We start from the raw sequence: 56,494 nt of genomic DNA, 5'->3' as shown, positions 1-56,494 counted from the left end.
TGGAACGCCGTCGGTGAGTCAATTGACGCAGGTGGGCAGCACGCAGCAGTCGCTATCTCAAAAGCTGACCGAAGCGTTCGCGAGCCATGCGAGCGGCAGCGCGTCGGCGACGCCCGTGAACAAGCAGGCATTTACGGACGGCCTGGCGTCGCTCGGCAAAGGCGTGAGCCAGTACTCGAGCTTGCAGTCGGGGCTGGGCAGCATCAGTCAGATGAGCCCGTCTTCGCTGTTGCAGTCGGGAATGAATCCGCAAACGGCGCAGAGCGCGGCATACATCGCGCAATCGGCGCCGGGCCAGTTGCAGTCGCTGATGTCGACGCTGAGTTCGGCGGTGCAGTTCGCGTCGAGCCACGGCATTACCGTGCCGTCGATCGCGACCTCGGCGTTGAAGGGCGTCCAGTAGCAGACGGCCCACGCTTCAGGCGCCGCTCCCGCAGCGGGGCGGCGCCTGAAGCGGCTACGAAAATCGGTCAAGGCCGGCGCCTCGGGCAGACTGGAAAAGCAGCTATGATCTTGTCCCGAAACCACCGGGCCGCGCGCCACATACAGACAGGCGCTCAGGCCCATAAGCGTCCAGCCCCAAACCCTACCGGGACCACGCCGATGTCATACACCGTCAATCTGGAAAACTACTTTGCCCGCATCGGCTACGAAGGCCCACGCGCGGCAACGCTGCAAGTCCTGCAGGCGATTCACCGGCTGCACCCCGGAGCAATCCCGTTCGAGAATCTGAACCCGCTCATGCGGCGTCCGGTCAAGCTTGACCCCGAATCGGTCGAAAGAAAACTCGTCACCGAGCGGCGCGGCGGTTATTGCTTCGAGCAGAATGCGCTGTTCGCCAACGTGCTGATGCAGTTGGGTTTCAGGATTACGCCACTGCTGGGGCGCGTGCTTTGGGGCCGCGAGTCCGACATCGTTCCGCCTCGCACGCACATGGTGCTGCGTGTCGACATCGGAGCCGACGCATGGATCGCCGACGTCGGCTTCGGCAGCGTGACGCTGACCGCGCCGCTGCGTTTGGCCGCAGGCCTCGCGCAGCCGACCCCGCTGGGCACATTCCGCCTCGCCGACGCATCGCGCGAGGCGCTCTACCTCGAAGCGCAGGCTAGCGACGAGAGCTGGGCGCGCGTCTATCGCTTCGACCTGCAACCGGTCGAATGGATCGATTACGAAACGTCGAACTGGTACACGTCGACCTCGCCGGATTCGATTTTCGCGAGCAACCTGATCGTGTGCCGCGTGTTGCCCGAAACACGTCTCACGCTGCTCAACGATCAACTGAACGAACGCGCGGCGAACGGACAGATCGTCAACGAACGGCGGCTCGCCAGCGCCGACGAACTCGCCGCGTGTCTGCGCGATCGCTTCGGTCTGAATACCGGCGACATCGACATCGCCGGGTTGTTCGAGCGCGTGCGCACACCGGCGCATAGCGCGTAACGTGTAACGGACCGGACTATCGCCATGGTCACGCGCCTCATCCTGCAAACGGTGATCTGGCTGGCGGCCATGGGCGTGCTGCTGTTCGGCGCGGCGGGCACCTTGGCGTGGCCGGCTGCGTGGTGGTATCTGATCGAGCTGGGCGTGTTGAGCTTGTGGCTCGGTTTATGGCTCGCGCGCCATGATCCCGGCTTGCTCGCCGAACGTCTCGCGCCGGTCATGCAGGCGCAGCAAAGCCGCTGGGACCGTTTCTTCATGATGGGCGTCACGCTGGTGTGGTGCGGCTGGCTGATCGTGATGGGGCTCGACGCGGTGCGCTTGCGCTGGTCCGCGCCGCTGCCGGTCTGGCTGGTCAGCCTCGGTTCGCTGGGCGTGTTCCTCTGCATCTTCATGTGCCGCTTCGTGTTCAAGGCCAACAGCTATGCGGCCCCGGTCGTGAAGATCCAGACGAGCCGCGGCCATAAGGTGATCGACACCGGCCCTTACGCGCATATCCGCCATCCGATGTATTCCTCCGCGCTGCTGCTGCTCGTCGGCACGCCGTTGCTGCTCGGTTCATGGTGGGGGCTTGCGTTCGTGCCCGTGATGGTGATCGGCATCGGCTGGCGAGCGGTGCGCGAGGAGCGCGTGCTGGCCGAGCAACTCGACGGTTATGCGGAGTACATGGAGCGGGTGCGTTTTCGCTTCGTGCCTTTCATCTGGTAGAGCTCTTTTACCTTCACGCTCTAACCTGTCTAGACAAAGTCCGGCGCAGGTATTTCATGCCGCAGCATCCTCCAGCGACCCCCAGTCATTAAGAACTCTCCGCAGAGCCTTATCGCACGGCATCGAGTAGGGGCTTACCCGATGATTCGGGCAATTTTCGCTGAATCCTCTTGCGGTCGCTTTTTGACTCGTGCAATCTTGTCTATACAAATTAAGCGGCAGTGAAAACACCCAGCTCGACGGTTTCCTCAATCAAGGAGTTTCGACGTGAAAGTGAAGCGCAGAACGGCAGCAAACGCATTGATGGGCGCCGTTCTCGGCGCCGCAACGATTTTCGCGGCACCGGTGCAGGCCAAAGACTGGAAGACAGTGACGATCGCGCTGGAAGGCGGCTACGCACCGTGGAATCTGACCTTGCCGGGCGGCAAGCTGGGTGGCTTCGAACCCGAACTGGTCGCCAATCTGTGCGAGCGCGCGAAGCTGCAATGCAACCTCGTCGCGCAGGACTTCGACGGCATGATCCCCGGCCTGCAAGCCGGTAAGTTCGATGTCCTGATGGATGCGATTTCGATCACGCCGGAGCGTGAAAAGATCATCGCGTTCTCGCGGCCCTACGCGGCGACACCCGCCACGTTCGCCGTCGCCGATGCGAAAGTGCTGCCGAAGGCCGCGCCCAACGCCGGCGTCGTCAAGCTGACGGGCGACCCGAAGACCGATCAGCCGACCGTCGACGCGCTGCGCAAGCAGTTGAAGGGCAAGACCATCGGCATCCAGTCGGGCACGGTCTACACCAAATTCATCAACGACGGCTTCAAGGACATCGCCAGTATCCGCGTCTACAAGACGTCGCCGGAACGCGATCTCGATCTGGCCAACGGCCGCATCGACGCGTCGTTCGACGATGTGACCTACTACGCCGCCAACATCGACAAGAAAGAAACCGCGTCGGTCACGATGGCCGGTCCGAAGATCGGCGGTCCGATCTGGGGGCCGGGCGAAGGGCTCGCATTCCGCAAGCAGGACGCCGATCTGCGGGCGAAGTTCGACACCGCGATCAGCGCCGCACTCGCCGACGGCACCGTCAAGAAGCTCTCCGAAAAATGGTTCAAGAGCGACGTCACGCCCTGATGCGCTGAGCGCTGAGAAGATGCGGCACGCGCTGCGACGTCGCGCGTGCCGGCTGGTTCGATCCGGCGTCATGGACGAGGTTTAGGCAATGGCTTTGATGCAAATGTTCGGCTTCGGGCCGGAAGGCTGGGGCGGCGTGTTGCTGCTCGCGGCATTGATGACGGTCGCGCTTACGCTGGCGGCGCTCGCAGTCGGCGCCGTAGTCGGCGGGCTGGTGGCGGCGGCCAAGCTGTCGCGCCTGCGCACGCTGCGTGTGATCGGCGACATCTACACCACCGTGTTTCGCGGCGTGCCTGAGTTGCTCGTGATCTATCTGTTCTATTTCGGCGGCTCGACACTCGTGACCACCATCGGCCAGTGGTTCGGCGCGGACGGTTTCATCGGCGTGCCGCCGTTCGTGATCGGCGCGCTCGCAGTCGGCCTGATTTCAGGTGCTTACCAGGCCGAGGTGTATCGCGCGGCGGTACTGGCGGTGTCGCGCGGCGAACTCGAAGCCGCGCGCTCGATCGGCATGCCGACGCTGACGATGGCGCGCCGCATCCTGATTCCGCAAGTACTGCGCTTCGCGTTGCCCGGCATCGGCAACGTCTGGCAACTGAGCCTGAAGGACTCGGCGCTGATCTCCGTGACCGGGCTCGCGGAATTGCTGCGCGCGAGCCAGATTGCGGCGGGCTCCACGCATCAATACTTCACGTTCTTCGTGGTGGGCGGCGCGCTGTATCTGCTGATGACCAGCATCTCGAACCGGGTCTTCAACCGCGCCGAGGCGCGCGTGGGCCGGTCCTTCAAGCGCAACTTCGCGCGTAACTGACGAGAACGGCCACCATGCATTTCGATTTCGACTTTCTGCTCGACACGCTGAAGCAACTGATCGCAGCCGTGCCGACTACGCTCGGGCTGTTCTTCTGCTCGCTGATTCTCGGCGGTCTGCTCTCGCTCGTGATCGTCACGATGCGCGTGTCGCCGCGCTGGCTGCCGAACCGCTTCGCGCGCGCCTATATCCTCGTGTTTCGCGGCTCGCCGCTGCTGATCCAGATGTTCCTCGTCTACTACGGGATGGGCCAGTTCGGCGTGATTCGCGAGAGTTTCCTGTGGCCGGTGCTGCGCGAGCCCTACATGTGCGCGGTTTTATCGCTCGCGCTATGCACGGCGGGATACACCGCCGAGATTATTCGCGGCGGCCTGATGGCGGTGCCGGTCGGTCAGATCGAGGCGGGTTATTCGATCGGCCTGTCGGGCTTCGCGCTGCTGCGCCGCGTGATCGGTCCGATCGCATTGCGTCAGTGTCTGCCCGCGTATTCGACGGAAGCCGTGCTGCTCGTCAAGTCGACCGCGCTCGCCAGTCTCGTCACGGTGTGGGAAGTGACCGGGGTCGCGCAGCAGATCATCCAGCAGACCTATCGCACGACTGAAGTCTTCATCTGCGCGGCACTGATCTATCTGTTTCTGAACTTCGTGATCGTGCGCGTGCTCGGCCTGCTCGAAACCCGTCTGTCGCGCCATTTGCGCGCGGTGCCCACGCAGACCGCGCCGAGCCGCCCGATCTCCGCCACCACCTAAGCACGTCGCGCCGCGTCCTGAATGGCCGGCCCACCCGGATGAACCTGGAGAATTCCATGAACGCTACGGCACCCGTCGCACTGTCGCTCAAGAACATTCATAAATCGTTCGGCGATCATCACGTGCTCAAAGGCATTTCGCTCGACGCCCATCAAGGCGACGTGATCTCGATTCTCGGCGCGAGCGGCTCGGGCAAGAGCACGTTCCTGCGCTGTCTGAACCTGCTCGAAACACCCGACGACGGTTCGATCGCGCTCGCCGGCGAAGAACTGAAAATGAAGCGCCGCAGCGACGGCAAGCTGCAACCGGGCGACCGCCGCCAGGTGGACCGGGTGCGCTCGCAACTCGGCATGGTGTTCCAGAACTTCAATCTCTGGTCGCATATGACGGTGCTGGAAAATCTGATCGAAGGGCCGATGCGCGTGCAAAAGCGCAGCCGTGCCGAGTCGGTCGAAGAGGCCGAGGCGCTGCTCGCGAAAGTCGGTCTCGCGGAAAAGCGCGGTCACTATCCGGCGCATCTGTCGGGCGGTCAGCAGCAGCGCGTGGCGATTGCGCGCGCGTTGGCGATGCATCCGAAGGTCATGCTGTTCGACGAGCCCACCTCGGCGCTCGACCCGGAACTGGTTGGCGAAGTGCTGCGCGTGATGCGCTCGCTCGCCGAAGAGGGCCGCACCATGCTGGTCGTCACGCACGAGATGGGGTTCGCGCGCCACGTGTCGAACCGCGTGATGTTCCTGCATCAGGGGCAGGTGGAAGCGGACGGGACACCCGACGAAGTATTCGTCGAATGCAGGTCGGAGCGCTTCCGGCAATTCGTGTCGAGCCATCAGGATCGCAGCACCCACTGATCAGTATCACCAGGTAATTGACCGAGCAGAGCACTATCATGGCCGTGATCCGTTCCGAACGTCCTCTCGACTGGGCTCAGGTGGCCGCAGTCGCCGCCGGCGAGCCGCTCGAGCTTTGCGCCGGCACCCGCGCGCGCATCGCAGCGGCGCGGGTACTCGTCGAGCAGATCGTCGAGCGCGGGATTCGCGCGTATGGCGTGAATACCGGCGTGGGCGCGTTGTGCGACGTGATCGTGTCGCCGGCTGAACAGCGCACGCTGTCGCGCAATATTCTGATGAGCCACGCGGTCGGCGTCGGCGCGTCGCTCGGGGTCGCCGAGACACGCGCGATCATGGCCGCGGCCGTCAACAATTTCGCGCACGGACATTCGGGGATTCGCCTCGCAGTCGTCGAGCAGCTGGTGGCCTTGCTCAACGCCGATTGTTTGCCGGAGGTGCCGGCGTTCGGTTCGGTCGGCTATCTGAGCCATATGGCACATATCGCGCTCGTCTGCATTGGCGAGGGGCACGTGCGCTATCGCGGCGAGCGGCTCAACGGGCACGAAGCGTTGCAGCAGCTCGGGCTCGAACCGCTGGTGCTCGAAGCCAAGGAAGGGCTGAGCCTGATCAACGGCACGCCATGCGTGACTGGCCTCGCGGCGTTGGCGATGGCGCGCGCCGCACGCCTGCTCGACTGGACCGACATGGTCGCCGCGATGAGCTTCGAGAATTTGCGCGGCCAGCTCGCAGCCTTCGATGAAGATTCGCTCGCCTTGCGGATTTCGGCCGGGCTGAATCTGGTCGGCGAACGGATGCGCACGACACTCGCCGACAGCGGCATTCTCGCGGCGGTGGTCGGCCAGCGCACCCAGGACCCGCTGAGCATGCGGACCATTCCACACGTCCACGGCGCCGCGCGCGACGTGCTGGCCGCGACCGCCGACGTGGTCAATCGCGAACTCGCGTCGATCACCGACAACCCGATCGTCGCCGGCACGCCGCAAGAGCCGCGCGTTTATTCGCAGGCGCACGCGGTGGGCGCGTCGATCGCGCTGGCGATGGACAGCCTCGCCACCGCCATCGCGCAAGTCGCCGCGATGGCCGAGCGGCGCCTCGACCGTCTGGTCAATCCGCTGGTCAGCGGCCTGCCCGCGTTTCTCGCGGAGCCGGGCGGCACCTGTTCGGGCTTCATGATCGCGCAGTACACGGCGGCCTCGCTGGTTGCGCAGAACCGGCGCCTCGCGATGCCGGCGAGTCTCGACGGCGGCATCACGTCGGGCTTGCAGGAGGACCATTTGTGCCACGCGACGCCCGCCGCGCTCAAGGCGCTGGAAATCGTCGACAACGCCGGGCGCATCGTCGCGATCGAATTGCTGGCGGCAGCGCAAGCCTACGACCTGCAAAGCATCGACGCACCGCGCGCGCCGCATACCGAAGCGCTCAGGCAACGCGTGCGGCGCGTCGTGCCGACCTACCGCGACGACCGCCCGCTCGCGGACGACATGAGCGTCGCGTTCCGGATGATCGCCGACGAGGCGCCGCCGCCGTTGCCGAACCCTGGTAACATTGGACCCCGGCCGGCCGTATCCGCCGACGGCGCACAGCAGCTTGCGCGCGCCACGGTGACGAATCTGGCGGCCGCGGGCAACAGCCACGCAGCTGCGGGCGTTGCAGTCAACGACGGCCAGGCTGCCGCCCACCTGGCATGACGGAGATACTGCCGGTGAGCGGGCTTGCCCGCCGGCGAACCGGTCACGGTGTACAACCCTGTACCACCCGCGTACCACCCACGAGGTCGGAGTGAACACAACTACAAACAACGCGCAAACCGCACCGAATGCACCAGGCCTACCCGGCGCTCAAATGCAGAACCATGCCGAGCGCCACCGCGACACACCGGTGAAGGCGATGCCCGCTTATGAGCAGATCAAGCGCTACGTGATCAGGCGCATCAGCGAGGGTGACTGGAAGCCGGGCGGGCTGATCCCCTCCGAAACGGAGCTGGTCAAGGAGTTCGGCGTCGCGCGCATGACGGTATCGCGCGCGCTGCGTGAGCTGACCACCGAACGCGTGCTGACGCGCGTGCAAGGCTCCGGCACGTTCGTCGCGCCGCAGCGCTATGAATCGACGGTGCTGGAAATCCGCAATATTGCCGACGAAATCGCCGCGCGCGGTCATCGTCATTCGGCGCGCGTGCTGACGCTCGAACCGAGCGACGACCCGCAGGCGCTCGAAGCGCTCGGACTCGCGAGCGGTCCGGCGTTTCACTCGTGCATCGTGCACAGCGAGGAGGGCGAGCCGATCCAGTACGAGGACCGCTACGTCAATCCGAAAGTGTTTCCCGACTATCTGCAACAGGACTTCACGGTCGAGACGCCGAATCACTACATGGTGCGGCTCGCGCCGATCCAGCGCGCGGAGTTTCGCATCTACGCGCAGAAGCCGGACGCACATGTGCGGCGGCATCTGATGATGGAGATCGGCGAGCCGTGTTTGCGGCTATGGCGTCGCACGTGGGTCGGCGACAATGTCGCGACGTCGGTGCAGTTGTGGCATCCGGCGTCGCGGTTTCATCTGGCGGGGAATGTCTAGCGCGCCTCGTGTGCAAGCGGCGTGCTGATCGTCAACCCTGGCGCTGCGACAGATCCGGCGAGAAGCGGCAACCCAGCCGGTAGCGCGATCCCGGATGGACGAACCGTGCGAACGTCACCGCCACGCCGCTCGTCCACGTGCGGCGCATGAGCGTGAGGCAGGGTTCTTCGGCGCGGATTTCCAGCAGTTCGGCTTCGGCGCGCGTCGGCAGCGCCGCGTCGACGACGTGCTCGACGTCGTGCGCCGGCACGATCTCGAGCAGATACTCCGATGGCCTCAGCGCCGAGAAATCCTGCTGCAGGAAGCCCGGCGCGATCGCCGGATTCACATAACGATCCTCGAGTTGCACCGGCAAGCCGTTCTCCCGATGCACGCAGATCACATGAAACACCGACGCGCCGGGCGCGAGGCCCAACGCGTTCGACACCATCACCGACGCCGTTTCGCGTTGCGACAGCACCGTGTCGCAACGGTATTCGTGACCGCGCGAGCGGATCTCGTCGCCGATATGCGCGATCATCAGCAGCGTCGATTGCGGCTTGCTTTGCGCAACGAAGGTGCCGACACCGGAGACTCGCGTGACGAGCCCCGCGTCGGCGAGTTCGCGCAGCGCGCGATTGACCGTCATGCGCGATACGCCGAGCGTCGCGACCAGGTCCAGTTCCGAAGGCAGACGGTCGCCCGCCCGGCGCGCGCCCGATTCGATGATCTGGCGGATGTGGTGCTTGACCTGTTCGTAGCGTGCGGCCGGCGCGTCGTCGGCGGCGCGCGCGGGTTTTGTCGCCGGGGCGGGAGGCGGCTTGTCGTGAGCCTTGCTGCGAGCCGTGGAGGTCATCGGCGGCGCTCGCTGCGGTTCGCGTGAGGCGGGCGGAAACCGGCGCGCGCTCATAGCGGTTGCGCATCGTCGGGACCGCGCGTCCAGAACGCGTTGCGGTCGAAGTAGTTTTGCAGGAACTGCCGCAAACGCGGCTGCCCGGCATCGTGAAACACGTCGTGCGGTTTGCCCTGCGCGGCGATGCGGCCCTGGTCGATGAACATGACCTTGTCCGCCACCTGCGCGGCAAAGCCCATTTCGTGCGTGACCACCACCATCGTCATGCCGTCGCGCGCAAGCTGCTTCATCACTTGCAGCACCTCGCCGACCAGTTCCGGATCGAGCGCCGAGGTCGGCTCGTCGAACAACATGATGTGCGGTTCCATCGCCAGCGCCCGCGCAATCGCCACACGTTGCTGCTGGCCGCCGGAGAGTTTCGCCGGATGCGCATCGCCCTTGTGTGCGAGGCCTACCGTGTCGAGCATCGCGTTGGCGCGGCGGCGCGCTTCGTCGCGCGACAGATGCCGCACGCGCAGCAAGGCTTCCATCACGTTGCCGAGCGCGCTCATGTGCGGCCAGAGATTGAACTGCTGAAACACCATGCCGACATTGCGCCGCACGCGATTGATCTCGCCTTGCGACGCGCGCACCCGTTTGCCGTTGCGTTCGCTATAGCCGAGCAGTTCGCCTTCGATGCGCACGTCGCCGTGATCGTATGTCTCGAGCGCGGCGAGGCAGCGCAGCAGCGTGCTCTTGCCCGAGCCCGACGGGCCGATGATGCACACCACTTCGGAGCGCGCGATCTCGAGATCGACGCCGCGCAGCACTTCGACTTCGCCGAAGCGTTTGCGCAGATCGCGCACTTCGATCAGCGGCGCGCCGGGCGGCGTAGCGACGGCGGACGCGGAGGAGGGCATGTCGGCGATGGCGTTCATAGGGACTCCGGGTTCACGCGATGAAACGTGCGATGCGGGTTTCGGCCCACATGCCCGCGCGCGAGGTCAGCTCGACCAGCGCGAGATAGCACACGCACAGCACCAGCAGCGTTTCGACGAAAGCGAAGGTGGCCGAGCCGATGCCGGTCAGCACGAACGTCAGTTCGGGCACGGTGACGATGGACAGCACCGCGGTTTCCTTGCTCAGCACGATGATCAGATTGGTCAGCGCCGGCACGATCAGCACGAGCATTTGCGGCACCTGGATACGCAGCACGGCCTGCCAGCGCGTGAGACCTAGGCACGACGCCGCTTCGAGATGTCCCGGCGGCACGGATTGAAACCCTGAGCGGAATGCTTCGGCGAAATATGCACTGCCATAGAGGCCCAGACCGAGCACGCCAGCCGTCATCGGTTCGAGCGTGAGGCCGATGGACGGGCCGCCGTAGTACAGCAGAAACAGTTGCACGAGAAACGGCGTGCCGCGCAACAGTTCGATATAGATGCGCAGGAGGCCGCGCACCCAGCGTCCGCAGAACAGTTGCAGCACGGCGATCAGAAAGCCGATCACGAGGCCGATCGCGACGCCCGCGGCCCAGCTGCCGAGCGTCGTCGCGAGACCGGCGGCGATCGGCTGCAGGTTGTGCGTGATGATGGTCGGATCGAGCGTTTGCATGGCGTGGGGTGGCGTGGGCTCCGGGTCGGTCAAGCGTGCTGCAGACGGTATTCGGCGGCATGCGCGACAAGCGCGAGCGCGCCGCAGATCACGAAGTAAATCAGCCCGGCCGCGAGATAGGCTTCCAGCGGCCGATACGTGCTGGCGGCGATGTTCTGCGCGGTGCGCGTCAACTCGGCCACGCCGACCACTGAGATCAGTGACGAAGCCTTGATCAGCAGCACCATTTCGTTGACGAGCGACGGCAGCGTCAGACGGAACGCTTGCGGCACCAGAATGCGCCGCAGCATGTCGAACGGTGAGAGCCCAAGCATGCGCGCGGCTTCGAGATGACCCGGCGGAATGATGAGAAAACCGCCGCGCAGGATCTCGGCGATATACGACGCGGAACACAGCGACACCGCGCTGATCGCCGCCACCACCGGCGACACATTGATGCCCGCGAACGGCAGCAGGTAGTACACGAGCAGCAGTTGCACCAGCATCGGCACGCCGCGAAAGAAGAACACGTAGGCGCCGCCCGCCATGCGCGCCGCGCGCTTCGGCGAGAGCCGCGCGGCGCACACGCCGATCGCGACGAAGAAGCCGATCACGAGACCCGTCAGCGAAATGCCGATGGTGGCGAGCGCCGCGTGCAGCAACAGCGGCAAGCCCTGGACGAAGACGGTCGTGCTGAACATAAGCGGCGCACTCGCTGGAACGGGGAGGGCGATGCGGCTCATTGCCGGGCGCGCATCGCGTGCGTCAAAACACCTGCATCGAAACGTCACGCATGTCGATGTGTGAAGCGATCAATAAAAGCGCTCAATAGTTCGGCGTGGGCATCGTGGTCGGTGCGTCCATCGCGACGCCGAACCATTTCTTCTGCAACGCCGCGAGACGCCCGTCGTTGTGCATCTTCACGAGCGCGGCATTGAAGGCGTCGGCGAGCGGCTTGCTGTCCGCGTCCTTGCGTAACGCGTAAGCGAAGTACACCTTCGCGCCGAACGGCGGCTGCACCACAGCGAACGTCTCCGGACGTTGCTTGGCGACATACGCGATGTTGGTCATCGAGTTCGCGACGGCCGCGATGCGGCCAGCGGCGAGATCGGCGTAAGCCTGATTGTTGTCGACGTATTCGCGGATTTCAGGCGGCTTCGGCAACGTGGCGACATAGGTCTTCAACTGGTCGAGCTGCGCCGAGCCCTTGCCCGCGCCGACCGTCTTGCCCACGATATCGGCCGATTGCTTGACCGACGAATCGTTCGCGCGTTTGAGCAGCGCGTCGGTGGCGTCCGCGACCGGCAGCGTGTACGTGTAGCGCTCCATGCGCGCTTTGGTGACCGTCAGCGGGCCGCCCACCATGTCGAACTTGCCCGCTTCGAGACCCGGCAGCACGCTCGGCCAGGGCAGATCGATGAAGCGCACCTTGACGCCTATTTCCTTGCCGACCTCGGCGAACAGATCCTTGTTGAAACCCGCTTGCTGACCGTTTTCGAGGAAGTCGAACGGCGCGAACTGCATCTCAGTACCGACCACCAGTTCGCCGGCCTTCTTCACTTTGGCGAGCTGGTCTTCCGCGTGAGCGGTGACGCTTGCCGCGCACAACGCCAACATGACCAGACGACACTTCCAGCCTGCAAGGATACTCATGGGATTCTCCGGTTGGCAAAGCGGTGTCGCGCGCAAGCGCTGCGTTCGACGGGTTCGGCGCGAGTCATGCGATGCAGTATATACCGCGTTTTTCGCACGAAATAAATAAACCTGAGGCTAGAGAAAAGCCCTTATATGAAGGGATCAGAAGCAACTTGCGGGTGCGCTTTTGGCGGTATATACAACGGCAATGCAGGCGGCGTTTGCGCTTCTTCTCGAAGCGATTCGTGCGCCGCTCTCGTCAGTCGATTCAACCGCCCTTCAGGGAGCAACGCGATGCCCGTGACCCGCATTCCGATCATCGATTTCGCCGGCGTGCGCGCGGGCGACCCGCAGGCTTTGCAGCGTGTCGCGGCGGAAATTCGTGAAGCGTGTACCACGATCGGCTTCTTCTACATCGTCAATCATGGCGTGCCGCAAGCGTCGATCGACGCCGCCGCCGACGCGGCGCGCACGTTCTTCGCGTTTCCGCCGCAGACCAAGCGGCGCGCGGCGGTCAATCATCGGCATCGCGGCTTCAATGCGCTCGGCGATGCCACCATGTATCAGGCGAAACGGCCCGACTACAAGGAGTTCTTCAGCATCGGGCTCGAGCTGCCCGATGACGATCCCGACGTGCTCGCGGGCCAGGCGCTGCGTGGGCCGAACAACTGGCCTGACTTCATGCCCGAACTGCGCACCGCGCTGTATGGCTACTACGAGGCGGTCGGCGCGTGCGGCGCCGATCTGCTGCGGGCGGTGGCGGTGAGCCTCGGCGTCGTTGAAAATTTCTTCGCGCCGCGTTATACGAAGCGGATGCAGCGCACGCAGATGGTCTACTATCCGCCGCAGCCGCCCCAATCGGACGAAGAACAGTTCGGCGTCGCCCCGCATACCGACTACGGCTGCATCACGTTGCTGTGGCAGGATCAGGTGGGCGGCCTGCAGGTGCGCGAAATCGCCAACGATACGTGGGTGGAAGCGCCGCCGGTCGAAGGCAGCTTTGTGGTGAACGTCGGCGATCTGCTCGCGCGCTGGACCAACGACCGCTTTCGCTCCACGCTGCATCGCGTGATCAATGCGTCGGGACGCGAGCGCTATTCGATCGCGACGTTCTATGATCCGACCTATGGCGCGACGGTCGATCCGCGTGAGCTTGGTACGAGCGACGCCGATCTCAGGTATCAGCCGGTCGCCGCGGGCGACTATATCCTCGGACGCATCAACGATTCGATGGGCTATCGGAAGAAGCACGCAGTTGCAGGAACGCAAGGAACCACTGCATGACAGATCACAGCGGGACAAACGGCGGCACACACGGTGGCACACACGGTGGCACAAACGGCGAGACACACGGCGCCGCGCCGCTCGCGTCGACACTCGACGCATTGCGCGCCGCGTTGGGCGCCGACGCGGTGCGCGTCGGCGCACAGATCAGCGAACGCGCGCTGACCGACTGGACCCGTCACGAGCCGACGCGTCCCGCGGCGCTGCTGTTGCCGCGCACCACCGAAGAAGTTTCGCGCGCGCTGGCGATCTGCCACGCGGCGCATCAGCCGGTGGTGCCGCAAGGCGGCATGACCGGCCTAGCGGGCGGCGCGATTGCGCGAGCCACGGATATCGCGTTGTCGCTCGAACGATTGAGCGGCGTCGAAGAAGTCGATACCGCGTCGGCGACGCTGACCGTGCGCGCCGGCACCACGTTGCAAACCGCGCAGGAGGCTGCCGCCGAAGCGGGTTTCGAACTCGCGCTCGATCTCGGCGCACGCGGTTCGTGCCAGGTCGGCGGCAATCTCGCGACCAACGCGGGCGGCAATCGCGTGATCCAGTCGGGCACCGCGCGCGATCAGGTGCTCGGGCTCGAAGTCGTGCTCGCCAACGGCGACGTGCTGAGCTCGCTCGGCAAGATGGTCAAGAACAACACCGGCTATGACCTGAAGCACTGGTTCATCGGCTCCGAGGGCACGCTCGGCGTGATCACGCGGGCGGTGTTGCGGCTGCATCCGCAGCGCGCGGCACGCCATACGGCGCTCGTCGCGCTCGATGGCTACGCCGCCGCCGTGAACCTGCTGCGCCGTTTGTCGACGCGCTTCGGCAACGACATCGGCGCGTTCGAGATCATGTGGCCGGACTTCTACGACTTCGGCGTGAAGCTGACCGGCACGCGTTCGCCGTTCGCCGCCGCGCATCCGCTGTATGCGCTGATCGAGCACGCGAGCTTCGATTCGAGCGATGGCGGCGAACGTTTCTCCGCTGCGCTGACCGAAGCGCTCGATACGGGCGCGATCCGCGACGCGGTGATCGCGCAATCGGTGGCCGACGCGCGCGCGTTGTGGGCGATTCGCGAATGCACCGCGGAGTTTCCGGTGCGCCTCGACGCGATCAATTTCGACGTGAGCCTGCCGATCGGCGAGATCGGCGCGTTCGTCGAGCGCTGCCGCGCGGCGCTCGATCAGCGCTGGCCGGGCAACGCGTCGTATTTCTTCGGGCATATCGGCGATTCGAATCTGCATGTGACCGTCGACGGCCATTCGATCGCCGGCGTCGATCATCATGCGGTCTACGCGTTCGTCTACGAGATGCTTGGGCCGTTGCACGGCTCGGTGTCGGCGGAACATGGGATCGGCTTGCTCAAGCGCGAGTTTTTGCCGATCTCGCGCTCGCCGGCGGAGTTGGCGGCGATGGTCGCGATCAAGCGCGCGCTGGATCCGCATGGCATTCTGAATCCGGGCAAGCTGTTCTGAGCGCAGTGGGGGCGCGTATTGAAGAACGATCGCGGCGAGCTCGCACTTGCAGTCGGGCCCACCGAAGATGTGCCCGACACGCGCTGATCGAATCCTGGGCCGCTCCGCATGCGCCGCACTCGTGCTACGTCAATGCGCGTCCAGATACCGCGCAATCACCGGATAAACATCCACCGATGCGTTCTTGCCGAAAATACAGTCGATGTGTCCATAGCCCGGAATCAGATGCCGCTCGTACGGCTGTTCGGGGAACTGCTTGACCAGCATGTCGAAAGTCAGCTCGGTGCTTTTCGGCAGATACGTTTCGTTCCTGTCGCCGTGGATGAAGCCGATCGGCAGGCGCATCCCCTCCAGCCCCTTCATGCCGTCCGTCCCGGTCAGGTAGACGTCTTTGCCTTCGGCATCGACGACTTTGCCCGCTCGCACCATCGCGGCCAGATGCTTGAAGACCTCGACATCGTGCACGCCGAGCAATTCCTGCAGATTGGCATGCAGCGTCTCGTTCAGTTTTTCATGCTCGTAGAGCAGGCCGTACAGGAAGGTCGCGCGATGGCAGATCGGGTTGCCGCAGCCCTCGTCGTGGTCGATCGGGTAAAGCCGGAGCGCTTCGTCGAGCAGGTTCTGGGGCCACGAGTCGTCTTGCGTATACGCGCTCAGGTCACGCAACTTGAGATACTGCATGATGCCGGGGATGTGCAGGCCGGCCTTGATCTTCTCCAACGTGCCCGGCACAGGATGGGTCGACACTTGCGAAATCACCGCCGAACGCACGCCTTCGAGTCCGGACAACAACGACATGCTCAACGCGAGGCCACCCAGGCAATGACCGACCGCCTGAATCTGTTGCGCGCCGGTCAGCTCGCGAATCCTGGCGACGGCGGCGGGAATGTCCTCGCGGGCGACCTTGTCGACGTTGGTCGGCACCAGCACGCTCGGCATCTCGATGCTGACGCGCAGATCGACGAGCCACACGTCATAGCCGGCCGCGCAAAGATACTCGACCATGTTGGTCGCGATCAGATCGGTCGAATAGATGCGGCTCGATACGCCCGAGCCGTGAATCAGCAGCACCGGACGCGCCGCCTGGCGAGCGGGGTCGACATAGCGTGTGAGCCTCAGCGTGGTGCCGTCGGGCGTATCGAAGAATACGACTTGCGGCGCCGGCGCGCGCAGCGCCCGCTTCAGACGCGGCGTCGCCTTCGGGTCGAAGAACTGCAACGGCGCGGCGACGCCGCCGTATTCGTCGAACAGCACGCCGGCGAAGAACTTGCCGAACTTCAGCGTCCATTCGAGGCGGGTCTTCAGATCGGGCGCATTGGTGACTTCGAGCGTGCGCTGCTGCTTGAGGAAGTTTTCCGGCGTGATGATCAGCGTGGCTTTGCCAAGCACCGGCGCGTCGGCTTGCTGCGATTCGCGAATCTCGGCATACGCGGTATTGGTCTGCTCCCACAGATTGATCGGCGATGTGCGCGTGATGATCTTCTGCGCGCTCAGGTAGAAGGTCTTGCCTTCCACCGCATTGAGCGTCATCCGGTAGTTCATGTTGCGCTCGTCCACGTCCGACTCGTCGACCACGAACAGGTTGAACGTGCCGTCGCTGATCGTCATCGGCTGCGCGGAGAGCGCCGGGCAGGTCAGCGTGCCGGTGGTGCGGGCGAGATGTTGCGGATTGCCGAGCATATCGGCCAGATCGTCCGATTCGACGGTCAGCGTGAACTGGATCGGGCTCCTGGCGGCGTCGCCCGCAACCGTCGGCGTGTAAGTGCCGACCATCGTTTCCGTGAAATGCAGGCCGATTTTTTGCGCAGGCGGCGTGGCGGCGTCCCCCTTGGACGCATAGTCGATCGACCAGCCATGCGCGGCCGCAAGCAGCGCGCAATTGCGTTCGGCCAGCGCGGAAATGGTCAGCAGCGGATTGACGCCGAGCGACATCGGCATGACTGCGCCGTCCATCACATACAGACCCTCATGCACCGCGTTGCCCGCCGCGCTGCTGAACACGCGGCCCTGGTGATCGACCACGCCGTGCTGCGCTTCTTCGCCCATCCCGCAGCCGCCGAGCGGATGCACGGTGACGGTCCGGTTGCCGAGGATATCGGTGGAAATCGGATTGCGCAGGTATTTGCCGCCGAGCGGCACCGTCGCCTGCTTCAGTGTGTCTTCGATCGTTTGAAAGATCGGCTGCTTGCCGGCGTTTTCCCACGCGATGCGCGCGCGGCCTCTGTCGTCGACGCTGATCTGGCCGCTTTCGTCGTCATGTGCCATCACCAGGTAGCTTTGCGTATGGTTGAGCGCGCCGTGATATGGGCCGCGCAGCCAACTGTCGATTCCGCGTGCTTCGTAGGCGAGCCGCGCATGCAATGATCGCGCTCCGCCCACGTCCACGCCTTCGAGCGGTGCGGCCGCGCCGAGCATGCCGACGAGCGCCACGCCAACCGCGCCGGCGAGCGAGCCTTCTTCGATCACATAGCCGTCTTTGACGTTGGCGGTGTTGCGATTGTCGATCAGGCCAGTGATGGTCGGCCCGACCGGTGGAATCTCGCCTGGGGCGTGCGAGCCCCAGCCGACGCCATTGATCGGTTCGTCGGTGTTGTACGCGAAGGCGAGCACGTCGCCGTTGCCGGTGAAGTGTTGGCCGAGCATGTCCGAGGTGCCCAGCCCTTGTTTGCGCGAGCGCAGCAGCAACGCCGTCGAACCGATCGTGCCGGCCGACACGATGACGATATCCGCGCTCACGAACAGATCGGGCGCGTCATAGCTTTCGCGGCCGAGCTTCACCAGTTGGAAGCCCACCTTCCATTGCTGCGTGGCGGGCTCACGCACCACCGAATGCACCGCGGCGCCCGTGAAAATCTGCGCGCCGTGCGCGACCGCATCGGGCAGATAGTTCATGTGCGTCGAATTTTTCGCTTCGTAGTTGCAACCCGAGTTGCAATCGCCGCAACCGACGCAAGCCTTCTGCTCGACGCCCGCAGCGTTCGGGCCATCCTTGAAGGTGACGGTGATCGGCGGGCGGCTGAAGCGGTCGGCCATGCCGAGCGCCTGCGCCGATTTTTCGAGCGCCTGCAATTTCGGCAGCGGCGGAAAATCGGCGGGCACCGGCGACGGTTGCAGCATCGCGCGGGCCAGTGCATAGCCGTGATCGCGGCCGTCCTTGTCGGCGCGTAACGCGGCCGGCCAGCGCGCGTCGTCCCATAAGCGCGGGTCGGCTTCGAGCGCGACGTTCGCGTTGATCAGCGAGGTGCCGCCCAGGCCGCAGCCGACCACCGCGTTCACGTCTTCGTTCACGTGCACTTCGAGCAGCGCGAGCGGCGAGCCGATTTGCGCGGCGGCGGTGTTGTACTGGATCTGCCCGGTGCCTTGAAGCGGCGTGCGTGGAAATTCGCCGGCCATGAATTCGCGCCCGCGTTCGAGCACGCACACACTGCGGCCGGCGCGCGCCATGCGGCTCGCGGCAATCGCACCGCCGTAGCCCGAACCCACCACGACCACGTCGTAATGCTCTTTCAGCGCCGTCGGGGCGCTCGATAAGCGGTTCATCAGGACCACCTCGTCTGGAATCAAATGCGGGAAAGGGGATGCCGGACTTCGGAAGCAAGACGGCGCTGGGCCGCGGCTTTTTTATCGTAGGCGGTGCGCGCTCACAAAAAAAGGCGCGTCGTACGTGGCGCGCCGCCCCGGCGCCTGATGCGTGCAGCGTGTCGCCGCGGCGGCTGCCGCGTGGTCAGGTTCTCTTACGCGGCCGCTTCATTCATTTCGCTGTCGCTCGATTCGGCGGCGAGCAGGTTCAGCGCGAGCAGAATGGCCACGCGATTGTCGAGGTCGATCGCGATGCCGAGCACGTCTGTGAGCCAGCGGCCGATCTTGGTGTTGGAAAAATCCTCGGCGCCGGCCGTCTTTTTCATGGTGACGCCGAGTTTGACGGCGCGATAGTGATAGGAGGGCACCCGATGCTGAGCCGCGACCGCCGACAGGCCGCCTTTGCCTTCCGAGCACCAGCCGAGGCTGCCGGCCAGCACGATGCGCTCAGGCTCGTCGAGGCTGTCGATAAGCGCGCGTGCCGCGAGCCGCACGCGCTGTTCGTCGAGACCGTATTGCAGCAGCACGCTTTCCACCGGGTCTTCCAGCGCGTGCGCGTGCAGATCGATTTCCTGCGCCATGCCTTCGTTTTCCATCGACACGTTGCGTTGATGGCCGGCGCTGCGCAGGCAGTCGATCAGATAGCGGCGGAAATACGCGCACACCGCGTAGCCGTTGGACGGCGCGCTGTCCGCGCAGGCGTGGGTCTCCGTGTGGCCGGGCGCGAGGCGCAATACCTTCGCGTAGATGAACTGCGCGATCAGTTCTTCCTTGTCCTCGCCGAGCGCCTGCAATTCGAGCGGGTGATAGGTCCGCAGCGCCCGCTTGACCAGTTCGACCATCGATACCATTTCGTCGGCGGACAAGCGGGTGCGCCGGCGCCACAGATCGGGCAGGACCGCATCGTCGAGATTGCGGACGAACTCGTGGCTCGGAACTGCGCCCATGAAAACCTCCGTGAGGGGTCAGGCAAGGAGCGCGGTGAGCCTCAACTGCGGGCCGGCAAGGGAAGCGTGGAGCGTTGAAGCCGCGCTGGAATGTGAATCCAGTATGGTTCGCGGCGAGTTCTTCGCCTATATGGATTAAGTGGTAGCTGATGGGTAAACTGCCGGGTAAACCTTCCGACGAGATACGTGTTATTCGTCTGAGGAGAGGGCCTCCGCCGCACCGGAACGCCGCCCCGCGCAATTGCTTCGCCGTTGCCCCACCATGCCGTGCCCGCTGCGCAGCGCCGGCGCACCCCGCCCGGCCCGTATCGCCCGAGTCGCCGGGCTGGCGCGCTCCCTCACCGAAGTTGCCGTGCCCGACAAGGAGAACGCCCGATGCGGGCCGACCCGATCCAGCGTGCCATCGACGAAGACCTGGTGCGCGTGCTGTACGCACAAGATCCGATCGCTTTCTTTTCGCACTGGTTTTCGATCGCGGTGCTGGTGGCGATCTATTGGCCGAGAATCCCGTCGCCGCCGCTGTTCATCGCGTGCTTCGGTTTCTATGCGGCTGCCAATTGCGGCAGTCTCGCGCTGTGGATCTTCAATCGCCGCTATCCCCATCTGGTCTCGCCGCGCGACTGGATCTACCTGCACGCGTTGCGCGGCGTGTTGCTGTATAGCGGGCCCGGCTTCGCGGTGTGGTTCGCGTTCCAGAGTCCGCAAACCGATTTGCCGCTGCTGCACACGGTCATGCTCGTGACGCTGGCAGCCGGCGTATTCATGTCGAACGGCTTCGACCTGCTGAACTTTTCGACCGCGATTCCGTTCCTGCTGTTTCCGTCGATCGTGCTGCACTTCGGCTCGCATACGTTCGACCGCACGATTCTCGCGATCGTCCTCGCGTTTTTCTTTTGCGCGATCAACGTCTACGCGATGAGCTATCGCAAGCTGTTCCGCCAGGTCGTGCAGGCGCGGATCGATCAGCAGTATCTGGCGGAATCGCTGGCGGCGCAAAAGCGGCTCGCCGAAGAAGCGAGTCTCGCGAAGACGCGCTTTTTCGCCGCCGCCAGCCACGATCTGCGCCAGCCGCTGCATGCGATCGGTTTGCTGGCGGCGTCGCTCAACGACACCGCGGCGACGCCCGCGCAGCATGCGAAGACCGCCGAGCACATCGTCTACAACGTCGAGGCGTTGAATCAGCTGTTCAACCAGGTGCTCGATCTTGCACGGCTCGAAAGCGGCGTGACCCAGGTGATCCGGCTGCACTTCCGGCTCTCCGAACTGTTCGAGCGGGTCGGCAGCCAGTACCGCCCGCAGGCCGCGGCGAAGGGACTCGCGTTGCGCATCGCGCCGACCACGATGGTCGTCTACGACGATCCCGTGCTGCTCGAACGCGTGCTGAGCAACCTGTTGTCGAACGCGGTGCGCTATACCGAGGACGGCGCGATCTGGCTGGGCTTTCGCCGCGCGGGGCGGCAGACGGGCGGCTATATCGAAGTACGCGATTCGGGCATCGGCATTGCAGCCGACGAGCACCAGCGCATTTTCGAAGAGTTCTATCAGGCCGCCAATCCGCAACGCGACGCGCGCCAGGGCCACGGCCTTGGTTTGCCGACGGTGAAGCGGCTGGTCGGCATGCTCGGCGGCGAACTGCAACTGTGCTCCGCACCGGGCCGCGGCTCGGTGTTCCGCTTTCCGGTGCAGGCGGGCGACGCCGGCGGGATCGTCGCGAGCCTGAATGAAGCCGTGGCGGGCGGTCCGTCGGCGCAGGGGCGGCGCGTGCTGTGCATCGACGACGAGCCGTCGATTCTCGAAGGCTTGACGAGTCTGCTGGGGCGCTGGGGGTGCAGCGTGCTCGGCGCGCGCGACGAGGCCGAGGCGCTCGCGGCGCTCGAAAACGGTTTCGTGCCGGATGCGGTGCTATGCGATTACCAGTTGGCGAATCACCGGACCGGCGCGCAGGCGCTGACTGCCGTGCGCAGCGTGCTCGCGCGCGCGGGGCACGACAACGTGGTGACGCTGCTGATTACCGGCGACATGGCGTCGGCGGAGTTGGCGGCGCTCGCGTTACAGGGCATTCCGGTGCTGCATAAACCGGTGACGCCCGCGCGTTTGCGGCGCACGCTGGAAATGTTGTGGCAGCAGGCCGAGCTGGACAAGGGACGGACGGCGGCTGCGCTTTCGTTGCGGGAGAAAGTGGCGGGCAATGACGCGCAGAGCGACGTGAAGCATGGCGCGATCGGCGAAGCGGCGAGCGTGCCGCCGGGCGCACCGGGGTCTGGCTCGCAGACGCAGTCGCAAAGCGAATCGCAGAAGTAGACGGGGGCGGGCGGCCTGACTCTCTGTGATGGCCGCCCGTAGAAAGTCTTTTGCCTTGCCTTTCGCGTTAAGTGCGGCAAGCGCACTACAAGGCGGCTACAAGGTCTTGCCGGCTTCCAGCCAGCCGTTGATCACCGCGATCGCCGTCGACCGGTTATGCACGCCAAGCGCCCGGAAGATCACCGACAGATGCACCTTGACCGTACCTTCCGCGACGCCCAGGTCGCGCGCGATCATCTTGTTGGTCCAGCCGCGATGCACGAGCCGCATGATGTCCTGCTGACGCGGCGACAGGTTTTCCAGCAGATGCTGCTGATGCGGCTGCAGCGCCGGCACTTGCGTGATGGGTTCGGTGAGCGTGGCGCCGCCCTGGCCGGACCCCTGTCGATCGGCGGACTGCACGGCCGTGTCTTGAGCCCCGCTTTGAGCCGCGCCTTGAGCCATTGCCCCAGTGGTTGCCGCTTCAGCGCGTGCCGGCGCCGCCGGCGCGTCGCGCGAGCCCAGCAGGCTCAGCGCTTCCATCGGCACATAAGCGCCGCCCGACAGCACCAGTTCGATCGCCTTGAGCATCACGCTGGCGGGCTGCCGCTTCGGTACGAAGCCGAGCGCGCCGGCGGCCAGCACCGCGCGCATTTCGTCCGGCGACTCCTCGGCGGACAGCACGACCACCGGCAGCGCGGGGTTCGCCTTCAACAGCACTTCGAGCGACGACGCGCCGGTCATGCCCGGCATATGCAGATCGACGATCGCGAGATCGTGATCGGCGTCGGGCCGCGCGGCGCTGGCGAGGGTTTCCCAGCTATCGGCTTCGTCGAACTGGGCGTCGGGGTCGAGTCCGCGCAGCATGCCCTTGACGCCTTGCCGGATCAGTTCATGGTCGTCGGCCACAAGAAACTTCATGATGTCTCCGCGAGTCGGGCCTGCCCGTTGTGGACTACCACCGTGGTAGGGTCTCGTTGTACTTCTATCCTCGTGAGCCGCATCATGGCCGGCTACCCCGCGTTGCTTGCGCCGATCGGCGGCGCGGCGCGCCGTCCGGCTGGCCGCACCCGTGACGCGCTCTATTGGTACGATCGCCGGCTGGTTCGATGCGCCACGTCAAGTGTAAGGCAGGTCTCCCGCGCATAGGTTCCGGCTTGCTACGTAGACGAGCCGCGCGGCTCCTTTTTGAAGCCGCCCACGCAGGATTCCGAAAGGTTATGCGCGCTGGATGAAAGCACACGCCAGCGGCAGTTTATTTGACCGCAAATAACGTCGCATTCATCAGGAGCTTGAAGGCGAAACCGAGCGACATCGCCGACGCCACGCCGAAGCACCATAGCGCGATGAACCAAAGCCAGCCCGGCAGTTTGCGTCTGCGCACAGGGGACGCGTGGCGAGCGGTGTTCGAGCCGCTCGGCTTAGTGGTAATGATGTTGGTCGCCATGACGCACCTTGCCTCGAAATACCCAGTAACCCATCGTCGTATAGGCGATGATGATCGGCAGAATCACCGCTGCGCCGGCCAGCGTGAAGGTCTGGCTCGAGCGCGGCGCGGCCGCTTCCCACAGCGTTACGCTCGACGGAATCGCATACGGCCACAGGCTCACCAGCAGCCCCGCGTAGCCGAGCAGCACCAGCAGCAGCGCGAGCGCGAACGGCGTGTTGTGATGCCGCGCACGCACCGCGCGATACATGAACAACGCGCAGATCGCCACGAGGAACGGCACCGGCAGCAGACGGTAGAAGAGGTTGTCATGGAACCAGCGTTGCGCGATCGTCGGGTCCTGCAGCGGGGTCCACAGACTGACCAGCGCGATGAAGCCGAGCAGCACCAGCGTGAGCGGCCATACCACGCGATGCAGCCGGCGTTGCAGATCGCCTTCGGTCTTCGCCACCAGCCAGCAGCAGCCGAGCAGCGCATAGGTGACGACCAGCCCGAGGCCCGTGAGCAGGCTGAACGGCGTGAGCCAGCCGAACGCGTCGCCGGCATAGGCGCCGTCGGTCACCGGAATGCCTTGCAGGAACGCGCCCAGCACGATGCCCTGGAAGAACGTCGCGCCCGCCGAGCCGCCGATGAACGCGAGATCCCACAGGTGTTTGGTGCGATTGGCCTTGGCGCGGATCTCGAATGACACGCCGCGAAAGATCAGGCACACCAGCATGAAGATCAGCGGCAGATACAGCGCGGACAGCACGGTCGAATACACCACCGGAAACACCGCGAACAGCGCGGCGCCGCCGAGCACCAGCCAGGTTTCGTTGCCGTCCCAGACGGGCGCGACGGTGTTCATCATCAGGTCGCGTTCCTTCTCGTCGGGGAAGAACGGGAAGACGATGCCGATGCCCAGATCGAAGCCGTCCAGCACGACGTACATGAAAAGGCCCAACGCGATGATCGCGGCCCACACGACGGTTACGTCCATTTTCTTTCTCGCAAGTGGTTGGGTTATGGTTCGACTCAGGCGGCGTCGATCATCTGCTCGACGACGGACAGCGGGCGGCGCGCGGTCTGATTCGGCTCATGGCGCGGCCCGCCATGCGGCGTGAGTCCCGGCAGCGCCGGACCCGAGCGCATCAGCTTGAGCATGTAGTAGATGCCGGTGCCGAACACCAGGAAGTAGACGACCACGAAGGCCATCAGCGAGATGCCGACTTGTTGCGTGCTCAGCGGCGACACGGCCTGCGAGGTGCGCATCACGCCGTACACGACCCACGGCTGGCGGCCCGCTTCGGTGGTGACCCAGCCGGCCAGCAGCGTGATGAAACCGGTCGGGCCCATCGCGACGGCGCAGCGCTGGAACCACTTCGATTCGAACAGGCGTTCGCGGCGGCGCAGCGCCCACGCGGCCAGCGACATCACGATCATCAGCACGCCGAGCCCGGCCATGATGCGAAAGCTCCAGAACACCACCGTCGAGTTCGGGCGGTCCTGCGGCGGGAATTCCTTGAGGCCGCGAATTTCGCCGTCCCAGCTATGCGTGAGGATCAGGCTGCCCAGGTGCGGAATCGACACGGCGTAGCGGGTGGTCTCCGCCTTCATGTCCGGAATGCCGAACAGGTTCAGCGCGGTGCCGCCTTTTTCGGTGTCCCACAGGCCTTCGATCGCGGCGATCTTCGCCGGCTGATACTGGCGCGTGTTCAGACCATGCTGATCGCCGACGAACGCCTGGATCGGCGTGAGGATCAGCAGCAGCCATAGCGCCATCGAGAACATTTTCTTCACGGCCGGATCGCGCCGTCCGCGCAGCAGATGCCATGCGCCCACCCCCGACACCACCAGCCCCCCGACGATGAACGCCGCGAGCGCCATATGCGCGAGCCGGTACGGGAACGACGGATTAAAGATGATCTTGAACCAGTCGAGCGGCACGACGTGGCCGTTCACGACCTCGAAGCCTTGCGGCGTCTGCATCCAGCTATTGGACGCGAGAATCCAGAAGGTCGAGATCAGCGTGCCGATCGCCACCAACAGCGTGGCGCCGAAGTGAGCGCGCGGACTCACGCGCTGCCAGCCGAACAGCATGATGCCGAGGAAGCCCGCTTCGAGAAAGAACGCGGTCATGACCTCGTACATCAGCAGCGGTCCGGTGATGGGGCCCGCGAAACTGGAGAAGCCCGACCAGTTGGTGCCGAACTGATAGCTCATCACCACCCCGGAGACGACGCCCATGCCGAAGGCCACTGCGAAAATCTTTGACCAGAACAGGCAAAGATCTTTGTAGTACGCCTTGCCGGTTTTCAGCCAACGCCATTCGAGGACGGCAATGAAACTGGCGAGGCCGATGCTGAGTGCCGGAAACACGATGTGAAACGAGACGGTGAACGCAAACTGGATGCGGGCGAGATCGAATGCCGATAGTGCTGAGTTCATGAGCGTGTTGTGCGTGATGGCCGCGAGAGCGGACTACGCGCGTCGACCGGTGTCGGTGCGCACTGCGGTTGGCAGATGGCGCAAGAGTAGGGGATGAGGAAACTTTCTGCTGCACCGCGACGTGCGTCAAAAAACCACCTTGTTTTAAGCCGATTTTGCTTCTTAGGGCGACAACTCTTTGATGGGTATCAAGTTTTCCTGATTATCTTTGCGTGCTGGTTCTGCCCGTCTGCGCTGAAACTGCGTCAATCGACCGCGCTGCAGCAATGCGCGTCGCCGCCTTCGTGCGCACTGGCCAGGACCTGGTGTTTGCCCGTGGCCCGCTTGACTTCAACATTTCCTGAGCATAAAGTTTTATTCACATGCAGGAATTAATGGCCGCTACCGTCAGCCGGCCATCAGGAGACAAGCCTTGCTCAATCTCACGCCGGGTTCGCTCGCGGGCCTTCGCATCGTCGATCTGTCACGCGTGCTGGGTGGTCCGTATTGCACGCAGATCCTCGCCGACCACGGCGCGGACGTGATCAAGGTCGAACCGCCCAACGGCGACGAAACCCGCACCTGGGGCCCGCCGTTCGACGGCGACACGGCCTCGTACTTCCTCGGCGTGAACCGCAACAAGCTGGGCGTGGCGCTCGACCTGACGCAGCAAAGCGAACGCGCGAAGCTGCTGCAATTGCTCGACAGCGCCGACGTGCTGGTCGAAAACTTCAAGATCGGCACGCTGGAGCGCTGGGGGCTCGGCTATGACACGCTGCAGGAGCGTTTTCCGCGGCTCGTGCATTGCCGGGTGTCCGGCTTCGGCACGGTCGCGGCGTTGATCATCAATTTTCCGGATGTCAGGCAGCAGCGCGAGCGCATCGACGCGCACGCCAAGGCCGCGCTGATGATGGCGAGCGTGCTGCTCGCGGCCGGCGCGTTCACCGGCATCATGTCCGGCACCGGCATGCTTACGGCGATGGCGCAGGTGCTGGTGCAACACGTGCCGGTCGAGCATGCGCGCCATATGCCGCTCGTGCTCGTGCTCGTGTCGATGCCGCTCAGCCTGCTGTTCGATCCCGACTCGTTTTATTTCGGCATCCTGCCGGTGCTCGCCGAGAGCGGCAAGCTGCTCGGCGTGCCGCCGATCCAGATGGCGCAGGCCGCGTTGCTCGGCCAGATGACGACCGGCTTTCCGGTCAGTCCGTTGACGCCCGCGACGTTTCTGATCGTCGGCCTGACGGGCGTCGAACTCGCCGAGCACCAGAAGTTCACGATTCCGTTTCTTTTCGCCGCCACCGTCATCATGGTGTTGACCGCGGTGCTGGTCGGCGTGTTTCCGCTTTGAGCGCGCCGTGTTGCGCGCTGCGCGTGCTCCATGAAACGCAAGTACCTCACGGGACGTTGAAATGAATTTCGAACTCACTGAAGACCAGCAATCGATTCGGGCCGCCATCGAAAAGCTCTGCGAACAATACGGCGACGAGTACTGGCTCGTGCGCGATCGCGAAGGCGGCTTCCCGCATGACTTCCATCGCACGCTGGCCGACGCGGGCTGGCTCGGCATCGCGATGGCGCCGGAGTATGGCGGCTCCGGCCTCGGCATGACCGAAGCGTCGAACGCTATCTGCGGGAGTGTATGATTCCGAGGCTCGCGCCCGTGAGTCCGCAGATGATCCTGTGTTTCATCGCGGAGAAGGTGCTGGGCCTGCCGAAGTCGTACTGACGTTTCTCCCGACCGCCATGGATGTCAAACTCGTTGCCCGAACGCTAGACCTGTTCGAATTGTTCGCCGCCGAGCAACGGCCGCTGCCGCTCACCGAACTGGCGCGTTTGCTCAACGTGCCGGTGTCGAGCTGTCTCGCGCTGGCTCGCACGCTGGTGAGCCGCGGCTATCTGGTCGAGGTCAGGAAGCGCGGCGGCTACTATCCGACGCGGCGCTTGCAGATGCTCGCCAGTGCGATCAATGCGGTCGATCCGGTGGTCGAGATCGTGCATCCGCGCCTCGTCGAGTTGCGCGATGCGAGCGGCGAGACTGCGGTGCTCGGCAAGATTCAGGGCACCGCCGTGGTGTATCTCGACGTGGTGGAGTCGACCAAGGCGATTCGCTACACGCGTACGCCGGGCGAGTTGCGGCCCCTGCATGCGAACTCGATCGGCAAGGCGATTTTCGGCGAGCTGGATGCGGCCGCGCAGCAGGCGCTCGGCGCGCAACTGTCGTTCGAACGCTTTACCGCGGCGACGGTGGCCGATCTGCCCGCGCTCGTCGCGCAAGCGGCGGCGGCGAAGGCGAAGGGCTGGTGCGCCAATCTCGGCGAGAGCGCGCCGGAGCTGTCGGCGATCGCGGTGGCGGTGACGATCGGCGGCGATCTGTATGGGCTTTCGGTGGTGGGGCCGACCGAGCGCATTCAGAAAGGTCAGAAGGCGCATGCCGCGCACTTGCTGCGTGTGAAGCAGGCGATCGAAGTGCAGGAGCAGCAGGAACAAGTGGACTAGGCCCGGCGATCCGCCGTGCGCTTGCGCTTGCTTGTGTGCCCGACGCGGCATGCGTGCGGCTCGGGTGCAACGCCATGTGCAGTCCGCGCACGCCCCATGCCGCCAGCAGCGCCGTCTTGCGCGGGCACGCCGCATGCGGTTCAACACGGATCGAGCCGCGGCCCGTCATCAACCGACAATCAGCCCATTCGAACCGACTTCCTCTGGGTCGCCAGCTAGCCAACGGATGGGTTTGCCTCTACCATGCACACAGCCAGCTATCGGCGTTTTCGAGTGAACGCACGCTTCGAGCGGCCCGCGCGCCGCGTAGCCAACCATTCAAGTCGTTATTCCCGTTATTCGTTTCGAATAGTCATGCCGACGCGCCCGTGAGAGACCTTCCGGCGCGCGTCGCGAATCCGTCATGAACATGCAGTGCAGGGCAGGCCGTGCTTGAACCGGCGTCCTGTCGTGTGCCGCGCGATGGTTCTGGAGCAAGCTTCATCCACCTGCCGGCGACGGCAGACTTCATCCACCAGGAGTCAGCAGATGAGCACGATCAAGACGAAAGACGGTACGGCAATTTTCTACAAGGACTGGGGCAAGGGCCGCCCGGTCGTGTTCTCGCACGGCTGGCCGTTGAGCGCGGATGCATGGGATGCGCAGATGCTGTTTCTCGGCAGCAAGGGGTTTCGCGTGATCGCGCATGACCGCCGCGGCCACGGCCGCTCGGAGCAGCCGTGGGACGGCAACGACATGGATACCTATGCGGACGATCTCGCCGCGCTGATCGAACACCTCGACCTGAAGGACGCCACGCTCGTCGGCCATTCGACCGGCGGTGGGGAAGTCGCGCATTACATCGGCCGGCATGGCACACAACGCGTCGCGAAGGCTGTGCTGATCGGCGCGGTGCCGCCGTTGATGGTGAAGACCGGGAACAATCCGAATGGCACGCCGATCGACGTGTTCGACGGGATTCGCAAGGGCGTGGTCGACGACCGCTCGCAGTTTTTCAAGGATCTGGCGATGCCGTTTTACGGCTACAACCGGCCGAACGCGAAGGTATCGCAAGGCGTGATCGATTCGTTCTGGGTGCAGGGCATGGCCGGCTCGATCAAAGGACTGTACGACTGCATCAAGCAGTTCTCCGAGGTCGACTACACCGAAGATCTGAAGAAGATCGACGTGCCGACGCTGGTGTTGCACGGCGACGATGACCAGATCGTACCGATCGATGCGGCGGGCCGTCAGACCGCGAAGATCGTGAAGAATGCGACGCTCAAGGTCTATCCGGGTGGCCAGCACGGCATGTGCACCGTCGAGGCCGACAAGGTGAATGCCGATCTGCTGGAGTTTATCGGCTCGTGATGCGATGACCGCTCACGCAGTCGGCCAGCCGACGCGCGCCGCTCGCCGCAATGCCGAGCGAACCACCAGCCGGTGGAACGGCGCGATCGCGAGAATGTAGAAGCGCCCGAGCCCATTGTGGCAATGCACGACGGTGGACAGCACCAGAAAGCGCGCACGGCCGTCGCGCGTGTTGCGGGTTTGCTGCAGCACCGACAGCCGGAAGTCCAGATGACTGTCGTTCTCGCCGAGGATGATCTCGTGCGCGCTGCGCGTGTAGATCCTGAAGATGTCGACGCGCTCCCGCGAACCGGCCGACCCTGCCGTGCGCAACTGCTTCGCTGTCTTGAGCCCGAAGCGGGCGACCAGCGCATCGCGCAGCCCCATCAGTTTCGCCACCCATCCCGCCTGATGCGCGAACAGAAAACGCGCCAGCAATTCCGGATCATCGATCGCATTGTCGGGCAGGCGGACCGCGTACGCGTCGGCGAGATCCGGCGCGTTGTACAGCCGGGTCACAGCGGATTCGGCTGGCAGGGCGACAGATTGCACGGAGCGGTGGGTGTTGGGCATGGTGACGTGCTGCGCTGAAAATTAAGCGGGCTCGACGGGCGCGTCGGCATCCGCAACGGCGGCGGCGGTGATGGCGGCGCGTTGACTCGCCAGTTCACAAGCGGGACAAGTCTACGCGTGCTGGCGGGCGGTTGCGTCGGAGGGCTCGGCGGGCGCCCCGCAGTGCACCGCATCGGAGGGAAAAATTTTAGCCCTTTGTCATACGACGTCGCATAAATTGGTGTGGATGCATCTACTTGTTTGTTAAGAAAAAGTTTTAATTGTTCCAATATGATTAAGGGTAAATGCCTGGTTGAAATTAGCTTGGTCATCGTCGATAGTACGTTATCGTACAACTAACGTGTGTTATGCAGGCGCTATCCCCCGCCGCTCAACCGCTAGCTGTACCCCCAGTTCGATTGCGCACGGCGCAGGAAAGGAACCCCCTATGAAAAGGATTGCCCTGAGTGGCGCCGGCGGCCAGCTCGGCTCCGTCGTGCGCGCTGCGTTGATTGCGCGCGGTACGCCGTTGCGTTCGGCAGCAGGCTCGAAAGCGCTGACGCCTCTGGTCGACGGCGAGGACGTGATGCACGGCGACCTGCGCGAGCCGGCGGTCGTCGATCGCCTGCTCGAAGGCATGGACGTGTTGATCCACTTCGCCGGCACGAGCGTCGAGCGTCCGCTGCCCGAAATCATCGAGAACAATTTGCGCGGGCTGGTCGAGGTGTACGAAGGCGCGCGCCGGCAAGGTGTGAAGCGCATCGTGTTCGCCAGTTCGAATCACGCGATCGGCATGTATCCGGTCACCGAGCGGCTCAGTCTCGACTGTGAACTGCGCCCGGACGGCTTCTATGGCCTGAGCAAGGTGTGGGGCGAAGCGCTGGCGAGAATGTACTGGGACAAGCACGGCATCGAGAGCGTTTGCGTGCGCATCGGCAGTTGCCTCGAACGGCCGACCGAGCCGCGCCACCTGAGCACGTGGCTCGGTCATCGTGATCTGATGCACTTCCTCGACCGCTGTGTCGAAGCGGAGAACGTCGGATTCCTGACTATCTGGGGCGTGTCCGCCAACACGCGCAGCTGGTGGGACAACAGCGGCGCCGAGCGTCTGGGCTATCTGCCGACCCAGGATTCCGAGGTCTACGCCGCGGAGATCCTCGCGCGGCCCAATCCGCTCGACGCGTTGGGTCAACGCTTCCAGGGCGGCAGCTTTGTCGGTATCGATTATTCGCGCGAAGACGGCGGTCCGGACGGCTCGGCCGCCACGGCGGCGCGGCCGGTCTGACACGCGCAGCATTACGAGGAGACGCAGTCATGAGAATCAAGGGCATTCGCTGGTGGATGGTCAGTCTGGTCGCGGCCGGGCTGATCATCAATTACCTCGCGCGCAATACGCTGTCGGTCGCCGCACCGACGCTGATGAAGGACCTCAACATCAGCACGGAGCAATACTCTCACGTGGTCGTCGCGTGGCAGCTTTGCTATGCGTTCATGCAGCCGGTGGCGGGCTATGTGCTCGACACCGTGGGCACCAAGGTCGGCTTTGCGGCGTTCGCGCTGGCATGGTCGCTGGCCTGCGCGGCAGCGGCGTGGGCGACGGGCTGGCGCAGCCTCGCGTTTTTCCGCGGCCTGCTCGGTCTCGCGGAAGCGGCCGGCATTCCGGCCGGCGTGAAAGCGACCAGCGAATGGTTTCCCGCGAAGGAACGTTCGGTCGCGATCGGCTGGTTCAACATCGGCTCGTCGATCGGCGCCTTGCTGGCGCCGCCGCTGGTGGTCTGGGCGCTGTTGCGCGGACAGTGGCAACTGGCGTTCGTGATCGTCGGCGTGGCGGGGATCGTCTGGAGCTTGCTGTGGATGGTGCTGTACAAGCATCCGCGCAAGCAGAAGCTGTTGGGCGCCGACGAGCGCGAGTACATCCTCAGCGGGCAAGAGGCGAAGCACTCCGACGTCGGCGCTCCGAAGCGGAGTTGGCGCGCGATGCTGGTCAGCCGCGATTTCTGGGCGATCGGTATTCCGCGGATGCTTTCCGAGCCGGCCTGGCAGACCTTCAACGCTTGGATTCCGTTGTACATGATGACCGAGCGTCACATGAACCTGAAGGAAGTAGCGCTGTTCGCATGGATGCCGTTTCTGGCCGCGGACATCGGCTGCGTGCTCGGCGGTTATCTGAGCCCGCTGTTTCACAAGTACGCGAAGGTCTCGCTGTTCACGTCGCGCAAGATGGTGTTCGTCGTCGGCGCGCTGTTCATGATCGGACCGGCATGCGTCGGTCTGGTGGCGAGTCCTTATACGGCGGTGGCGTTGCTGTGCGTCGGCGGGTTTGCGCACCAGACTCTGTCGGGCGCGTTGTACGCGATCACCTCCGACATGTTCGGCAAGAACGAGGTCGCCACCGCGACGGGTATGGGCGGGATGGCGGGTTATCTGGGCGCCGCAGCGTTCACGGTGCTGTTCGGTATCCTCGTCACGCAGATCGGTTACAGCCCCCTGTTCGTCGTGCTGGCCGTGTTCGACCTGATCGCCGCCGCCGTGGTGTGCCTGATGGCGAAGAGCACCGACAAGGTGCCCGAGCCGCACTGGACTACGGCGGGTGCGGTTGGCGCCAAGTAAGTGACGGTGAGTTCCGGAAGCGTGATTTAGCGTGACGGGAAAAGCAGAAGCGGAAGCGGGGTCTAGCAGGCTCTTGAATTTCGGTCCCGTGTAAACGGGCTTTGAGGGACAGGCGTTATGGATATCGTGTTCATGATTTTTGGCAGCGGATGCGATGCGCGGACTGGATGAGATGCAGGAACCCCTGTTTACCACGGTAAAACTGGAGGATTTCGTCCCGGCGGATCATCCGCTGCGACCAGTCCGGCTGCTGGTCAATGAAGCGTTGAAACGGCTCAATGGGCTGTTCAGGCGTCATCTATGCGGACAGCGGCCGGAGACCATTTCTCGGTAGATGGCACGCCGATTCAGGCGTGGGCCAGTTATAAGAGCTTTCCGCCGCAAGGACGGCTCGGACGATGGACTGCCGGCAAAGGGCGGACGCAATGCTGACACCTACTGGAAGGGCCAGCCGCGCAGCAACGCCACACATGAGTCGAGCACGGATCCGGATGCGCGTCTGTTCAACAAGAGCGGCAAGAGCCCGGCCATCCTCTGTTACCACGGACACGTCCTGATGGAGAACCGTTCGGGGCTGGTGGTCGGCGCCGTGGCCAGTCATGCGGATGGTTTTTCGGAGCGGGTCAGTGTGCTGCGACTACTCGACTATGTGCCCGGCACACACGCGAAGACCGTGGGCGCCGACAAGATTTATGACACGCGCGACTTCGTGAGCGATTGCCGCGCCCATAGACAGGAAAGCCCGGCCGAAGCGGGGCAATTGAATTAGCCATGAATGGCGTAGCTGCTCTTAATCGTTCGTGATTGAATGTAGATCATGCAGAAACTCGTTTTGTTGCTTTCTAATCGAATAGTGGCAACGTGCCGCCATGACATCATATAATTCTATATGATCCCTTTGCGCTCTTTCTTTCTGTGACGGATATTCAAGTTTAATCGCGAGATCACAAGCCTTCGCCGCATCGTCTTGCGCTCGCATGTATCCGCTCAATTCGATCCTGTTCGCGCTAGTAACGCCGCGCGCTAACTTGATTGCATTGAAGACTTTCTTGTTATCAGCCTCCAGGCTCTTGGCATGAATTTCGTAACAGTCGAAATCTCCGAATCCACCACCGCCAAGGTGCTGCGTGCAGTTCGAATAATTGATGACTTCATCGGCATATATCGACTGAAAGCCACTTAGTGCCATTGCTGCCACAAGGGACTTGACCGATTTATATAGCAATGCCTTTCCCATGTCGCGCATCGTAATTCCCAGTTTCAAAAAGTCGTGCTTCAAGAGCGCGCCGCCACTCAATCCCACGGGCGCGATATGTACGAATATACGCTGGTAAAGCAGCATATTCACCGGTATTGATTTTATCAACTAATTTCGCAATTCCGTGTCCCGATCCCGCATTAAAAGCCATGCTTACCAGTGCATCATATTCGCATTGGTGCAATGGAACGTGTACCCGACGATTAATCGCAGACCCGGATTCTGCCAAGTTAATTTTTGAAAGCTCTCGTGCGCGCTCTACCGAAATCGCATCGCCCACATGCAAATGATCCGAAGGAATAACTTTATGCCCGAATCCGACTGTAGGATACCCCTTGCTATCGACATAAACTTTTAGAATCATTCCATCAACGACGGGCATGCCCATATAGGTGCCATTCAAAACGCCACTTTCACATACAGCCATAAACGCTATTCCATCATTCGACAGCTGCCACGGCTTACAAAGTCGGCCCGATTGGACATTCACGCATGAATTCGGATTGGTGTTTGTTAGTACGGTTGCAAGCGCATCAGGCATTAGGCCTCCTGTCTGTGACCAAGATAAACGCGGACGGCTTGCGCTCCGTCTGTTTCGTGGCGCGCAGTGCGTCCGTATGAGTCAGTGACGCCGTGAATCAGCGTGCCGTGCGAAGCAAGGGTGTAATAGGTATCGGCGAGTGGCGAACCATTCGCATCGCGAAGCGTGAATTGTTCGTCGTATCCGGTGCTTTGCGCGGATGCTAGTGCAGCCGGCGTAGCAGCGGCCGGCGCGCCGCTAGCGCTATCGATGTACGTGCAGCTACGCGCATAGACCGACACGATGCGCGGGTGCCGCTCGCATTTGCAGAGCACGATATCGCCGTCAATAGCTTCCTTCGCGCCCAAGATTTCGTCCCAGCCGCGCAGATAGTCCGATATTCGCGCACCTGCGGCAATTTCGCCGACAGACTGGCACACTGAACACCACGCCTTATGTCCGAGATGCGTCTGCCCGCGTGACTTCCCGTCCGGGCCCTGGATAGTTGCATGAGGTGTGCCGCCGATAACATGGCTGTTGCCTCCGTTATCAAGCGGATCGTCTTCCACAACCGCATAGTAGACAGTCAATTACGCCTCCCGGTGGCCGATGTAAAGAGCCAGGCGGTGTGCGTCGTCCGTCTCATAACGCGCGGTCTTGCCCGACGGATCGGTAACACCGTGCACCAGTTCACCAGAAGGCATACGCACGGTGTAATACGTATTGGAGAGCGCGTTACCTGCCGCATCGGTTAGTGTGAATTGCTCGTCGTACTTCAGGCGTTGCGTGGGCGTAACGTCCGCGCGTGAGCTTTCCGCGTTGCCCCGGTCATGAATGATCCAGCTACGTCCATAGACCGCGATGATGCGCGGGTGGTCAGCGCAGTTGCATATCACAAAGTCACCGCCCACCGCCTGGTCCTGCATGCCCCCTGTCAGGTCGATCATGCGGCCACCCTTGCGGACGGGTACGCCTTTCGTGATGAGGCCCACACTTTTGCAGACGCCACACCACGCCTGGTGTCCGATGAACGCCGCGCGACGGTTGCGGCCGGTTTCATCAGCGATCAGGAAGGTACTGGAGCCATTCAGCACATAACCGCCAGAGCCGTTGTCCAGCGGATCGCCCTCGACCGCTGCATAGTACGTTCCCGGCATTCAAGCCTCCCTATGCCCAGGATAGGCCGCGAGCCGCAAACGTCCACGATCTTCGACCCATGATCCACCCGCGAGCGTGGCGATAATGGCGGGCGGAGTCGGACATTTGCACAGCACGATATCGCCATCCAGCGCCACCTCGCGCGCAGTGTGGTAGTGAAGTCGGTATGGGCCACCCGCCTTGGCGAGAATCCCAGTGCTTTTGCATTTCTCGCAGGACACCTCGTTTCCGGGTAGCGCGGTTTTATGCCCGTGAAAGCGAAAGCCGGTAGTCTGCTCGTAATCGAGAATCTGGCCGCCGCTCGTCAATGTATCGCCGACTACGGCAATTCGACGCCTCATGATGCCCCCCCGTTACGGGGCCGCCAGCGCGGCACCGTGTTCATCAATGGGAACAAAGATCGTGGACGTTTGCGGCTCGCGGTGCGGGCTGTCGGTAATCACATCGCCGTTATCCAGCAGACTGCCAACGACCGCATAGCGGTTCTGTTCGTTGCCAGGAATGCCGATGCCCGTAATGATGCGTGCGCGGCTTCCGTCCTGATACTCGACAAAATCGCCAATGCTCGCGGCCTTGCGGTGCGTTCGTTCGACTTCCCATAGGCTTGACACTTCGCGCACGATGCCGCCCCGTGCCGTAGTTGCACCGCGCACGGCGAAGCGGTCCAGGGGTTTGCGCGGTGGCGGCGTCCAGTTTGCATCGAACAGGCCCGGCACCGGTTCATCGTCGGGGACGCAGACGCCCATTTCCAGGTGTCCCCAGGGCGTTTCGATGATCCGGTCGCCGTTCGTGAGGCGGCTACCGACTAGCGCGGCGGGGTGGTCCCCAAACACGGCCGCATATCCTGCGCCGTCAATGATGGCGGCTTCGCTGCCGTCGCTATAGGTAACGATATCGCCGACCCGCGCGATGGGAAGCCCGCAAATCTTCGACCCATAGCCGGTACTGACGCGTCCACCGCGTTCCGTGAGCGCGCCAACGGTTGCGAAGCGGTGAAGCGTCCCTTTGGGTTCCTGTTTCGACATTTCCAGTTCTCCTAAAGACAAAAAAGCGCCATTGACGCGATGTTCACGAAGCTGGCGCGCGGGGCGTCTGAGTCGCACGCCAAATTTCTTCGATCCTTCACCTATTCTTTTTGAAGCGCAATCAGGTAAGGTCAAAAAATGGTTACAGATCAATGCGTATTGGCTATATTTGCAAGAATTGACATTCACCAGATTCCGGCTAGTTGGGGCCTCAATCGGGATGGTCGAAATCTGTCCCGATTCGGGAAACCCGCGCTAGCCGGTTTATGTATTTCTGGTCCTGGTTTTTCCCGCTCCAGTCCCGCCTCTGCACTGCGCGACGCATTGCGTCATGCCGTTGAGTGTGGCGGCCTGTCTTCGCTCGGCGTGCTCCATCAGGGCGTGCTGTCCGCTTCCACGCTAACCGGTACGGATGCAACCGCGCAGGCCGCGCGCATCCGTCGCCAGCTAGACCGCCTCGCGCCGCTACCGCGCGCTGCTCGTACTGGCCTACGCGCCGCAAGCGCTCAAGTGCTCAAGTGCTCAAGTGCTCAAGTGCTCAAGTGCTCAAGTGCTCAAGTGCTCAAGTGCTCATGTGGCGCGCGTTGCTGTTCCGGCAGTTATCAAAATTCAGAATGGACCGACGCAAATGCGCGTCGCCGAGGGCCTCGAATTCGTCGTCACGCACGTGCGGCAGCCTCGCCTCAGCACAAGTGGCGCCGCACGTAACCCGTGGCGCAGCACGTGTCCAGGCGGTATGGGATAATCGCGAAGTTTGCCCGGAGCGCGGCTCAAAAGGTTGTTTGCACCGGCGCCCGAGGGGCCTTTATTCCCGTGGCCCGCATCCTGTCCGCGATATTTCTTCAACAACCACAATGCCCGCATACCGTTCCAAAACCTCCACCGCCGGCCGCAACATGGCGGGGGCGCGCTCCCTGTGGCGCGCCACCGGCATGAAAGACGAAGACTTTTCCAAGCCGATCATTGCGGTGGTCAATTCGTTCACCCAGTTCGTGCCTGGACACGTGCACCTGAAGGACCTGGGCCAGCTCGTCGCGCGCGAGATCGAGGCCGCGGGTGGCGTGGCCAAGGAGTTCAACACCATCGCCGTCGATGACGGCATCGCGATGGGCCACGACGGCATGCTGTATTCGCTGCCCAGTCGCGACATCATCGCGGACTCGGTGGAATACATGGTCAACGCGCACTGTGCCGACGCGATGGTGTGCATCTCCAACTGCGACAAGATCACCCCCGGCATGCTGATGGCCGCGATGCGGCTCAACATCCCGGTGATCTTCGTTTCCGGCGGCCCGATGGAAGCCGGCAAGACGCGCCTCGCCAATCCCGCCACCGGCACCATCGAGTTCAAGAAGCTCGACCTGGTGGACGCGATGGTGATCGCCGCCGACAAGGCCTATTCTGACGCCGACGTGGCCGAGGTAGAGCGCTCCGCGTGCCCGACCTGCGGCTCGTGCTCGGGCATGTTCACGGCCAACTCGATGAACTGCCTCACCGAGGCGCTGGGCCTGTCGCTGCCCGGCAACGGCACGGTGGTCGCCACCCACGCGGACCGCGAGCAGCTCTTCAAGCGCGCTGGCCGCCGCATCGTGGAACTGGCCCGCCAGTACTACGAAGAGGAGCAGGCGTCGATCCTGCCGCGCGCGGTGGGCTTCAAGGCGTTCGAGAACGCGATGACGCTGGACATCGCGATGGGCGGCTCGACCAACACGATCCTGCACCTGCTGGCGATCGCGCGCGAAGCGGACATCGACTTCACGATGACCGACATCGACCGCCTGTCGCGCGTCGTGCCGCAGCTGTGCAAGGTGGCGCCCAATACCAACAAGTACCACATCGAAGACGTGCACCGCGCGGGCGGCATCATGGCTATCCTCGGCGAGCTGGAGCGCGCCGGCAAGCTGCACACCGACGTGCCCACGGTGCACGCCGCCACGCTCAAGGACGCGCTGGATCAGTGGGACATCACCCGCACCCAGGATGAAGCCGTCAAGAACTTCTACCTGGCTGGCCCGGCCGGCGTCCCCACGCAGGTGGCGTTCAGCCAGAACACTCGCTGGCCGAGCCTGGATCTGGATCGCGCCGAGGGCTGCATCCGCTCGTACGAGCACGCGTTCTCGAAGGAAGGCGGCCTCGCGGTGCTGACGGGCAACATCGCGCTCGATGGCTGCGTGGTGAAGACCGCCGGGGTGGACGAGAGCATTCTCGTGTTCGAGGGCACGGCTCACGTCACCGAATCGCAGGACGAGGCGGTGGAGAACATCCTCGCCGGCAAGGTCAAGGCCGGCGACGTGGTGATCGTGCGCTACGAAGGCCCGAAGGGTGGCCCCGGCATGCAGGAGATGCTCTATCCGACGAGCTACATCAAGTCCCAGGGTCTGGGCAAGGCGTGCGCGCTGCTGACGGACGGCCGCTTCTCGGGCGGCACCTCGGGCCTGTCGATCGGCCACTGTTCGCCTGAGGCGGCGGCTGGCGGCGCGATCGGTCTCGTGCGCGACGGCGACAAGATCCGCATCGACATTCCGCAGCGCATGATCAACGTGCTGCTGTCCGACGAGGAACTGGCGCGCCGCCGCGAAGAGCAGAACGCGAAGGGGTGGAAGCCGGCCAAGCCGCGTCCGCGCAAGGTGTCCGCGGCTCTCAAGGCCTACGCGAAGCTGGTCATGTCGGCCGACAAAGGCGCGGTGCGCGACCTGTCGCTGCTGGACGATTGATCTTGCGACGGGCTGCGTGCCCGTCTGCTTCAAGGCCGCTCTTCGGAGCGGCTTTTTTTCGCCTGCTCATTTTGCCGATTCGCTTGGGGCGTGATGCTTTGTATGCGGCGAGCGCCGGAGTAGCCGGTTGTAGCGTCGCGTCACATCACGTCGCGGCAGGGCAAAGACGAACGATCGCAGGATCGTTCGCCTTTGCCCCGCTGCGTTTGCGCTTAGCGCTGATCGACGACCGTCGTGTTGTAGGTCGTCGAGCCGATCATGACGTTTTTCAACGTAATGCCGTTGACGTTGTACGCGTAGATCGGCCCAGGTGTGCTCGCGCTAGCCGGTCCGGCGCAGACCGCGGTGCCCAGGTTGCAGTTCGAGATCGTGACGCCGGTGATCGGCGGAATGGTCGGCGTTGGGGCTGCGCCGTTATAGTCGAACGCGACCGGCCCCTGCGCGACGATCGCCTGAAAACACGAACCCGTCGCGCCGTTGGACGTGACGTTGCTCGCTTGCACGTTCGAGATGTTCACGTTCTGCACGACGGCCGGACGGGTTCGGAGCGCGTCGTTGGCCGGCTGGTAATCGCAGTCGAATGTGATCAGGCCGCCCCGTGCCGCCGACGGGTTGGCCGCCGTCGCCGTGACCACGCCGAGCGGCACGGTGGCGTTGATCGGGCTGCCCTTCAGCAACGCGCTGCCGTAGCCGGCGCCTTTCAGGCTCACGCCGTTGGGCAGCGAGACCGTATCGACATAGAAGTTCTTCACGAAGCCGCCGCGATTCATGTTCGTCTTGATGCGAATCGCGATGTTCAGCGGATTGGTCGCCCAGTTCTGGTTGAGCATCTGCAGATTGCGCGCGTAGATGTTCTGCACGCCGCCGCCCATTTCGCTGCCGAGCGTGATGCCGTCGTGCCCGCTGTTCATCGTGCAGTTCTGGATCACGTGATTCTGCGCGGGGCCGTACTGCGTATCGAGATCCTTGCCCGACTTGATCGCGATGCAGTCGTCGCCGGTGTTGAAGGTTACGCCGTCGCAGAGCACGTTGTTGCACGCGTCCGGGTCGAAGCCGTCGTTATTCGGCCCGCCAAGAAGTGTCCGATGACGGCGGAGCCGTGGTCGTTGCGAATGTGCTCAGGCCGCGCGTGCACGCACGCGCCGTTCCATCGGCTCCATCTGCATGGGGCGGGCGGAACGGCGCGGCGCGAAAAGGCGTGCGGCTTTAACTTTGAGCAGGCTGTTGGCCGATCTCGTGATTGGCGAGCACTTCGAGCGCGCGCACCATCGCGGAGTGATCCCACGCCTTGCCGCCATGCGCGACGCACGCATTGAACAGCGCCTGGCAGGTGGCGGTGTTCGGCAGCGAAACGCCGAGCGCTTGCGCGGTCGACAGCGCGAGGTTCAGATCCTTCTGGTGCAGCTCGATGCGGAAGCCCGGATCGAAGGTGCGCCTGGTCATCCGCTCGCCGTGCACTTCGAGAATGCGCGACGACGCGAAGCCGCCCATCAGCGCTTCACGCACGCGTGCCGGATCGACGCCGGCCTTCGACGCGAGCAGCAGCGCTTCGCCGACCGCCTCGATCGTCGCGGCGACGATCACCTGATTGGCGACCTTGCACACCTGGCCGGCGCCGACTGCGCCGATCAGTGTGACGTTCTTGCCCATCATGTCGAACAGCGGCTTGACGCTGTCGAAGGTCGCGGGTTCGCCGCCAACCATGATGGTTAGCGTTGCGGCCTTGGCGCCCACTTCGCCGCCCGACACCGGCGCGTCCAGATACTCCGCGCCGCGCTCGCGCACGCGCGCCGCGAATTCGCGCGTGGCCATCGGCGAGATCGAGCTCATGTCGACCACGATTTGTCCGGCGCGCAATGCGCTGGCGACGCCCTGTTCGCCGAACAGCACGCGCTCGACGTCCGGTGTGTCCGGCACCATGACGAAGATCACGTCGGCCTGCGCGGCCACCGCGGCGGGGCTGTCGCACGCGACGGCGCCGGCCTGGGTGAGATCGGCGGGCACGCCGCTGCGCGTGAACGCGGCGAGCGCGACGCCGTTCTTGAGAAGGTTGGCGGCCATGGGCTTGCCCATGATGCCGAGTCCGATAAAGCCTGCTTTTTGCATGGAATGCTCCGAAGATGTCATGGCGGCCGTGCTTGCGCCTGGCTTATGCGTAGCTTATGCCTGACTTGTGCCTGGGTTCAGGCCTGGCCCGCCTGTTTCTGCATGAAGTGTTTCTGAACCGTCTGCGCGGCGTTTTTCAGCAATCCCATATCCGCGCAGACCGCGATGACGCGGCAGCCCATCGACAGATAGCGCTCCGCGTCGGCCTGCACCGGGGCGAGGATGCCGCTTGCTTTGCCGGCCGCCTGGGCGCGCTCGAAGACGCGCGCAATCGCCTGCTGCACGTCGGGATGATTCGCGTTGCCGAGATGGCCGTACGAGGCCGCGAGGTCGGACGGACCGACGAAGACCGCGTCGATGCCGTCCACCGCGAGAATCTCGTCGATCGCGTCGACGGCTTTGCGGCTCTCGATCTGCACGATCACGCAGACGTTGTCGTTGGCGACCTCGAAGTAATCGGGTACCGTCGCATAGCGGTTGCCGCGATGGCTCACCGACACGCCGCGAATGCCCTGCGGCGGGTAGCGCGTCGCGGCGACCGCGCGGGCCGCGTCTGCGGCGCTCTCGATGAACGGCACCAGAAAGTTCGAGAAACCGCTGTCGAGGAGTCGCTTGATGAACACGCTGTCGTTGGCCGGCGGCCGCACGACCGGCGCGCTGGCGCTGTCCTTGAGCGACATCAGCTGGGGAATCAGCGTGAGCACGTCGTTCGGCGCGTGTTCGGCGTCCAGCAGCATCCAGTCGAAACCGATCGTGCCCAGCAGTTCCGTGACGATCGGGCTGGCGAGCGACGCCCAGCAGCCGATCTGGGTTTCACCGCCGCATACCGCGCGGCGGAAGCGATTGGGTAAGGCCTGGTAGGGCGTGACGGCTGGCATGCGATATCTCCTCGAACTGCGATGGATCGGGCGAGCTCCGACAGTGGCTAAACGCTATGTTATAGGTCGTCGTATGTCTTGTGGCAGATTAGCACCGAGGTCGTAGGTTGTAACGGGCACGTAAACCCGAATTCCCCACCAGACAAGCGTTTCGGGTTGCGCGGAAGGCTTGCTATGTTATAGGATGACCTATATCTAAAGCGTTCATTCAAGGAAAGCGAAAAATGTCGATTACCGGCGAAATGCTGATCGGCCGCAAAGCAGTACGCGGCGAGGAACAACCATTGCACGCGGTCAATCCCGCCACGGGGTCCGAGATCGCCGAGCCGGTTTTCGGCAGCGGCGGCGTCGCTCAAGTCCAGCTCGCGTGCGAACTGGCGCAGCAGGCGTTCGACCCGTACCGGCAACTGCCGCTGACGGTGCGCGCCGAGTTTCTCGAACGCATCGCCGACGGCATCACCGCGCTGGGCGACGCGCTGATCGAGCGGGCGCAGCAGGAATCCGGTCTGCCGAAGGCACGTCTCGAAGGCGAGCGCGGCCGCACGACCGGCCAGCTCAAACTGTTTGCGCAAGTGGTGCGCGCCGGCCAATGGCTCGCCGCAACCCTCGATTCGCCGCTGCCGGAGCGCAAGCCGCTGCCGCGCTCGGATCTGCGTATGCAGAAGGTCGCGCTCGGCCCGGTCGCGGTGTTCGGCGCCAGCAACTTCCCACTCGCGTTCTCGGTGGCGGGCGGCGACACGGCTGCGGCGCTCGCAGCCGGTTGCCCGGTCGTGGTGAAGGCGCACCGCGCGCACCTCGGGACCTCGGAGATGGTCGGCCGTGTGATTCAGCGCGTCGCGCAGGAAATGGACTTGCCTGAAGGCGTGTTCTCGCTGATCGTCGGCGCCGGCAATCTGGTCGGCGAAGCGCTGGTGTCGCATCCGGCGATCAAGGCGGTGGGCTTCACGGGTTCGCGCGCGGGCGGCACATCGCTGATGCGCGTCGCGGCGGCGCGTGCCGAGCCGATTCCGGTCTACGCGGAAATGAGCAGCATCAACCCCGTGTTCATGCTGCCGAACGCGCTGGCGCAACGCGGCGACAGCATCGCGCGCGGTTTCGTCGATTCGCTTGTGCTTGGCGCGGGGCAGTTCTGTACCAACCCGGGCCTCGCGATCGCCGTCGACAGCGACGCATTGAAGGGCTTCGTCGCGACGGCGTCGGAAGCGCTGAGCGGCAAGCCGGCCCAGACCATGCTGACCGCCGGCATCCACGCCGCGTATCAGGACGGCGAGAGCAAGCTGGCGGCGACCAGGGGCGTCGAGGCTGTGGCGCGCGGCGTCGAGGCAAACGGCCCGACGCAGGCTCGCGCGGCGCTGTTCGTGACCGATGCGCAGACGTTCCTCGCCAACCCGGCGCTGGAAGACGAAGTGTTCGGCCCGGTGTCGACCATCGTGCGTTGCAAGGACGAGCAGGAACTGCTGAAGGTTGCCGGGCACTTAGCCGGCCAGTTGACCGCGACGCTGCAGATGGACAGCGCCGACCTCGCCGCGGCGAAGCAGCTGGTGCCGATTCTCGAGCGCAAAGCCGGGCGGATTCTGGTCAACGGTTACCCGACGGGCGTCGAGGTGTCGCACGCGATGGTGCACGGCGGCCCGTTCCCGGCCACCTCGGACAGCCGCGCGACGTCGGTCGGCACGACGTCGATCGAGCGCTTCCTGCGCCCGGTGTGCTACCAGGACTTCCCGGCCGATCTGCTGCCCGAAGCGCTGGCCGACAGCAATCCGCTGGATCTGTGGCGTCGTCGCGACGGCGAAATCACGCGCGGTTGAGGATGTAGTTGCGCGCTCGTGGCTCGGCAGATAACCGCTGAGCCACGAGCGAAAGCAGCGGGTTAAAAAAATGGCCGGGAATTGAAATCCCGGCCATTTTCATTTTGCGTGCAGCTCGATGAATCAACTATTCGCCTCGGCGCTCTCGTTGGCGCGCCGCAACCGTTCACGGCTATTGGACAGGTGCATGCGCATGGCCGCGCGTGCACCTTCCGCATCGTGCCGGGTGATCGCTTCGAGAATGCTCTCGTGCTCGAGGTTGACGAGTGTCAGATACGCGTCCGGTTCCGCGCGCGCAATGCCGGCCGAGTCGAGCCGGTTACGCGGAATCAGCGCGCTGCCCATTTGCGTGAGGATGTCGACGAAATAGCGGTTGCCCGTTGCACGCGCGACCGAAATATGGAACTGCAGGTCCGCGTCCACACTGTCCAGCCCGTTGTGGCGGGTGGCTTCGATCGCGTCGAGCGCGGCGCGCATGCGCACGAGGTCGTCCGGCTTCGCGCGTTGCGCGGCCAGACCGGCGCACTCCGTTTCGAGACTGATGCGCAGCTCGAGGATGGACAGCACGTCGCGCAGCGTGGTGGCGGGCACCATGTCGATGCCCAGCTTCTCGCGCTGCGGCTCCAGCACGAAGCTGCCGATGCCGTGCCGCGTCTCGATGATCTTGCCGGCCTGCAAGCGTGAAATCGCTTCGCGAATCACCGTGCGGCTCACGCTCAGCGTGACCATCAGTTGTGATTCGGTCGGCAGTTTGTCGCCGGGCTTCAGCGCGTTGGTCGCGATTTGCTCGGTGACGTAGCTGACGACGAACTCGGCAAGATTGCGAGCGCGTCGTGGCGGTGCTGCGGATGCCAGTGGTGTAGCCATCGGAAACGCCCCTTGAATCGGATAGTTGCAGTTACGCTCTGCAACTCATTATACCGTCGTCTGACGACTGATTATATAAACGCCGGATCATTTTCAGCGCCGGCGCCTTACGTGGCGTCGGCGCCCGCAATAGGGCGCCTGGCGAAGCAACAATGGTGCTTGCGCAGGCGCCCGGAAGTACGATAACCGGCAGTCGGTCGGTCGGTCGATCGGTCGATCGGTCGGTGGTCGGTCGCTTAGGCGCGGCGCAGCGCGTGGCCGTGGCCGTTACGTTTGGCGATCGGGGGCAGCGCGGCGCGTGTGCGCATGAAGCGTCGCGCGCCGCCTGCCCGCGGCACAAAAAACGCCCGGCGACGTTGCCGTCCCGGGCGTTCATGACGCAGCCGTCTACGCGGCCGTCGTTCGCACGGCAGTCGGGTGTTTATCCCAGCCGTGACGCCGGCTGCATTACTGCGGGCCGAGCTTCCTGATCAGCGCGTCGAGCTGGCTCATTTCTTCGTCGGTCAGGTCGGTCAGCGGTGCGCGCACCGGGCCGGCGCTATGGCCGACCAGCTTCGCACCCGCCTTCACGATGCTGACCGCGTAGCCTGCACGGCGGTTGCGGATCTTCAGGTACGGCAGGAAGAATTCGTCGATCAGCTTGCCGACCGTCGCGTGGTCGTCCGCGGCGATCGCGCGGTAGAAGTCCATCGCGGTCTTCGGAATGAAGTTGAACACCGCCGACGAGTACACCGGCACGCCCAGCGCCTTGTAGGCCGCGGCGTAGACTTCCGCGGTCGGCAGGCCGCCGAGGTACGAGAAGCGGTCGCCCAGGCGGCGGCGGATCGTCATCATGTTTTCGATCTCGCCCACGCCGTCCTTGAAGCCGATCAGGTTCGGGCAGCGCTCTGCCAGACCTTCCAGCATATCGGCGTTAAGCTTGGAGTTCGCCCGGTTGTAGATGATCACGCCCATGTTCGGCACGGCCTTGCAGACTTCTTCGGCGTGCGCGGCGATACCTTCCTGGCAGGCTTCGGTCAGGTAATGCGGCATCAGCAGAATGCCGTTCGCGCCATGGCGCCCGGCTTCCTTCGCGTACGCGATCGCGACGCGGGTCGGGCCGCCGGCGCCGGCCAGGATCGGCACCTTGCCCTTGCAGACTTCGGCCGCGGTGCGCACGACGTTCGAATAGTCGTTGTGCGTCAGCGAGAAGAACTCGCCCGTGCCGCCCGCGACAAACAGCGCCGAAGCGCCGTACGGCGCGAGCCATTCGAGGCGCTCAGCATACGTGTCGGCGCGGAATTCGCCTTGGGCGTCAAAGTCGGTAACGGGGAAGGACAGGAGGCCTTCCGAAACGATCTGCTTCAGTTCCTGCGGTGTCGTCATGATGAGTATCCAGGCGTCGGTTTTTGAGTCGTTTGGTAGAAGTTCTCTTGAAATTGAGATTTCTTATACGTCATCGTACAACAACAAAACGGCTAACTCAACGGGGTTTCGCGGCATAATGCACGCTATAGGGGTAAATACGGAACATCCATGCAAACTTCCATGTTGTAGGATGACGTATGAATAGATGGCGCAGCAGGCGTACGACGCCATAAGGATCGATGCAATGGAACAATCTCCGCTCTACATTCGCGTTCACCCCAATGACAATGTCGCGATCGTCGTCAACGACGGCGGTCTGGGCGAGGGCGCGGTTTTCCCCGATGGTCTCGCGCTGCGCGAGCGCGTGCCGCAAGGGCACAAGGTTGCGCTGGCCGATCTGGCCGAGGGTGCCGAGGTCATCCGCTACAACGTGGTGATCGGCTACGCGCTCAAGGCTTTGCCGAAGGGCAGCTGGATCAACGAACACGTGATCCGCATGCCGAGCCCGCCGCGACTCGAAGATCTGCCGATCGCCACGATCAAGGCGCCGGAGATGCCGCCGCTCGAAGGCTACACGTTCGAGGGTTACCGCAATGCCGACGGCTCGGTCGGCTCGCGCAACATTCTCGCGATCACGACCACGGTGCAATGCGTGGCCGACGTGGTCCAGCATGCGGTCACGCGCATCAAGGCCGAGCTGCTGCCGAACTACCCCAATGTCGACGACGTGGTGAGCCTCGGCCACACCTACGGCTGCGGCGTCGCGATCGACGCGCCCGACGCGATGGTGCCGATCCGCACCGTGCGCAACATCAGCCTGAATCCGAATTTCGGCGGCGAGGTGATGATGGTCAGCCTCGGTTGCGAGAAGCTGCAGCCCGAGCGTCTGATGCCGCCCGGCACGATTCCGATCGCGGCGGCCGCGAATGTCGCCGAAGTCGCGGATATCGGCGATGTCGAAGCCGATCTGAACGGCGACGTGGTGGTGCTGCAGGACGAAGCGCACGTCGGCTTCCAGTCGATGATCGAGTCGATCATGCGGATGGCCGACGGTCATCTGAAGCGCTTGAACAACCGCCGCCGCGAGACCTGTCCCGCGTCCGATCTGGTGATCGGCGTGCAGTGCGGCGGCAGCGACGCGTTCTCCGGGCTGACCGCGAATCCGGCGGTGGGCTTCGCGACCGACCTGCTGGTGCGCGCCGGCGCGACGGTGATGTTCTCGGAAGTCACCGAAGTGCGCGACGGCGTCGATCAGCTGACGGCGCGCGCGGCCAACGCGGACGTCGCCGCGGCGATCATCCGCGAGATGCAGTGGTATGACGATTATCTGAAGCGCGGCGGCGCCGACCGTAGCGCCAACACCACGCCCGGCAACAAGAAGGGCGGCTTGTCGAACATCGTCGAAAAGGCGATGGGCTCGATCATCAAGTCGGGCAACTCGGCGATCTCCGGCGTGTTGTCGCCGGGCGAAAAGGTCCGCCAGAAAGGTCTGATTTACGCGGCCACGCCGGCGAGCGACTTCATCTGCGGCACGCTGCAGGTCGCCGCGGGCATCAACCTGCACGTGTTCACCACCGGCCGCGGCACGCCGTACAGCCTCGCGGAAGTGCCTGTGATCAAGGTCGCGACGCGCTCGGATCTGGCGCGCCGCTGGCATGACCTGATGGATATCGACGCCGGCACGATCGCCACCGGCGCGGCGTCCATCGAAGAGGTGGGCTGGGAGTTGTTCCGCCTGATGCTCGACGTCGCCAGCGGCCGCAAGCAGACCTGCGCGGAGAAGCTCAAGCTCCACAATGCGTTGACGCTGTTCAACCCGGCGCCGGTGACCTGATCGATCCGGCTGGCCCGGTGGCCGAGCTGATTCCAGGCGGATGCCGGACGGATCCAATTGCAACAACATCAACAGAGAGACATGACCGATTCGAATCTTGACCGCCCCGCGGCACAGAAACCTTTCCGCCGCCTGCTGCTTACCGGCGCAGCGGGCAACCTCGGCAGGCAATTGCGCGGCGCGCTCGCCGCGTGGGCCGATATCGTGCGCGTGACCGACATCGCGCCGCTCGGCGAAGTGGCGGCGCACGAAGAAGCGTCCGTCGTTGACCTCGCCAACCAAGCGGCGGTTCACGCGCTGCTCGAAGGCGTGGACGCGGTGATCCATCTCGGCGGCATTTCCATCGAGGCGCCGTTCGAAGACCTGCTCGAAGCGAACATCCGCGGTCTGTACAACCTGTACTCGGCGGCGCAGAAGCAGGGTGTGAAGCGCATCATCTACGCGAGCTCGAATCACGCGGTGGGTTTCCATCCGGTGACGTCGGTGGTCGACATCGACGCGCCGCTGCGTCCCGACAGCCTGTATGGTGTGACGAAGTGCTTCGGCGAATCGCTGTCGCGCTACTACTTCGACCGCTTCGGTCTGGAGACGGTGTGCCTGCGGATCGGCTCGTCGTTCGAGCAGCCGAAGACGCCCCGCATGCTTGTCACCTATCTGAGCTACCGCGACTTCATCGAACTGGTACGCTGCTCGCTGCTGACCAACCGCGTCGGCCACGCGATCGTCTACGGCGTGTCCGATAACCGCATCTCGTGGGTGGACAACACGAAGGCCGCGTTCCTCGGCTTCCGTCCGCAGGACAGCTCGGTCCAGTTCGAGCACCTCTTTCCGGTCAGCGCGCCCGACACGAAGTTCGACGATCCGACCCAGCTCTTTCAGGGCGGCCCGTTCGTGCTGGCCGGTCCGATGGAGCCGAAGCGGTGAGCGCCACGCTGAATCCGCGCGTGGAGCGGCTCGAAGGCGCGGGGCAGGCGCCCGCGGCGACGGGCGAAAGCCCGGTGTGGCGCGCGGCGGAGCAGGCGCTTTACTGGGTGGACATCCCGGCGTGCAAGATCGTGCGGCTGCGGGTCGATTCGGGCCAGCGCTCGGAATGGCGGTTGCCCGAGCAGGTCGCCTGCATCGCGTTCGATCGACACGGCACGGTGCTGGCCGGCTGCGAGACGGGACTCTTCGCGCTCACGCTGAGTGAAGCGGTGAGTGCCGCTAGCGCCGCCAGCGGCGAACCGCTCGCAACAAGCGTGCGCAAGCTCGCCGCGCCGGAGTTCGGCGCCGACGGCATGCGCTTTAACGACGGCCGTTGCGACCGGCAAGGGCGCTTCTGGTCCGGCACGATGGTGCAGAACATGGCGGCGGCCAATCCGGCCGGCGCACTGTATCGCTTCGACGCGCAAGGGGTGTTGTCCGCGCCGGTCGTCGACGCGTTGATCACGCAGAACGGCCTCGGGTGGTCGCCGGATGGCACGACGATGTATCTGTCCGACTCGCATCCGTCGCGCAGGCTGATCTGGGCGTTCGACTACGACATCGAGTCGGGCGAGCCGCGCAACCGGCGCGTGTTCGCCGATCTGCATCACCATGCGGGCCGCCCTGACGGCGCGGCGGTGGACGCCGACGGCTGCTACTGGATCTGCGCGAACGATGCGGGTCTGTTGCTGCGCTTCACGCCGGAAGGCAAGCTCGACAGGCAATTGCCGGTGCCGCCCACGAAGCCGGCGATGTGCGCGTTCGGCGGCCGCGACCTCGATACGCTATTTGTGACATCGATTCGCCCCGCAACGGGCGCGAGCGAGCACGACGGTCACCTGTTCGCGGTGCGTCCCGGCGTGACCGGGCTCGCCGAGCCTGAATTTGCAGGCGAACTGTAAAAAAGCTTGCACGAAGCAGGCGCCGGGATTCGTTTTCGCCCGGCGCCATACGCCTGAACCTCTACCGATTCATCACTCGTCGTACAACAAGTGTGGTGTAGAGACCACGGTTTGTCTGCGATTTACCTCAAGAAAACATAGCGTCGCGAGACGCTGTCCTTCTCTCCCCATTTCTCCTCTAGCTGGCACGGGGCCTTGCCATCGCACGAACTCGGTCAACTGTATCGCAGCTGCCATCCTGCGGGTAAATACTGCCTGTACAAGTCAAATAGCGTTTTATAGACTTCGTGTGTCGTCGTACAACATATAAGCCCAAACAAATTCCTTTCTAGCAAATTAGGGATTGCAGAGAAAGCGAGGCGAGCTTCTGCGCGTGCGGTCATTCGTCCGCGAGAGTCACGCCGACGTAGTCGAAGTGAAAGAAGTCAAGTTGTCTGACAGGAGTACTGAGCATCTGTGCCGGGGACGTTGCGCAGGCCAGTACGGCAATGCTCTCGCCACCCGCAAGGGGCCGCGAGTGCCGAGCCGGGAGACGCAGCAAAACCATGTCGCATCCGCAATCGATTGGATGGTCTATTTTTCAAGGAATGTCACGATGAACAAGAAGTTTGCCTCTTCCCGTGTTTCGATGATCGTCGCGGCCGCGGCGCTGGCGTTCAGTACCGTGTCGGCTGAGGCGCGCGTGTTCCGTGTTTCGGACGTGCATGGCGACACCTATCCGACCAACATGGCCGTCAAGTACATGGGTGACGAGATCAACAAGGCGACCGGTGGCAAGGATTCCGTGAAGGTCTTCGGCAACAGCGCGCTGGGTTCCGAAAACGACACGATCGATCAGGTGCGCATCGGCGCGCTGGACATGGCGCGCGCCAACGGTGCCGCGTTCAACGAAATCGTTCCCGAATCGATGATCCCGTCGCTGCCGTTCCTGTTCCGCGACATCGACCATTTCCGCAAAGTGATGTACGGCCCGGAAGGCCAGAAGATTCTCGACGCGTTCGCGGCGAAGGGCATGATCGCGCTGACGTTCTACGAGAGCGGCGCGCGTTCGATCTACACGAAGAAGCCGATCCATACGCCGGCTGACATGAAGGGCCTGAAGGTGCGCGTTCAGCCTTCGGACCTGATGGTCGACGAAATCCGCGCAATGGGCGGCACGCCGACGCCGATGCCGTTCGCCGAAGTCTACACGGGCCTGAAGACGGGTCTGGTGGACGCAGCGGAAAACAACATTCCGTCATACGAAGAAACCAAGCACTTCGAAGTCGCGCCGGTGTTTTCCGAAACCCGGCACTCGATGACGCCGGAAGTGCTGGTGTTCTCGAAGAAGGTGTGGGACACGCTGACGCCGCAACAGCAGCAGATCATCAAGAAGGCCGCGGCTGACTCGGTGCCTTACTACGAGAAGCTGTGGACCGCGCGCGAAGCCGACGCGAGCAAGACGGTCACCAAGGGCGGCGCGACGATCGTCACCGCGTCGCAAATCGACCGTCCTGCTTTCGTGAAGGCGATGCGGCCGGTGTGGGCGAAGTATGAAAAGACTCCGCAAATGAAGCAGCTCGTCGACGAGATCCAGGCAGTCAAATAAGGTTCGCGTTCCGGACCGGCAGCAGCAGTAGCGGCGGAGACAGCCTTGCAGGAAGTTCTGCGGGCCGTTCCGCCGCGCGACGTGCTGAGCCGGTTGCGTCGGGCAGGGTTGCTGAATATTAAAGACAGGTCTGTCGTGAGTAAGGACGGGGTCAATGAGTTTCTTGAAACGCCCAAATGATGTTCTCTTTCGCGTGCTGGTCGTCGTCGCATCGACGAGCCTGGCCGCGCTCTGTCTGCTGGTGATTTATAGCGTCGTGATGCGCTATGTCTTCAGCGACGCCCCCGATTTCGTCGAGCCCATCGCGTTGCTGCTGGTGATCGTGATCGCCATGTTCGGCGCGGCGCTCAAGGTTCGCGAAGGCGGCCATATCGGGCTCGATTCGCTGGTCAAGAAATTGCCGACGAAAGGTCAGACTGCTGCTGCGTGGATTCAGCATCTTTGTCTGATCACTTTCGCCGTCGCGGTTTTCTTCGGTTGTCTGGAGATGGCAATGACCACCCGGGGAGACCGGATTCCGATTCTCGGCTTGCCCGAAGCGCTGCGTTACAGCATTCCGGTCATTGCCAGCATCTGCATCGCCATGTTCTCGTTCGAGCACCTGTTGGCGCTCTTCGCAAAGAAACACAAATAGAACAATCATGGAACTTGCCCTCCTTGTGATTAGTTTTCTCGTCTTCCTCCTTCTCGGGGTTCCGGTTTCATTTGCGTTGGGACTGTCGTGCGTCCTGACGTTTCTCTATGAGGGCTTGCCGGCGGCCACCGCCATGCAGTCGATGATCTCTGGCATGAACGCGTTCTCGTTCCTCGCGGTCCCGTTCTTCATTTTCTCCGGCGAGCTGATGTTGCACGGTGGCATCGCCGACCGCATTCTGCGTTTCGCGCAGGCCACGGTGGGACATTTCCGCGGTGGCCTCGGCATGGCCAACGTGGTCGCGTGCACGCTGTTCGGCGGTGTGTCGGGTTCGCCGACGGCGGACACGTCCGCGATGGGCGGCGTGGTGATTCCGCTGATGAAGCGCGAAGGCTACAGCGCGGCCTATGCGGTCAACGTCACGACCCACTCGTCGCTGGCGGGCGCGTTGATGCCGACGTCGACCAACATGATCATCTACGCGTTCGCGGCGCAGGGCATTACCGGCACCTTGAACGGCGTGAAGATGAGCGGCGTCTCGATCGGCGATCTGCTGTTCTCCGGACTGCTGCCGGTGTTGTGGGTGATGGGTCTGGTGCTGATCGCCGCCTACTGGCAAGCGGTCAAGTACGGCTATCCGCGCCGTGCCGACGGTTCGACCGAACTGCAACGCTTCCCGGGCTGGCTGGCGGTGGGCCGCACGTTCATCGGCGCGGTGCCGGGCCTGATGGTCATCGCGATCATTCTGTTCTGCGTGGCGCGAGGCATCGCCACCGCGACGGAAGCGGCCGCGATTGCCGTGGCTTATTCGCTGATCCTGACGATCGTCGTGTATCGCTCGATGACGATGAAGAAGCTGGGCCACGCGCTGTCGAAGGCGGCCAAAACCACCGGCGTGGTGCTGCTGCTGATCGGCGTGTCGAACATGCTGCGCTTCCAGATGGCCTTTCTGGAGATTCCGGATGCGATCGAGCGCATGCTCGACGGCGCGACGGCGCTGCCCTGGCTGATGCTGCTGTACATCAACCTGATCCAGATTTTCCTCGGCACGTTCGTCGACATGGCGGCGCACATCCTGATCACCACACCGCTGTTCCTGCCGATGGCGATGCACAACGGCGTGGGTCCGGTGCAGTTCGGGATCATGATTCTGCTGAACTGCGCATTGGGGCTCGTGCACCCGCCGATCGGTTCGGTACAGTTCATCGGCTGTGCGATCGGCAATGTGTCGATAGGGGAAACCACCAAGGTGGCGTGGCCGTATTACCTGGCTATCTTCAGCGCGATCAACATTGTCACCTACGTACCGATGTTCTCGACCTGGTTGCCTGGCCTGATCAATGGGCACCCGGTGTTTTGATCTCAAATCATAAGCCCACACTCAGTGGCGCTCGCACAAGGCCGCAAACAAAGAAAAATTTTTAACAGAGGAGTAGAAATGAAAAAGGCATTGGCAACTTCGGCCTTGGGGTTGGTCGCCCTCGGCGCGCATGCGCAGAGCAGCGTGACGTTGTACGGTATCGTCGATACGGGTATTGGCTATCAAAACAGCTCGACGACGTTGAGCCCGACGACCGGCGCGGCATCGGCACGTCCGTCCCCGGGCGGCAGTTCGCAAGTCAAGATGATCAACGGCATCTGGGCTGGCAGCCGTTTCGGCCTGAAGGGCGCGGAAGATCTGGGTGGCGGCACGAAGGCGATTTTCCAGTTGGAGCAGGGCTTTAACAGCGCAACCGGCGCGCAAAGCGTGTCGGGTCTCGGCTTCAGCCGTCAGGCATGGGTGGGTGTGACGAACGGCTCGTTCGGTACGCTGACGGCTGGTCGCCAGTACACGTCGTACTACACGCTGCTGTCGCCGTACAGCCCGACCACGTGGCTGACCGGTGCATACGGCGCGCACCCGGGTGATATCGACTCACTGGATACGCTGTACCGCGCCAACAACTCGCTGGTCTACACGACGCCGAGCATCCACGGTCTGACGGTCAGCGGTTCGTACTCGCTGGGTGGCAACGCAGGCAGCTTCAGCGCCGGCCAGACGTGGAGCGTGGCAGCACAGTACCTGTACGGCCCGTTCGGCCTCGCAGCGGGTATCCAGCGTATCGACAACGCGGCGAATGGCGGCACCACGTGGAACTCCACAACGTCGAACAACGGCTCGCAGCCGGCGGTTTCGGCGATCAACAACGGCTTCCAGACGGCAGCGAAGCAGCAGCGCGTTGCAGTGACGGGCGGTTACGCGTTCAGCTCGCAGTGGGACGTTTCGTTCGCTTACTCGAACGTGCAATACGCTCCGGGCGTGAACTCGTTCTTCCACGGCACCGCGATCTGGAACACGGGTGGTGCCGTGCTGCACTGGAAGCCGTTCACGGCGCTCGACCTGGCCGCTGGCTATAGCTACACCCGTGCGACGGAATCGAACGGCATCACGAGCGCGGCAACGTACAACCAGTTCAACCTGGCGCAGTACTACTCGCTGTCCAAGCGTACCGGCCTGTATGCGCTGGAAGCGTATCAGCGTGCTAACGGCCAGACGCTCGCTGGCAACGGCAGGTCGATCATCGACGCAACGGCAAGCATCGGCGACGCTCAGAACGGTTCGCCGTCGTCGTCGCGCAGCCAGGTTGCTGTTGGCGTGGGTATCATCCACAAGTTCTGATCGGGTAGCGTAGTGGCGGCGTAGCCGGCGTTTCCGGCGTTTCGTTATGCCGCCACGGCAACGCGTTGTAGATAAGCGTTGTTGAGCAACAACAGCTGCGCGCGCCACGCGCGCAGCTTTTTCGGCGATGCGCGGCCTTCCGGCAGCGCGCGCGTTGGCCCGACCAGCGCGTTCAGCTACGTCAACGCCACCATCGGCAAGTCCGCGAACTTCGCGTCGGCAACCGTCTCCGGCATCGCGATAGTGGGGGTGCGCATGCGTTCCGACGCGTCACGCAGCAATTCCGTTGTGTTCAGTTCGGCCGCGATCGCGTATAACGCGCACGACCCGTCCATCCGCATCGTTTTCGCTTCGATCAGCGCGTCGGGCGGTTGCTCGCGTTGCTGTCCGCACGCGCGCTCGACTGCCTGCGCGCTCAGGCGTCGGCGTCCGACCACAAACGCCCACCCGTGGCCCAGTTTTCGCGTTTCACGTCGGTGAGAATGATGTCCACCGAGTTCGGTTCGACGCCGAGCGAGTCGCATGTCGCTTTGGTGATGGCTTCGACGAACTGGCGTTTCTGTTCCAGCGAGCGGCCTTCGAAGAGTTCGATATGAAACGTGGGCATGGCATGACTCCGTTGAGCAATGAGATCGAGTTTGGTGTGATGCGGATTCAGTCGCGATAGCTGCGATCGAGCCGGTCGAGCTTGCGCAGCAGCGCAGGCCATTCGAGCGCGCCTTCGATTGCGCCGCCGTCGTACAGTTGTTCGGCCGTGCGTGCGGCGACCGCGTCGTTCGGCACCACGAGTTCCGTGCCGCATGCTTGCGCTTGCAACTGGATCTCGCATGCCTTGAGCAGCGTGGCCATCAGCACATAGGCTTCGGCGACCGTGCGGCCGGCCGTCAGTGTGCCGTGATTGCGCAACAGCATCGCCGGTTTGTCGGCGAGATGCGCGACCAGGCGTTGGCCTTCCGCCGGTGTGAACGCGAGGCCTTCGTAGTCGTGATAGGCGAGCTGGCCGTAAAAGCGCAGCGCGTGTTGCGAGGCGGGCAGCAAACCGGCCGGCTGCGCGGAAACTGCGACGCCCGCCGTGTTGTGCAGATGCATGACGCAGAACGCGTCGGCGCGCGCCGCGTGGACGGCGGCGTGCAGCGCGAAGCCGGTTGCGTTCACCGCGTAGTTGCTTGCGCCTACGAGGTTGCCGGCGATGTCGATCTTTACGAGATTCGATGCGCACACTTCGTCAAATGCAAGGCCGAAGGGATTGATCAGGAAGTGGCCGGGTTCACCGGGAACGCTGGCTGAGATATGCGTGTAGATCAGATCGTCCCAGCCGTTATGCGCCGCGAGGCGATAGGCGGCGGCCAGGTCGACGCGGGTCTGTTGCTCCGCGTCGGAGAGCGGGCCGGACTCGGCAATGCGGCCGGCCGGTGTGTGGGTGAAGGACATGATTTTCTCCTGTGTCGACCAGAGTTGGCGCTTTAGCGCTTACTCTGGTCCCATGCAGAGCGGTCGACCAGAGTTGGCGCTTTAGCGCTTACTCTGGTCCCATGCAGAGCAGTCGACCAGAGTT

52 protein-coding genes and 2 pseudogenes (1 of these 54 cut by a window edge) are annotated in these 56,494 nt (G+C 63.7%); 28 read left to right on the top strand and 26 right to left on the bottom strand.

Features of this window, described 5'->3' with window-relative positions:
• The 9 genes from HV744_RS27825 to hutC (HV744_RS27785) form a co-directional block, all read left to right on the top strand.
• Window positions 1-403 carry the 3' portion of a hypothetical protein gene (locus HV744_RS27825; RefSeq protein WP_175152576.1) on the top strand. The gene continues 278 nt to the left of window position 1, outside the view, so only the last 403 of its 681 coding nucleotides appear in the window; the start codon falls outside the window, past its left edge; the stop codon is at window positions 401-403.
• A gap of 200 nt (window positions 404-603) precedes the next feature.
• Window positions 604-1,440, top strand: a complete 837-nt coding sequence (locus tag HV744_RS27820; RefSeq protein WP_175152575.1) for an arylamine N-acetyltransferase family protein — start codon at window positions 604-606, stop codon at window positions 1,438-1,440.
• Between the two features lie 24 nt (window positions 1,441-1,464).
• A complete protein-coding gene (locus HV744_RS27815) occupies window positions 1,465-2,145 on the top strand; it encodes a methyltransferase family protein (protein WP_175152574.1) in 681 nt (226 codons plus the stop codon).
• 303 nt (window positions 2,146-2,448) lie between these two features.
• The gene (locus HV744_RS27810; protein ID WP_246279223.1) at window positions 2,449-3,273 is read left to right on the top strand and encodes a transporter substrate-binding domain-containing protein; all 825 of its coding nucleotides are present in this window, start codon (window positions 2,449-2,451) and stop codon (window positions 3,271-3,273) included.
• An 88-nt stretch (window positions 3,274-3,361) separates the two neighbouring features.
• A complete protein-coding gene (locus HV744_RS27805; protein ID WP_175152572.1) occupies window positions 3,362-4,084 on the top strand; it encodes an ABC transporter permease in 723 nt (240 codons plus the stop codon).
• A gap of 14 nt (window positions 4,085-4,098) precedes the next feature.
• The gene (locus tag HV744_RS27800) at window positions 4,099-4,833 is read left to right on the top strand and encodes an ABC transporter permease (protein ID WP_175152571.1); all 735 of its coding nucleotides are present in this window, start codon (window positions 4,099-4,101) and stop codon (window positions 4,831-4,833) included.
• A 56-nt stretch (window positions 4,834-4,889) separates the two neighbouring features.
• Window positions 4,890-5,681, top strand: coding sequence for an ABC transporter ATP-binding protein (locus HV744_RS27795; protein WP_175152570.1), 792 nt, complete (start codon window positions 4,890-4,892; stop codon window positions 5,679-5,681).
• 38 nt (window positions 5,682-5,719) lie between these two features.
• Window positions 5,720-7,369, top strand: coding sequence for an HAL/PAL/TAL family ammonia-lyase (locus tag HV744_RS27790; RefSeq protein WP_175152569.1), 1,650 nt, complete (start codon window positions 5,720-5,722; stop codon window positions 7,367-7,369).
• 154 nt (window positions 7,370-7,523) lie between these two features.
• Entirely contained in the window at window positions 7,524-8,252 is a 729-nt protein-coding gene (hutC, locus tag HV744_RS27785; protein ID WP_175152568.1) for a histidine utilization transcriptional repressor HutC, read from the top strand.
• Between the two features lie 31 nt (window positions 8,253-8,283).
• On the opposite strand, the gene hutC (HV744_RS27780) is transcribed toward hutC (HV744_RS27785), so the two are convergent.
• From hutC (HV744_RS27780) to HV744_RS27760, 5 genes are all read right to left on the bottom strand, one after another.
• On the bottom strand, window positions 8,284-9,087 hold the full coding sequence (gene hutC, locus HV744_RS27780) for a histidine utilization transcriptional repressor HutC (RefSeq protein ID WP_175152567.1): 804 nt from the start codon (window positions 9,085-9,087) through the stop codon (window positions 8,284-8,286).
• 50 nt (window positions 9,088-9,137) lie between these two features.
• Window positions 9,138-10,001 carry an amino acid ABC transporter ATP-binding protein gene (locus HV744_RS27775; protein WP_281363676.1) on the bottom strand — a complete coding sequence of 288 codons (864 nt, stop codon included), beginning with the start codon at window positions 9,999-10,001 and terminating at the stop codon, window positions 9,138-9,140.
• Window positions 10,002-10,014: 13 nt separating this feature from the next.
• The gene (locus HV744_RS27770; protein WP_175152608.1) at window positions 10,015-10,677 is read right to left on the bottom strand and encodes an amino acid ABC transporter permease; all 663 of its coding nucleotides are present in this window, start codon (window positions 10,675-10,677) and stop codon (window positions 10,015-10,017) included.
• 29 nt (window positions 10,678-10,706) lie between these two features.
• On the bottom strand, window positions 10,707-11,357 hold the full coding sequence (locus HV744_RS27765) for an amino acid ABC transporter permease (protein WP_175152566.1): 651 nt from the start codon (window positions 11,355-11,357) through the stop codon (window positions 10,707-10,709).
• A gap of 124 nt (window positions 11,358-11,481) precedes the next feature.
• Entirely contained in the window at window positions 11,482-12,309 is an 828-nt protein-coding gene (locus HV744_RS27760; protein WP_175152565.1) for a transporter substrate-binding domain-containing protein, read from the bottom strand.
• 276 nt (window positions 12,310-12,585) lie between these two features.
• Here HV744_RS27760 and HV744_RS27755 point away from each other — a divergent pair, with 276 nt between their 5' ends.
• Window positions 12,586-13,575, top strand: a complete 990-nt coding sequence (locus tag HV744_RS27755) for an isopenicillin N synthase family dioxygenase (RefSeq protein ID WP_175152564.1) — start codon at window positions 12,586-12,588, stop codon at window positions 13,573-13,575.
• Window positions 13,572-15,032, top strand: coding sequence for an FAD-binding oxidoreductase (locus tag HV744_RS27750; protein WP_246279221.1), 1,461 nt, complete (start codon window positions 13,572-13,574; stop codon window positions 15,030-15,032). The genes HV744_RS27755 and HV744_RS27750 overlap by 4 nt, the downstream gene beginning before the upstream one ends.
• Window positions 15,033-15,161: 129 nt before the next feature.
• On the opposite strand, the gene HV744_RS27745 is transcribed toward HV744_RS27750, so the two are convergent.
• Window positions 15,162-18,572 carry an alpha/beta fold hydrolase gene (locus HV744_RS27745; RefSeq protein WP_175152563.1) on the bottom strand — a complete coding sequence of 1,137 codons (3,411 nt, stop codon included), beginning with the start codon at window positions 18,570-18,572 and terminating at the stop codon, window positions 15,162-15,164.
• A 194-nt stretch (window positions 18,573-18,766) separates the two neighbouring features.
• Entirely contained in the window at window positions 18,767-19,558 is a 792-nt protein-coding gene (locus HV744_RS27740) for a hypothetical protein (protein WP_175152562.1), read from the bottom strand.
• Window positions 19,559-19,933: 375 nt separating this feature from the next.
• On the opposite strand from HV744_RS27740, the gene HV744_RS27735 reads away from it, so the two are divergent.
• Window positions 19,934-21,859 carry an ATP-binding response regulator gene (locus HV744_RS27735; protein ID WP_175152561.1) on the top strand — a complete coding sequence of 642 codons (1,926 nt, stop codon included), beginning with the start codon at window positions 19,934-19,936 and terminating at the stop codon, window positions 21,857-21,859.
• 96 nt (window positions 21,860-21,955) lie between these two features.
• On the opposite strand, the gene HV744_RS27730 is transcribed toward HV744_RS27735, so the two are convergent.
• From HV744_RS27730 to HV744_RS27715, 4 genes are all read right to left on the bottom strand, one after another.
• On the bottom strand, window positions 21,956-22,759 hold the full coding sequence (locus tag HV744_RS27730; protein ID WP_175152560.1) for a response regulator transcription factor: 804 nt from the start codon (window positions 22,757-22,759) through the stop codon (window positions 21,956-21,958).
• Window positions 22,760-23,093: 334 nt separating this feature from the next.
• On the bottom strand, window positions 23,094-23,285 hold the full coding sequence (locus tag HV744_RS27725) for a hypothetical protein (protein WP_175152530.1): 192 nt from the start codon (window positions 23,283-23,285) through the stop codon (window positions 23,094-23,096).
• Complete coding sequence (cydB, locus tag HV744_RS27720; RefSeq protein WP_175152559.1) at window positions 23,260-24,264, bottom strand: cytochrome d ubiquinol oxidase subunit II; 1,005 nt, start codon at window positions 24,262-24,264, stop codon at window positions 23,260-23,262. The genes HV744_RS27725 and cydB overlap by 26 nt, the downstream gene beginning before the upstream one ends.
• Before the next feature lie 35 nt (window positions 24,265-24,299).
• On the bottom strand, window positions 24,300-25,712 hold the full coding sequence (locus tag HV744_RS27715; protein ID WP_175152558.1) for a cytochrome ubiquinol oxidase subunit I: 1,413 nt from the start codon (window positions 25,710-25,712) through the stop codon (window positions 24,300-24,302).
• Between the two features lie 412 nt (window positions 25,713-26,124).
• Here HV744_RS27715 and HV744_RS37665 point away from each other — a divergent pair, with 412 nt between their 5' ends.
• From HV744_RS37665 to HV744_RS27690, 4 genes are all read left to right on the top strand, one after another.
• Entirely contained in the window at window positions 26,125-27,039 is a 915-nt protein-coding gene (locus tag HV744_RS37665) for a CoA transferase (protein ID WP_246279220.1), read from the top strand.
• 61 nt (window positions 27,040-27,100) lie between these two features.
• Entirely contained in the window at window positions 27,101-27,334 is a 234-nt protein-coding gene (locus HV744_RS27700; protein ID WP_175152557.1) for an acyl-CoA dehydrogenase family protein, read from the top strand.
• A 100-nt stretch (window positions 27,335-27,434) separates the two neighbouring features.
• Window positions 27,435-28,187 (top strand): IclR family transcriptional regulator, encoded by a 753-nt coding sequence (locus tag HV744_RS27695; protein ID WP_175152556.1) that lies wholly within the window; start codon window positions 27,435-27,437, stop codon window positions 28,185-28,187.
• Window positions 28,188-28,715: 528 nt separating this feature from the next.
• Window positions 28,716-29,537 carry an alpha/beta fold hydrolase gene (locus tag HV744_RS27690; protein ID WP_175152555.1) on the top strand — a complete coding sequence of 274 codons (822 nt, stop codon included), beginning with the start codon at window positions 28,716-28,718 and terminating at the stop codon, window positions 29,535-29,537.
• 12 nt (window positions 29,538-29,549) lie between these two features.
• Here the strand turns inward: HV744_RS27690 and HV744_RS27685 are convergent, their stop codons facing one another.
• Window positions 29,550-30,089: a DUF2867 domain-containing protein gene (locus tag HV744_RS27685; RefSeq protein WP_175152554.1), complete on the bottom strand. Its 540-nt coding sequence runs from the start codon at window positions 30,087-30,089 to the stop codon at window positions 29,550-29,552.
• A 427-nt stretch (window positions 30,090-30,516) separates the two neighbouring features.
• Here HV744_RS27685 and HV744_RS27680 point away from each other — a divergent pair, with 427 nt between their 5' ends.
• From HV744_RS27680 to HV744_RS27670, 3 genes and pseudogenes are all read left to right on the top strand, one after another.
• A complete protein-coding gene (locus HV744_RS27680; protein ID WP_175152553.1) occupies window positions 30,517-31,353 on the top strand; it encodes an NAD-dependent epimerase/dehydratase family protein in 837 nt (278 codons plus the stop codon).
• Between the two features lie 29 nt (window positions 31,354-31,382).
• Window positions 31,383-32,678 (top strand): MFS transporter, encoded by a 1,296-nt coding sequence (locus tag HV744_RS27675; RefSeq protein WP_175152552.1) that lies wholly within the window; start codon window positions 31,383-31,385, stop codon window positions 32,676-32,678.
• Between the two features lie 154 nt (window positions 32,679-32,832).
• Window positions 32,833-33,411: pseudogene (locus tag HV744_RS27670) on the top strand (transposase); the annotation flags it as partial.
• Window positions 33,412-33,468: 57 nt separating this feature from the next.
• Here HV744_RS27670 and HV744_RS27665 read toward each other — a convergent pair.
• The 6 genes from HV744_RS27665 to HV744_RS27640 are packed head-to-tail and all read right to left on the bottom strand — an operon-like array spanning window position 33,469 to window position 36,828.
• Window positions 33,469-33,915: a hypothetical protein gene (locus HV744_RS27665; RefSeq protein ID WP_175152551.1), complete on the bottom strand. Its 447-nt coding sequence runs from the start codon at window positions 33,913-33,915 to the stop codon at window positions 33,469-33,471.
• The gene (locus tag HV744_RS27660) at window positions 33,893-34,477 is read right to left on the bottom strand and encodes a lysozyme (protein ID WP_175152550.1); all 585 of its coding nucleotides are present in this window, start codon (window positions 34,475-34,477) and stop codon (window positions 33,893-33,895) included. The genes HV744_RS27665 and HV744_RS27660 overlap by 23 nt, the downstream gene beginning before the upstream one ends.
• Window positions 34,477-35,025: a PAAR domain-containing protein gene (locus HV744_RS27655; protein WP_175152549.1), complete on the bottom strand. Its 549-nt coding sequence runs from the start codon at window positions 35,023-35,025 to the stop codon at window positions 34,477-34,479. The genes HV744_RS27660 and HV744_RS27655 overlap by 1 nt, the downstream gene beginning before the upstream one ends.
• A gap of 21 nt (window positions 35,026-35,046) precedes the next feature.
• Window positions 35,047-35,613, bottom strand: a complete 567-nt coding sequence (locus tag HV744_RS27650) for a PAAR domain-containing protein (protein WP_175152548.1) — start codon at window positions 35,611-35,613, stop codon at window positions 35,047-35,049.
• The gene (locus HV744_RS27645) at window positions 35,614-35,955 is read right to left on the bottom strand and encodes a PAAR domain-containing protein (protein ID WP_175152547.1); all 342 of its coding nucleotides are present in this window, start codon (window positions 35,953-35,955) and stop codon (window positions 35,614-35,616) included.
• A 12-nt stretch (window positions 35,956-35,967) separates the two neighbouring features.
• Window positions 35,968-36,828, bottom strand: coding sequence for a PAAR domain-containing protein (locus tag HV744_RS27640; protein WP_246279219.1), 861 nt, complete (start codon window positions 36,826-36,828; stop codon window positions 35,968-35,970).
• A 665-nt stretch (window positions 36,829-37,493) separates the two neighbouring features.
• On the opposite strand from HV744_RS27640, the gene ilvD reads away from it, so the two are divergent.
• Window positions 37,494-39,353: a dihydroxy-acid dehydratase gene (ilvD, locus tag HV744_RS27635; RefSeq protein WP_175152546.1), complete on the top strand. Its 1,860-nt coding sequence runs from the start codon at window positions 37,494-37,496 to the stop codon at window positions 39,351-39,353.
• Between the two features lie 212 nt (window positions 39,354-39,565).
• On the opposite strand, the pseudogene HV744_RS27630 reads toward ilvD, so the two are convergent.
• The 3 genes and pseudogenes from HV744_RS27630 to garL form a co-directional block, all read right to left on the bottom strand.
• Window positions 39,566-40,423: pseudogene (locus tag HV744_RS27630) on the bottom strand (glycosyl hydrolase family 28 protein); the annotation flags it as partial.
• A 136-nt stretch (window positions 40,424-40,559) separates the two neighbouring features.
• Window positions 40,560-41,480 (bottom strand): 2-hydroxy-3-oxopropionate reductase, encoded by a 921-nt coding sequence (locus tag HV744_RS27625; RefSeq protein WP_175152545.1) that lies wholly within the window; start codon window positions 41,478-41,480, stop codon window positions 40,560-40,562.
• Window positions 41,481-41,536: 56 nt separating this feature from the next.
• Window positions 41,537-42,337, bottom strand: coding sequence for a 2-dehydro-3-deoxyglucarate aldolase (gene garL, locus HV744_RS27620; protein ID WP_175152544.1), 801 nt, complete (start codon window positions 42,335-42,337; stop codon window positions 41,537-41,539).
• Between the two features lie 224 nt (window positions 42,338-42,561).
• Here garL and HV744_RS27615 point away from each other — a divergent pair, with 224 nt between their 5' ends.
• Window positions 42,562-44,145, top strand: coding sequence for an aldehyde dehydrogenase (NADP(+)) (locus HV744_RS27615; RefSeq protein ID WP_175152543.1), 1,584 nt, complete (start codon window positions 42,562-42,564; stop codon window positions 44,143-44,145).
• Between the two features lie 123 nt (window positions 44,146-44,268).
• On the opposite strand, the gene HV744_RS27610 is transcribed toward HV744_RS27615, so the two are convergent.
• Together HV744_RS27610 and kdgD are read right to left on the bottom strand one after the other, a co-directional pair.
• Entirely contained in the window at window positions 44,269-45,012 is a 744-nt protein-coding gene (locus HV744_RS27610) for a FadR/GntR family transcriptional regulator (RefSeq protein WP_175152542.1), read from the bottom strand.
• Window positions 45,013-45,459: 447 nt separating this feature from the next.
• Window positions 45,460-46,377: a 5-dehydro-4-deoxyglucarate dehydratase gene (gene kdgD / locus HV744_RS27605; RefSeq protein ID WP_175152541.1), complete on the bottom strand. Its 918-nt coding sequence runs from the start codon at window positions 46,375-46,377 to the stop codon at window positions 45,460-45,462.
• A gap of 226 nt (window positions 46,378-46,603) precedes the next feature.
• On the opposite strand from kdgD, the gene garD reads away from it, so the two are divergent.
• The 7 genes from garD (at window position 46,604) to HV744_RS27570 (ending at window position 54,939) form a co-directional block, all read left to right on the top strand.
• Window positions 46,604-48,193 (top strand): galactarate dehydratase, encoded by a 1,590-nt coding sequence (garD, locus tag HV744_RS27600; protein WP_175152540.1) that lies wholly within the window; start codon window positions 46,604-46,606, stop codon window positions 48,191-48,193.
• Between the two features lie 81 nt (window positions 48,194-48,274).
• Entirely contained in the window at window positions 48,275-49,117 is an 843-nt protein-coding gene (locus HV744_RS27595) for an NAD-dependent epimerase/dehydratase family protein (RefSeq protein WP_175152539.1), read from the top strand.
• Window positions 49,114-50,058: an SMP-30/gluconolactonase/LRE family protein gene (locus HV744_RS27590; RefSeq protein WP_175152538.1), complete on the top strand. Its 945-nt coding sequence runs from the start codon at window positions 49,114-49,116 to the stop codon at window positions 50,056-50,058. Before HV744_RS27595 ends, HV744_RS27590 begins: the two co-directional genes overlap by 4 nt.
• A 595-nt stretch (window positions 50,059-50,653) precedes the next feature.
• Window positions 50,654-51,646, top strand: a complete 993-nt coding sequence (locus HV744_RS27585) for a TRAP transporter substrate-binding protein (RefSeq protein ID WP_175152537.1) — start codon at window positions 50,654-50,656, stop codon at window positions 51,644-51,646.
• Window positions 51,647-51,800: 154 nt separating this feature from the next.
• Window positions 51,801-52,280, top strand: coding sequence for a TRAP transporter small permease (locus HV744_RS27580; protein WP_175152536.1), 480 nt, complete (start codon window positions 51,801-51,803; stop codon window positions 52,278-52,280).
• A 7-nt stretch (window positions 52,281-52,287) separates the two neighbouring features.
• Complete coding sequence (locus HV744_RS27575; RefSeq protein WP_175152535.1) at window positions 52,288-53,640, top strand: TRAP transporter large permease; 1,353 nt, start codon at window positions 52,288-52,290, stop codon at window positions 53,638-53,640.
• 78 nt (window positions 53,641-53,718) lie between these two features.
• On the top strand, window positions 53,719-54,939 hold the full coding sequence (locus HV744_RS27570) for a porin (RefSeq protein ID WP_175152534.1): 1,221 nt from the start codon (window positions 53,719-53,721) through the stop codon (window positions 54,937-54,939).
• Window positions 54,940-55,115: 176 nt separating this feature from the next.
• On the opposite strand, the gene HV744_RS27565 is transcribed toward HV744_RS27570, so the two are convergent.
• The 3 genes from HV744_RS27565 to HV744_RS27555 are packed head-to-tail and all read right to left on the bottom strand — an operon-like array spanning window position 55,116 to window position 56,370.
• Window positions 55,116-55,376, bottom strand: a complete 261-nt coding sequence (locus HV744_RS27565) for a hypothetical protein (RefSeq protein ID WP_175152533.1) — start codon at window positions 55,374-55,376, stop codon at window positions 55,116-55,118.
• Window positions 55,355-55,546 carry a 4-oxalocrotonate tautomerase gene (locus HV744_RS27560; RefSeq protein WP_175152532.1) on the bottom strand — a complete coding sequence of 64 codons (192 nt, stop codon included), beginning with the start codon at window positions 55,544-55,546 and terminating at the stop codon, window positions 55,355-55,357. Before HV744_RS27560 ends, HV744_RS27565 begins: the two co-directional genes overlap by 22 nt.
• Before the next feature lie 47 nt (window positions 55,547-55,593).
• Window positions 55,594-56,370 carry a class II aldolase/adducin family protein gene (locus tag HV744_RS27555; RefSeq protein WP_175152531.1) on the bottom strand — a complete coding sequence of 259 codons (777 nt, stop codon included), beginning with the start codon at window positions 56,368-56,370 and terminating at the stop codon, window positions 55,594-55,596.
• Window positions 56,371-56,494: the final 124 nt, after the last annotated feature.

Origin of the sequence: Paraburkholderia ultramafica (assembly GCF_902859915.1) — a bacterium.
In the GTDB taxonomy this organism is placed as follows: Bacteria; Pseudomonadota; Gammaproteobacteria; order Burkholderiales; family Burkholderiaceae; genus Paraburkholderia; species Paraburkholderia ultramafica.
Note: the sequence above shows the minus strand (reverse complement) of the source record. Positions and strands in the feature narration are given on the sequence as shown.

Bases quoted from the DNA above. Each gene is read 5' to 3' on its own strand.
- HV744_RS27690 (WP_175152555.1), top strand. From the start codon at position 28,716: ATGAGCACGATCAAGACGAAAGACGGTACGGCAATTTTCTACAAGGAC.
- hutC (WP_175152568.1), top strand. From the start codon at position 7,524: ATGCAGAACCATGCCGAGCGCCACCGCGACACACCGGTGAAGGCGATG.
- kdgD (WP_175152541.1), bottom strand. From the start codon at position 46,377: ATGACGACACCGCAGGAACTGAAGCAGATCGTTTCGGAAGGCCTCCTG.
- HV744_RS27815 (WP_175152574.1), top strand. From the start codon at position 1,465: ATGGTCACGCGCCTCATCCTGCAAACGGTGATCTGGCTGGCGGCCATG.
- HV744_RS27735 (WP_175152561.1), top strand. From the start codon at position 19,934: ATGCGGGCCGACCCGATCCAGCGTGCCATCGACGAAGACCTGGTGCGC.
- HV744_RS27740 (WP_175152562.1), bottom strand. From the start codon at position 19,558: ATGGGCGCAGTTCCGAGCCACGAGTTCGTCCGCAATCTCGACGATGCG.
- hutC (WP_175152567.1), bottom strand. From the start codon at position 9,087: ATGACCTCCACGGCTCGCAGCAAGGCTCACGACAAGCCGCCTCCCGCC.
- HV744_RS27665 (WP_175152551.1), bottom strand. From the start codon at position 33,915: ATGGGAAAGGCATTGCTATATAAATCGGTCAAGTCCCTTGTGGCAGCA.
- HV744_RS27790 (WP_175152569.1), top strand. From the start codon at position 5,720: ATGGCCGTGATCCGTTCCGAACGTCCTCTCGACTGGGCTCAGGTGGCC.
- HV744_RS27795 (WP_175152570.1), top strand. From the start codon at position 4,890: ATGAACGCTACGGCACCCGTCGCACTGTCGCTCAAGAACATTCATAAA.
- HV744_RS27610 (WP_175152542.1), bottom strand. From the start codon at position 45,012: ATGGCTACACCACTGGCATCCGCAGCACCGCCACGACGCGCTCGCAAT.
- HV744_RS27580 (WP_175152536.1), top strand. From the start codon at position 51,801: ATGAGTTTCTTGAAACGCCCAAATGATGTTCTCTTTCGCGTGCTGGTC.
- HV744_RS27760 (WP_175152565.1), bottom strand. From the start codon at position 12,309: ATGAGTATCCTTGCAGGCTGGAAGTGTCGTCTGGTCATGTTGGCGTTG.
- HV744_RS27680 (WP_175152553.1), top strand. From the start codon at position 30,517: ATGAAAAGGATTGCCCTGAGTGGCGCCGGCGGCCAGCTCGGCTCCGTC.
- cydB (WP_175152559.1), bottom strand. From the start codon at position 24,264: ATGGACGTAACCGTCGTGTGGGCCGCGATCATCGCGTTGGGCCTTTTC.
- HV744_RS27775 (WP_281363676.1), bottom strand. From the start codon at position 10,001: ATGAACGCCATCGCCGACATGCCCTCCTCCGCGTCCGCCGTCGCTACG.
- HV744_RS27800 (WP_175152571.1), top strand. From the start codon at position 4,099: ATGCATTTCGATTTCGACTTTCTGCTCGACACGCTGAAGCAACTGATC.
- HV744_RS27560 (WP_175152532.1), bottom strand. From the start codon at position 55,546: ATGCCCACGTTTCATATCGAACTCTTCGAAGGCCGCTCGCTGGAACAG.
- HV744_RS27595 (WP_175152539.1), top strand. From the start codon at position 48,275: ATGACCGATTCGAATCTTGACCGCCCCGCGGCACAGAAACCTTTCCGC.
- HV744_RS27570 (WP_175152534.1), top strand. From the start codon at position 53,719: ATGAAAAAGGCATTGGCAACTTCGGCCTTGGGGTTGGTCGCCCTCGGC.
- HV744_RS27660 (WP_175152550.1), bottom strand. From the start codon at position 34,477: ATGCCTGATGCGCTTGCAACCGTACTAACAAACACCAATCCGAATTCA.
- HV744_RS27765 (WP_175152566.1), bottom strand. From the start codon at position 11,357: ATGTTCAGCACGACCGTCTTCGTCCAGGGCTTGCCGCTGTTGCTGCAC.
- HV744_RS27585 (WP_175152537.1), top strand. From the start codon at position 50,654: ATGAACAAGAAGTTTGCCTCTTCCCGTGTTTCGATGATCGTCGCGGCC.
- HV744_RS27575 (WP_175152535.1), top strand. From the start codon at position 52,288: ATGGAACTTGCCCTCCTTGTGATTAGTTTTCTCGTCTTCCTCCTTCTC.
- HV744_RS27805 (WP_175152572.1), top strand. From the start codon at position 3,362: ATGGCTTTGATGCAAATGTTCGGCTTCGGGCCGGAAGGCTGGGGCGGC.
- HV744_RS27650 (WP_175152548.1), bottom strand. From the start codon at position 35,613: ATGCCGGGAACGTACTATGCAGCGGTCGAGGGCGATCCGCTGGACAAC.
- HV744_RS27615 (WP_175152543.1), top strand. From the start codon at position 42,562: ATGTCGATTACCGGCGAAATGCTGATCGGCCGCAAAGCAGTACGCGGC.
- HV744_RS27755 (WP_175152564.1), top strand. From the start codon at position 12,586: ATGCCCGTGACCCGCATTCCGATCATCGATTTCGCCGGCGTGCGCGCG.
- garL (WP_175152544.1), bottom strand. From the start codon at position 42,337: ATGCCAGCCGTCACGCCCTACCAGGCCTTACCCAATCGCTTCCGCCGC.
- ilvD (WP_175152546.1), top strand. From the start codon at position 37,494: ATGCCCGCATACCGTTCCAAAACCTCCACCGCCGGCCGCAACATGGCG.
- garD (WP_175152540.1), top strand. From the start codon at position 46,604: ATGGAACAATCTCCGCTCTACATTCGCGTTCACCCCAATGACAATGTC.
- HV744_RS27750 (WP_246279221.1), top strand. From the start codon at position 13,572: ATGACAGATCACAGCGGGACAAACGGCGGCACACACGGTGGCACACAC.
- HV744_RS27675 (WP_175152552.1), top strand. From the start codon at position 31,383: ATGAGAATCAAGGGCATTCGCTGGTGGATGGTCAGTCTGGTCGCGGCC.
- HV744_RS27695 (WP_175152556.1), top strand. From the start codon at position 27,435: ATGGATGTCAAACTCGTTGCCCGAACGCTAGACCTGTTCGAATTGTTC.
- HV744_RS27555 (WP_175152531.1), bottom strand. From the start codon at position 56,370: ATGTCCTTCACCCACACACCGGCCGGCCGCATTGCCGAGTCCGGCCCG.
- HV744_RS27730 (WP_175152560.1), bottom strand. From the start codon at position 22,759: ATGAAGTTTCTTGTGGCCGACGACCATGAACTGATCCGGCAAGGCGTC.
- HV744_RS27645 (WP_175152547.1), bottom strand. From the start codon at position 35,955: ATGAGGCGTCGAATTGCCGTAGTCGGCGATACATTGACGAGCGGCGGC.
- HV744_RS27770 (WP_175152608.1), bottom strand. From the start codon at position 10,677: ATGCAAACGCTCGATCCGACCATCATCACGCACAACCTGCAGCCGATC.
- HV744_RS27625 (WP_175152545.1), bottom strand. From the start codon at position 41,480: ATGACATCTTCGGAGCATTCCATGCAAAAAGCAGGCTTTATCGGACTC.
- HV744_RS27700 (WP_175152557.1), top strand. From the start codon at position 27,101: ATGAATTTCGAACTCACTGAAGACCAGCAATCGATTCGGGCCGCCATC.
- HV744_RS27745 (WP_175152563.1), bottom strand. From the start codon at position 18,572: ATGAACCGCTTATCGAGCGCCCCGACGGCGCTGAAAGAGCATTACGAC.
- HV744_RS27685 (WP_175152554.1), bottom strand. From the start codon at position 30,089: ATGCCCAACACCCACCGCTCCGTGCAATCTGTCGCCCTGCCAGCCGAA.
- HV744_RS27725 (WP_175152530.1), bottom strand. From the start codon at position 23,285: ATGGCGACCAACATCATTACCACTAAGCCGAGCGGCTCGAACACCGCT.
- HV744_RS27715 (WP_175152558.1), bottom strand. From the start codon at position 25,712: ATGAACTCAGCACTATCGGCATTCGATCTCGCCCGCATCCAGTTTGCG.
- HV744_RS27810 (WP_246279223.1), top strand. From the start codon at position 2,449: ATGGGCGCCGTTCTCGGCGCCGCAACGATTTTCGCGGCACCGGTGCAG.
- HV744_RS27820 (WP_175152575.1), top strand. From the start codon at position 604: ATGTCATACACCGTCAATCTGGAAAACTACTTTGCCCGCATCGGCTAC.